The 41757-nt window shown below is 69.4% G+C and carries 28 protein-coding genes and 1 pseudogene; 11 read left to right on the top strand and 18 right to left on the bottom strand.

Annotation, left to right across the window (positions count from 1 at the left end; translation table 11 throughout):
• A pseudogene (locus TX83_RS24220) lies at positions 1-153 on the bottom strand (OmpA family protein); the annotation flags it as partial.
• A gap of 248 nt (positions 154-401) precedes the next feature.
• Positions 402-1856, bottom strand: coding sequence for a bifunctional 2-methylcitrate dehydratase/aconitate hydratase (locus TX83_RS10770; protein ID WP_064747950.1), 1455 nt, complete (start codon positions 1854-1856; stop codon positions 402-404).
• Positions 1857-2080: 224 nt separating this feature from the next.
• On the opposite strand from TX83_RS10770, the gene TX83_RS10765 reads away from it, so the two are divergent.
• Complete coding sequence (locus TX83_RS10765; RefSeq protein ID WP_064747949.1) at positions 2081-2872, top strand: DODA-type extradiol aromatic ring-opening family dioxygenase; 792 nt, start codon at positions 2081-2083, stop codon at positions 2870-2872.
• 889 nt (positions 2873-3761) lie between these two features.
• Here TX83_RS10765 and TX83_RS10760 read toward each other — a convergent pair.
• Positions 3762-4676: a LysR family transcriptional regulator gene (locus TX83_RS10760; protein WP_064747948.1), complete on the bottom strand. Its 915-nt coding sequence runs from the start codon at positions 4674-4676 to the stop codon at positions 3762-3764.
• Between the two features lie 101 nt (positions 4677-4777).
• Here TX83_RS10760 and TX83_RS10755 point away from each other — a divergent pair, with 101 nt between their 5' ends.
• On the top strand, positions 4778-6034 hold the full coding sequence (locus TX83_RS10755) for an MFS transporter (protein WP_186442578.1): 1257 nt from the start codon (positions 4778-4780) through the stop codon (positions 6032-6034).
• A 10-nt stretch (positions 6035-6044) separates the two neighbouring features.
• Here the strand turns inward: TX83_RS10755 and TX83_RS10750 are convergent, their stop codons facing one another.
• Positions 6045-6953 carry a LysR family transcriptional regulator gene (locus tag TX83_RS10750; protein WP_064747947.1) on the bottom strand — a complete coding sequence of 303 codons (909 nt, stop codon included), beginning with the start codon at positions 6951-6953 and terminating at the stop codon, positions 6045-6047.
• Positions 6954-7090: 137 nt separating this feature from the next.
• On the opposite strand from TX83_RS10750, the gene TX83_RS10745 reads away from it, so the two are divergent.
• Both TX83_RS10745 and TX83_RS10740 read left to right on the top strand, forming a co-directional pair.
• On the top strand, positions 7091-8338 hold the full coding sequence (locus TX83_RS10745) for an SGNH/GDSL hydrolase family protein (protein ID WP_064747946.1): 1248 nt from the start codon (positions 7091-7093) through the stop codon (positions 8336-8338).
• Positions 8339-8435: 97 nt separating this feature from the next.
• A complete protein-coding gene (locus TX83_RS10740) occupies positions 8436-9458 on the top strand; it encodes a zinc-binding alcohol dehydrogenase family protein (protein ID WP_064747945.1) in 1023 nt (340 codons plus the stop codon).
• Between the two features lie 55 nt (positions 9459-9513).
• Here the strand turns inward: TX83_RS10740 and fusA are convergent, their stop codons facing one another.
• The 4 genes from fusA to TX83_RS10720 all read right to left on the bottom strand — a co-directional run bounded on the left by fusA (position 9514) and on the right by TX83_RS10720 (position 17312).
• Positions 9514-11574, bottom strand: coding sequence for an elongation factor G (gene fusA / locus TX83_RS10735; RefSeq protein WP_064747944.1), 2061 nt, complete (start codon positions 11572-11574; stop codon positions 9514-9516).
• A 473-nt stretch (positions 11575-12047) separates the two neighbouring features.
• On the bottom strand, positions 12048-14855 hold the full coding sequence (locus TX83_RS10730; protein WP_075575112.1) for an AAA family ATPase: 2808 nt from the start codon (positions 14853-14855) through the stop codon (positions 12048-12050).
• Positions 14848-15867, bottom strand: coding sequence for a hypothetical protein (locus tag TX83_RS10725; RefSeq protein WP_075575111.1), 1020 nt, complete (start codon positions 15865-15867; stop codon positions 14848-14850). Before TX83_RS10725 ends, TX83_RS10730 begins: the two co-directional genes overlap by 8 nt.
• Positions 15864-17312, bottom strand: coding sequence for a hypothetical protein (locus tag TX83_RS10720; RefSeq protein ID WP_075575110.1), 1449 nt, complete (start codon positions 17310-17312; stop codon positions 15864-15866). Before TX83_RS10720 ends, TX83_RS10725 begins: the two co-directional genes overlap by 4 nt.
• Positions 17313-17492: 180 nt before the next feature.
• On the opposite strand from TX83_RS10720, the gene TX83_RS10715 reads away from it, so the two are divergent.
• The 3 genes from TX83_RS10715 (at position 17493) to TX83_RS10705 (ending at position 21589) form a co-directional block, all read left to right on the top strand.
• The gene (locus TX83_RS10715; protein WP_064747942.1) at positions 17493-19559 is read left to right on the top strand and encodes an NADPH-dependent 2,4-dienoyl-CoA reductase; all 2067 of its coding nucleotides are present in this window, start codon (positions 17493-17495) and stop codon (positions 19557-19559) included.
• Positions 19560-20337: 778 nt separating this feature from the next.
• Positions 20338-20796 (top strand): cell wall hydrolase, encoded by a 459-nt coding sequence (locus TX83_RS10710; protein WP_064747941.1) that lies wholly within the window; start codon positions 20338-20340, stop codon positions 20794-20796.
• Between the two features lie 181 nt (positions 20797-20977).
• Positions 20978-21589, top strand: a complete 612-nt coding sequence (locus TX83_RS10705; protein WP_064747940.1) for a glutathione S-transferase N-terminal domain-containing protein — start codon at positions 20978-20980, stop codon at positions 21587-21589.
• Positions 21590-21865: 276 nt separating this feature from the next.
• Here TX83_RS10705 and TX83_RS10700 read toward each other — a convergent pair whose 3' ends face one another.
• From TX83_RS10700 to TX83_RS10675, 6 genes are all read right to left on the bottom strand, one after another.
• Positions 21866-22387 (bottom strand): hypothetical protein, encoded by a 522-nt coding sequence (locus TX83_RS10700; protein ID WP_064747939.1) that lies wholly within the window; start codon positions 22385-22387, stop codon positions 21866-21868.
• A gap of 306 nt (positions 22388-22693) precedes the next feature.
• A complete protein-coding gene (prpC, locus tag TX83_RS10695; protein WP_064747938.1) occupies positions 22694-23845 on the bottom strand; it encodes a bifunctional 2-methylcitrate synthase/citrate synthase in 1152 nt (383 codons plus the stop codon).
• Between the two features lie 169 nt (positions 23846-24014).
• On the bottom strand, positions 24015-24902 hold the full coding sequence (gene prpB, locus TX83_RS10690) for a methylisocitrate lyase (RefSeq protein ID WP_064747937.1): 888 nt from the start codon (positions 24900-24902) through the stop codon (positions 24015-24017).
• 88 nt (positions 24903-24990) lie between these two features.
• Positions 24991-26049, bottom strand: a complete 1059-nt coding sequence (locus tag TX83_RS10685) for a suppressor of fused domain protein (protein ID WP_064747936.1) — start codon at positions 26047-26049, stop codon at positions 24991-24993.
• A 123-nt stretch (positions 26050-26172) separates the two neighbouring features.
• Positions 26173-28068 carry a propionate--CoA ligase gene (prpE, locus tag TX83_RS10680; protein ID WP_064747935.1) on the bottom strand — a complete coding sequence of 632 codons (1896 nt, stop codon included), beginning with the start codon at positions 28066-28068 and terminating at the stop codon, positions 26173-26175.
• A 323-nt stretch (positions 28069-28391) separates the two neighbouring features.
• The gene (locus tag TX83_RS10675) at positions 28392-30737 is read right to left on the bottom strand and encodes a TonB-dependent receptor (protein ID WP_064747934.1); all 2346 of its coding nucleotides are present in this window, start codon (positions 30735-30737) and stop codon (positions 28392-28394) included.
• Between the two features lie 317 nt (positions 30738-31054).
• Between TX83_RS10675 and TX83_RS10670 the strand changes: the two genes are divergently transcribed.
• From TX83_RS10670 to TX83_RS10655, 4 genes are all read left to right on the top strand, one after another.
• The gene (locus tag TX83_RS10670) at positions 31055-32407 is read left to right on the top strand and encodes an MFS transporter (protein WP_261370107.1); all 1353 of its coding nucleotides are present in this window, start codon (positions 31055-31057) and stop codon (positions 32405-32407) included.
• 73 nt (positions 32408-32480) lie between these two features.
• Positions 32481-33803, top strand: a complete 1323-nt coding sequence (locus TX83_RS10665) for a dicarboxylate/amino acid:cation symporter (protein WP_064747932.1) — start codon at positions 32481-32483, stop codon at positions 33801-33803.
• A gap of 124 nt (positions 33804-33927) precedes the next feature.
• Positions 33928-35139, top strand: a complete 1212-nt coding sequence (locus tag TX83_RS10660; protein ID WP_064747952.1) for an OprO/OprP family phosphate-selective porin — start codon at positions 33928-33930, stop codon at positions 35137-35139.
• A 138-nt stretch (positions 35140-35277) separates the two neighbouring features.
• Positions 35278-37920, top strand: coding sequence for a hybrid sensor histidine kinase/response regulator (locus TX83_RS10655; protein ID WP_261370106.1), 2643 nt, complete (start codon positions 35278-35280; stop codon positions 37918-37920).
• 31 nt (positions 37921-37951) lie between these two features.
• Here TX83_RS10655 and TX83_RS10650 read toward each other — a convergent pair whose 3' ends face one another.
• From TX83_RS10650 to TX83_RS10635, 4 genes are all read right to left on the bottom strand, one after another.
• Complete coding sequence (locus TX83_RS10650; protein WP_064747931.1) at positions 37952-38626, bottom strand: LuxR C-terminal-related transcriptional regulator; 675 nt, start codon at positions 38624-38626, stop codon at positions 37952-37954.
• A 190-nt stretch (positions 38627-38816) separates the two neighbouring features.
• A complete protein-coding gene (locus TX83_RS10645; protein WP_064747930.1) occupies positions 38817-39803 on the bottom strand; it encodes a malate dehydrogenase in 987 nt (328 codons plus the stop codon).
• A gap of 94 nt (positions 39804-39897) precedes the next feature.
• Positions 39898-40287 (bottom strand): glutaredoxin family protein, encoded by a 390-nt coding sequence (locus TX83_RS10640; RefSeq protein WP_064747929.1) that lies wholly within the window; start codon positions 40285-40287, stop codon positions 39898-39900.
• 50 nt (positions 40288-40337) lie between these two features.
• On the bottom strand, positions 40338-41543 hold the full coding sequence (locus TX83_RS10635; RefSeq protein WP_064747928.1) for a pyridoxal phosphate-dependent aminotransferase: 1206 nt from the start codon (positions 41541-41543) through the stop codon (positions 40338-40340).
• Positions 41544-41757 lie beyond the last annotated feature (214 nt).

The raw sequence follows: 41757 nt of genomic DNA, 5'->3' as shown, positions 1-41757 counted from the left end.
GAACGGAGCGTTGCGGGTGCCGCGGTCGTTGTCCTGGACGTTCATGCCGGCCGAACCGGTCAGGTACCAGCGGTCGTCGAAGTCCTGCGCGCTGGCGACCTGGGCGAGGCTCAGGCCACCCAGCAGGGCGGCGCAGAGGAGTTTCTTATTCATCTTGTAGCTCCTGAGTCAAAAAAATTCGGAAAACCGCGTCTGCGAGGTTTCTACCGTTCAGGACGGTCGCCTGGATGACGCCATCCCGCGCAGGTTAGGTTTGCCAACGTGAAAGCGGTGTTAACAACCGTCTAACATATCGACGCGCAGCGTCACCGAATCCGCTGCGAGTCGTGATTCGTTCAGTTTCGATGTGCGCAAAGCCGGGCCCGGCTTTGCGCATTCGAATGAGTCGCCGCGGCGAGGCTTTACTTGGCGGCGGCGAACAGGCCGAGGAACTCGGTGATCGGCAGCGCTTCCAGTTCGTCCGGCTTGGCCGCCAGGGCCAGCAGGCGCTCGGCCTGGGCGGCCGGCAGCTTGGCCCGGATCGCGGCTTCGAACTTGGCCATCAGCACCGGGATGCCTTCGGCGCGGCGCTTGCGGTGGCCGATCGGATAGTCGATCGAGACCTTGTCGGTCGAGCTGCCGTCCTTGAAGAACACCTGCACCGAGTTGCCGATGTAGCGCTTGTCCGGGTCGAAGTAGTCCTTGGTGAACTGCTCGTTCTCCTTGACCACCATCTTGTCGCGCAGGGCGTCGATGCGCGGGTCGGCGGCGACCGCGTCGACGTAGTCGTCGGCGGTCAGGCGGCCGAAGATCAGCGGCACGGCGACCATGTACTGCAGGCAGTGGTCGCGGTCGGCGTAGTTGGCCAGCGGGCCGGTCTTGTCGATGATGCGCACGCCGGCTTCCTGGGTCTCCAGTTCGACGCGCTCGATCTGGTCGAGCTTGTCCTTGACCTGATCGTGCAGCTTCATCGCGCACTCGACCGCGGTCTGGGCGTGGAACTCGGCCGGGAAGGAGATCTTGAACAGCACGTTCTCCATCACGTAGCTGCCGAACGGGCGTTCGAACTCGAACTGCTTGCCCTTGAAGGCGATGTCGTAAAAGCCCCAGGTCTTGACCGACAACGCGCTCGGGTAGCCGACCACGCCCTTGTTGGCGTTCAGCGCGTGGGTCACGGCGCGGCGGCAGGCGTCGCCGGCGGCCCAGCTCTTGCGCGGGCCGGTGTTCGGCGCGTGGCGGTAGGTGCGCAGCACGCCGTTGTCGATCCAGGAGTGCGAGACCGCGGTGACGATCTCGTCCTTGCCGCCGCCCAGCATCTGGGTGGCGACCGCGGTCGAGGCCAGGCGGACCAGGATCACGTGGTCGAGGCCGACCCGGTTGAACGAGTTCTTTAGCGCGTAGCCGCCCTGGATTTCGTGCGCCTTGATCGCGTAGCCGAGCACGTCGCGCACGGTCATCGCCTGGCCGCCTTCGGCCTCGGCCTTGCGGCCCAGGTAGTCGGCGACGCCGAGGATGGCGCCGAGGTTGTCGGAGGGATGGCCCCATTCGGCGGCCAGCCAGGTGTCGTTGAAGTCGAGCCAGCGGATTTGCACGCCGATGTTGTAGGCGGCCTGGACCGGGTCGAGCTCGTAGGAGGTGAACGGCACGCGCGCGCCGCCCTTCATCTCGCCGCCCGGCACCAGCGGGCCGAGGTGCTTGAGGCATTCCTTGTGGTCCATCGCCAGCGCCGCGCAGGCCAGCGAGTCCAGCAGCATGTAGCGCGCGGTATCAAAGGCCTCCTTCGAATCGATCTTGTAGTCGGCGACGTAGTCGGCGATGTCGACCATCGGCTTGTCGGGATCGGGGCGGACGGTCGAACGGATGTCGAAGTGGCTCATGTGCAAGAGGCCTGCGGGTGAGTGAGCCGGCTATTTTGCCAGACGGCGGGGAGCCGGCGGCACGGGCCGGCCGGAAGGCGCGGGCGCAGGCAGGAACGGCAAGCCGCGGCCGGGCACCGCCGGTCAACAATCGCTTCGCAGCGACCGCATTGCGAACAGGGGCGGAACGATCAGGCGCGCCAGCCCGACTTGGAAATCGCCCGGCGCGGGATCACCCTGGGCGCATGGACATCCCCACCCGCCTGCCGACCCTGTTCCTCTCGCACGGCTCGCCGATGCTCGCCTTGGAGGATTCGCCCGCCGGGCGTTTCCTGGACGGACTCGGCCAGCAGCTGCCCTGGCCGCGCGCGATCGTGATCGCGTCCGCTCACTTCATGACCGACCGGCCGATGGTCGGCGGCCACGATCGGCCGCATACCGTGCACGACTTCGGCGGGTTCCCCGAGCCGCTGTACCGGATCCAGTACCCGGCGCCGGGCCTGCCGCGGCTGGCCGAGGAGATCCGCGACCGCCTCGCCGACGCCGGCCTGGAACCGCGGCTGCGCGACAACCATGGTCTCGACCACGGCGTGTGGGTGCCGCTGCGGCGGATGTACCCGCAGGCCGATATCCCGGTGGTGCCGCTGTCGGTGATGCCGCACGGCGATGCGCGGCGCCACTACGCGGTCGGCCAAGCGTTGTCGTCGCTGCGCGACGGAGGCGTGTTGGTGATCGGCTCCGGCGGCTTCGTGCACAACCTCGGCGATCTGGACTGGGGCGACCGCGATGCGCCGATGCCGTCCTGGGCGGCCGAGTTCGCCGACTGGATGCGCCGGCGCCTGATCGCGCACGACGTGCCCGCCCTGCTCGACTGGCAGGCCCAGGCTCCGCACGCACATCGCGCCCACCCCACGGTCGAACACCTGATGCCGCTGTTCGTCGCCCTCGGCGCCGCCGGCGAAGCGCCGACCGCGCGCGGCCTGCACCGCTCGCACGAAATGGGCTCGCTGGCCCTGGATGCGTTCGCGTTCGATTGAGGGCCTAGCGGCAGGATAGGAGCGGCGTCCTGCGGGAATTTCCTCTGACCGCGCCGCGACCGCGACAGTCCGTCGACGACGTGGCGACTCGAAGGCCACGGAACGCGGCTTCGATCCATTCCGGCGGCGGTGGTTTTCCTGCGCGCCGTGTGGTCGCGGCTTACGCCGCTCCTACAAGGGATCGCCGTGAAATCGGCGCATGGTGGTCGCGGTTTGTGCCGCTTCTACCCTAATTGCGACGCAGCGCTTGCCGTTGCCGTTGCCGTTGCCGTGAAGAGCCTGGCGCCGCAGCGATCTCGCGAGAACGCCCTGAAGCCCCGAAGGGCGGCCCGCAGAGAGACGGGCCGTGCGCAGCCAAGCCAGGAAGAGCCTGTGCGGAGCAGTCCGGCGAAAACCTCATCCCATCGTGGCTTTTGATCCGAAACGGTCATGGCGTTTTCTTTGGTTACTTTTGACCGAAGGAAATCCAGTAGGACGTTGTCGCCTTGGACAAAGAAAGTGACCCGGCCGCGTGCGGACGGAAGCTTTGCTTTGGAGCTTTGGAGCTTTGGAGCTTCACAGGCTTTCGAACGACCGACGCCGCGAGGTCGCAAGAGCGCGGTCGCGGCTTACGCCGCTCCTACAGGGGGCCCAGGACAAAGGCGCGGCGAGAATGACCGATGGCGGTCGCGGCTTGCGCCGCTCCTACTCGGCGACGGTTGCGGGCTTCGATCGATGACGTCGGCGTTGGGCTCTCTGCACGTCCCGGGGTCGCGGCTTGCGCCGCTCCTACCCTCGCGACGGTTTCGGGCTTCGCTCGACGACATCGGCGCTGGATTCTCTACGGATACCGGGGTCGCGGCCTATGACCGCAGGACATCCCCTACCGCTTACGCAAAGGCGTGCAGCGCTAACCGCCGCGCTCCCACGGCGGCACATCGCCGAAGGACTCGGCGACGAAGTCGATGAAGGCGCGCACGCGCAACGGCACGAAGCGCCGCTGCGGCATCACCGCGCTGATCGCCGTGTCCGGCAGCCGGTAATCCGGCAGCACCTGCACCAGGCGCCCGCTGCGCAGGTCTTCGTGCACGTGCCAGACCGAGAAGTGGGCGATGCCCAGGCCGGCGATCGCGGCGTCGCGCAGCACTTCGCCGAAGTTGCTTTCGATCCGGCCGTTGACCCGCACCGTGCTCGCCGCGCCGTCGCGGTCGAGCAGGCGCCAGTCCTCCATCCGCCCCTGCCCGCCGACCAGCACCAGGCATTCGTGCGCGATCAGATCCTCCGGCGTGCGCGGCGCGCCGTGCCGGCGCAGGTACTCGGGCGAGGCCGCCAGCACGCGGCGATTGTCGGCCAGCTTGCGCGCGACCAGGCTGGAATCGTCGAGCGCGCCGATGCGGATCGCCAGGTCCATGCCGGAGGCGATCAGGTCCAGGTTCTGGTCGGTCAGGTTCGCGCTCAGCCGCACCGCCGGGTAGCGGCGCTGGAACTCGGGCAGCAGCGGCGAAAGGTACAGGCGCCCGAACGCGGCCGAGGTGGTGACCCTCAGCAATCCCGCCGGTTCGCTGCCGGCGCGGCGCAGGTCGGCGGTCAGCGCCTCCAGCTCTTCGATCAGTCCCCGGCCGCGCTCGGCCAGGGCCAGGCCTTCGGCGGTGGCATGCAATTGACGGGTGGTCCGGTGCAGCAGGCGTACGCCGAGTTCGCGTTCCAGCCGCTTCAGGCGCTGGCTGGCGACCGCGACCGACAGGTCCAGGCTGCGCGCGGCGGCGCTGATCGAACCCAGGTCGAGTACGCGCAGGAACAGGTGCAGGTCGGCGATACGGTCCATGCCACTTTCAATTATTCGTTGATAGTGATTCGCCATCCTGGCGGTTTTTCCACAATATGCAAGCGCCCAGACTGCCGCCTCGCCCTCCTGGATGCGCCGTCATGCATGCCTCCCCTGCTCCCTCCTCCGCCGCCCCGGCCGCCGCCGGCGGGCGCTTGCCGCTGGCCTTGTACGCCCTGACCGTCGGCGCGTTCGGCATCGGCACCACCGAATTCGTGATCATGGGCCTGCTGTTGCAGGTCGCCGCCGACCTGCAGGTCGGCCTGGCCGCGGCCGGGCTGCTGATCTCCGGCTATGCCCTGGGCGTGTTCGTCGGCGCGCCGGTGCTGACCGTCGCCACCGGGCGCATGCCGCGCAAGGCGGTGCTGGTCGCGTTGATGCTGATCTTCACCCTCGGCAACATCGTCTGCGCGATCGCGCCGAACTACACCGTGCTGATGATCGCCCGGGTCATCACCTCGCTCGCCCACGGCACCTTCTTCGGCGTCGGCGCGGTGGTCGCCACCGGCCTGGTGCCGGCCGACAAGAAGGCCTCCGCGATCTCGATCATGTTCACCGGCCTGACCGTGGCCACCCTGCTCGGCGTGCCCGCCGGCGCCTGGCTCGGCCTGCAGTTCGGCTGGCGCTCGACCTTCTGGGCGGTGGCCGCGATCGGCGTGATCGCCACGGTGGTGATCGCCACCCTGGTGCCGAAGGACCGCAGCAAGCCCGAGCCGGTGGCGCTGCGCCGCGAAGTGAAGGCGGTGCTGCATCCGCAGGTGCTGCTCGGGCTGCTGATGACCGTGCTCGGCTTCGCCGGCGTGTTCACCGTCTACACCTTCATCCAGCCGATCCTGACCCGCATCAGCGGCTTCGGCGAGGCCGCGGTGTCGCCGATCCTGCTGGTGTTCGGCGGCGGCATGATCCTCGGCAACCTGATCGGCGGCCGTTTCGCCGACAAGCGCCTGGCGCCGGCGTTGATCGGCACCCTGCTCGCGCTGGCCGCGGTGCTCGGCGTCATGACCTTCGCCCTGCACCATGCCGTCGCCGCGGTGGCCTTCGTCGGCCTGCTCGGCGTGGCCGCGTTCGCGACCGTGCCGCCGCTGCAGCTGTGGGTGCTGCAGAAGACCGACCCGGCCGGGCAGAACCTGGCCTCCAGCCTCAACATCGGCGCGTTCAACCTCGGCAATGCGCTCGGCGCCTGGCTCGGCGGCGCGGTGATCGAGCACGGTCCCGGCCTCGGCGCGGTGACCTGGGTCGCGGCGCTGGTGACCTTGTCCGGCCTGGCGCTGGCGGTGTGGGCGGCGCGCCTGGATGCGCGACCGCGCGAACGCGGCATCCCAGCGCCGCAAGCGGCCGTCGCCGATTGCGCCGCCTGAGCCGCCGCGCTCACGCCGCGACGGCCTCGAAACCCGGCTGCTGCGGCAGGCGCTCGCTCAGGAATTCCAGCAAGGCCCGCGTCCGCGCCGGCAGGTAGCGGCGGGCCGGATACAGCAGATACAGCTCATGCGCCGACGCCCGCCATTGCGGCAGGATCCACTGCAACGCTCCGTCGTCGACCAGGTCCTGCACCAGCCAGGCCGGCGCCAGGCCGATGCCGCTGCCGATCAGGAAGCTTTCGCGGATGCCGAGCGAGTTGTTGATACGGTAACGTCCGTCGCCGCGCAGCACCGCGGTCTCGCCGCCGGGGCCGTGCAAGGTGTAGGTGTCGCCGGCCCAGGCGAAGCGCAGGTAATCGTGCGCGGCGGTGTCCTGCGGATGAAGGATCGGCGCATGCCGGGCCAGATAGTCGCGCGAGGCGACCAGCCCGCGCGGCGAGGACGCGATGCGGCGCGCGACCGCGTTCGGCGGCAGGTTGGCGCCGATGCGCAGGGCCAGGTCCATGCCTTCTTCGACCAGATCGACGTAGCGGTCGTTGAGGATCAGTTCGATCTCGACCTGCGGATGCAGGGCCAGGAACGCCTGCACCAGGCGATTGAGCCGCAGCACGCCGATGCTGACCGGCGCGGCCACGCGCAGCAGGCCAGCCGGCGTCTGGCTGAGGCCGCGCGCGTCGGCCACCGCTTCGCCGTATTCCTCCAGCACCCGCCGCGCGCGTTCGTAGAAGCGCCGGCCCTGTTCGGTCGGCGCCAGGTGGGTGGTGCTCCGCTGCAGCAGGCGCACGCCGAGTTCCTGCTCCAGTGCGGCGACGGTCTTGCTGATCGTCGGCTGGGTGGTGCCGAGCTCGCGTGCGACCGCCGACAGGCTGCCGAGTTCGACCGCGCGCACGAAGGTGTGCAAGCCACGAAGCGTGTCCATGAGCGATCCCGATCCGGTAGCGGCGACATCATTCCGATATGGAATGAGCCCTATGCGATCTTGCCCGCTACTGGCCAAGATCGGAAGAACCTAACGTGAGTCGCGTCGACTTCCCGACGTCCTCTGCGAGTTTCCTCATGAACGCCAAGTCCCTGCTCCAACCGCTCGCCGCCGCCGCGCTCGCCCTCGGCCTGGCCGCGCCCGCCGCGGTCGCCGCCCCGCAGTGGGTCGGCACTTGGAGCGCCAGCCCGCAAGCCACCTGGGGCGCCGGCTTCGCCCTGCCCAACGGCGCGCCGGAGCGCCTGCACGACCAGACCGTGCGCCAGGTGGCGCGGGTCAGCGTCGGCGGCGGCCGGGTCCGCATCGCCCTGTCCAACGCCTACGGCGATGCGCCGGTGACCATCGGCGCGGCGCGCATCGCCCGCAGCGCCGGCGGCTCGCGCATCCAAGCCGGCAGCGACCGCGCGCTGACCTTCGGCGGCCGGCGCGCAGTGACCCTGCTGCCGGGCGCGCCGGTGCTCAGCGATCCGGTCGAACTGGAGGTCGCCGCGCTCGGCGAGGTCGCGGTCAGCCTGTACCTGCCGCAGGACACCGCGCTGCGCACCTTCCATTGGGAAGGCCGGCAGGACGCGTTCCTCGTCGCCGGCGACCGCACCGCCGATGCGCGCCTGGACGGCGGGCAAGTGCTGCAGACCCGGCCGTTCCTCAGCGGCGTCTACGTGGAAGCCGCGCAGCCGGTACGTCGCGTGGTCGCGTTCGGCGATTCGATCACCGACGGCGCCGCCTCGACCCCGAACCGCTACCGGCGCTGGCCGGACGCGCTCGCCCAGCGCCTGGCCCCGCGCGGCGTCGCCGTGCTCAACGCCGGCATCTCCGGCGCGCGCGTGCTCAGCGACGGCATGGGCGTCAGCGCCCTGGCCCGGTTCGAGCGCGACGTGCTCAGCCAACGCCCCGACAGCGTGGTGCTGTTGATGGGCATCAACGACATCGCCTGGCCCGGCAGCACCTTCGAACCGACGCGCGCGGCGGTGGACGCGCAGCGCCTGATCGACGGCTACCGCCAGCTGATCGCCCAGGCCCGGCTGCATGGGGTGCGCATCGTCGGCGCCACCCTGACGCCGTTCGAAGACGCCCTGCCCGGTTCGCCGATCCACGACTACTACAGCCCGGCCAAGGAGCGCGTGCGGCAGACGGTCAACGCCTGGATCCGCGACAGCGGCGAGTTCGACGCGGTGGTCGACTTCGATGCCGTCGTCCGCGACCCGCAGCGCCCGACCCGGTTCCTGCCGGCCTACGATTCCGGCGACCGCCTGCACCCCGGCGACGCGGGTTATCGCGCCATGGCCGCGGCGGTCGACGACACGCTGCTGTTCGGCCGGCGCTGAACCGCCGACGCGGTACGGCGGCGAGCCGGCGCTCGATCCACAATCCGGCGTCGATGCCGTCGATGCCGGTTCTCCTCCCCTGCCCACGGAGTCCGCAATGAAAGCCGTAGCCATCCTTCGCCACCTGCCGATCGACGATCCGCAATCGCTGCTCGAATTCGACCTGCCCACGCCGGTCGCCGCCGGCCACGATCTGCTGGTGCGGGTCGAGGCGGTCTCGGTCAATCCGGTCGACACCAAGGTGCGCCGCTCCAAGCCGGCGACCGAGGTGCTGGCCGAACCGCGCGTGCTCGGCTACGACGCCGCCGGCACGGTCGCGGCGGTCGGCGACGCGGTGACCCGGTTCAAAGTCGGCGACCGGGTCTATTACGCCGGCGATATCGGCCGCCCCGGCAGCAACAGCGAACTGCAACTGGTCGACGAACGCATCGTCGGCCGCGCGCCGACGTCGCTGAGCGCGGCCGAGGCGGCAGCCTTGCCGCTGACCGCGATCACCGCCTGGGAGCTGTTGTTCCAGCGCATGCCCTACGACAGCGAGCACGGCGGCCGCGGCCGCCGCCTGCTGATCCTCGGCGGCGCCGGCGGCGTCGGCACGATCGCGATCCAGCTCGCCAAGCGCGCCGGTTTCGAGGTCGTCGCCACCGCCTCGCGTGCGTCCAGCGCCGAATGGTGCCGGCGCTTCGGCGCCGATCACGTGGTCGATCATGCGCAACCGCTGGCGCCGCAGCTGCAGGCCCTGGGCTTTGCGCAGATCGACGCGGCGCTCAACCTGGCCGACACCGATCGCTACTGGACCGAACTGGGCCAACTGCTGGCGCCGCAGGGCCACGTCGGCCTGATCGTCGAGCCCACCGGTCCGTTGCACATCGGCGATCCGTACAAGGCCAAGTGCATCGGCATCCACTGGGAAATGATGTTCGCCCGGCCGCGCTTCGGCACCGCCGACCTGATCGAACAGGGGCGCCTGCTCGACCGCGTCGCCGACCTGGTCGACGCCGGCGAACTGCGCGGCACGCACGGCGAAACCCTCGGCACGATCAACGCGCAGAACCTGCGCGAAGCGCACCGGCGGCTGGAATCGGGCAGCACCATCGGCAAGCTCGTGCTGGCCGGCTGGTAAACGGCTGCGCCGCAAAAAAAAGGGGCCGGCGAACCGGCCCCTGCCTGGGCGAGATTTACGCGGCCTTGGGCAAACCGCGCGCGACTTCGTAGCCGTCGAACACCACCGACGCCGACGCGCGCCCCTGAGTCAACGAACGCAGCGCCGTCGTATAGCCCGACAGCTGCGCCAGCGGCGCGCGCGCGGCGACATCGCTGCGCCCGCCCTTGTCCTCGATGGACAGGACGCGGCCGGAACGCCGCTGCAAGTCGCCGACCACGTCGCCGACGTTGGCCGCGGGGGTGTCCACCACCAGCGCCATCATCGGTTCGAGCACGGTCGTGCCGGCTTGCGCCAGCGCGGCCTTCAGGGCCTCGGCGGCGGCGCGCTGGAACGCCAGCTCCGAGGAGTCCACCGCGTGGGTCTCGCCGTCGGTCAGCGCGACGGTCAAACCCACTACCGGGAAACCTTGCGGTCCCTCGGCCAACGCCGCGCGCAAGCCTTTCTCGGTCGCGCCGACGAAGTTGCGCGGGATCACGCCGCCCACGCTGCGGTCGACGAACTCGAACTGCCCGTCCTCGCGCGGCGTCACGTCGATGACCACGCGCGCGAACTGGCCGCTGCCGCCGGTTTGCTTGGACAACTTGCCCTCCACGCCGCGCACCGCGCGGCTCGGCGTTTCCTGATAGGCCACGCGCGGCGAACCGGTGCGCACCTCGACGTTCCACAACTCGCGCAAGCGGTCGACCATCACTTCCAGGTGCAGCTCGCCCATGCCCCAGACCAAGGTCTCGCCCGTATCCGCGTCGGTGCCGACGCGGAACGACGGGTCCTGCTGAGCCAGGCTCGCCAGGCCTTGGCCTAGGCGGATCAGGTCGCTGGACTTGGCCGCGGTCAATCGCCACGACAACACCGCAGGCTGGGCCTGGATGCTGTCGAGCGCCAGACGCGCGCCGACGCCGCTGAGCGTCTCGCCGCTGACCGCGTCTTTCCAACCCGCGATCGCGACGATCTCGCCGGCGCGGGCCACGTCCACGTCCTGGCCGCGGTCGGCTTGCACGACTTGCAACCGCCCCACCCGCAGCGCCTTTTCGCGCCGCGATGCCCATACCGTGTCGCCGACCCGCAACGTGCCCGAGTACAGGCGCACGAAACTGAGCGCACCGTGCTCCTGGTGCACGATCTTGAACACCAGGCCGGCCAGCGGCCCCTCGGCGTCGGGCGCCAGTTCGACCTCGCCGCGTTCGCTTTGCGCAAGCACGGCCGGCCGGTCCAGCGGCGACGGCAGGTAGTCGACGATCGCGTCGAGCAGCGCTTCCACGCCCTTGTTCTTGAACGCGGAACCCGCCAGCACCGGGGTCCCGGCGCCGGCCAGGGTGGCCCGGCGCAGCGCCGACTTGAGCAGTTCGGCGTCGACCGCGCGGCCTTCCAGGAAGGCCAGCGCGAGCGCGTCGTCGTGATCGGCGACGGCTTCGACCAGACGCTGGCGCGCCGGTTCGAACGCTTGCGCCTCCTGCTCGGTCCATTCCCGGCGAGACAGCGCGCCCTGTTCGTCCCACGACAGGCTCGCGCGCGCCACGTAGTCGATCCAGCCGCGCAGTTCGGATTCTTCGCCGACGGTTTCGCCCAGCGCCCACGGCACCGCGTCGAGCTTGTCGCGCATCTGCGCCAGCGTGCGCTCCAGCGACGCGCCGACGCGGTCCATCTTGTTGACGAACGCGATCAGCGGCACGCCGTGGCGGCGCGCCTGGCGCCACACGGTTTCCGATTGCGGCTGTACGCCGTCGACGCCGCTGAACACCGCGACCGCGCCGTCGAGCACGCGCAGCGAGCGTTCGACTTCGATCGCGAAGTCGATATGGCCTGGCGTGTCGATGACGGTCAGGCGATGCTCGGCGCCGTCGTGCGGCGTCCAGCGCGCCTGCACGGCGGCCGCGCCGATGGTGATGCCGCGGCGGCGTTCGATCGGATCGAAGTCGGTGGTGGCGGCGCCCTCGTGGACTTCGCCGGTGCGATGGATCGCGCCGGTCTTCCACAGCAGGCGTTCGGTGAGCGTGGTTTTGCCCGCGTCGACGTGGGCGATGATGCCCAGATTGCGCCAGCGGTCGACGGAGAGGCGGTTGAGCGGGGTGTTCATATGCGGACTCGCATTCGTGGCCAACAGGAGGGTCGCCGCACGCCCCGGTTGGCGACGGGACGCGCGGCTAGGCTTGGGTGTCTTCCGTGGTAGTCACGACACGTTCTCCTTGGCTTTACGGACGATGCAATGAGAAGAAAGCCGGCGCTCGCCGGCGGGACGAAAAACAGGCAATAAAAAAGCACCCGGTCGGGTGCTTGTTTTCGTGCGGCTTCGGACGACGCCGGTCAGTTCGACCGCGAAGCGAAGATCGCAGGAGGCAGGCGCACCCGGCCCGCGCTCGCGCGCAGGGCGTTCAGCGATATCAGGAGCGGGAAGCGCTGCATGATGGGACGGCCTGAAGAAAGGGATGGGTGATGCGTGTGCATATCGTAGGGGCGGCGCGGCGGGAGTCAAGCCGTGCGGGGGCCTGCGCGGTGGAATTTATCGTTCCAAACCCCGCGCCGCTCCTACAGGTAGATCGGGAAGCCGCGTTACGCCGCCTCGCCCTTGGCTTCGACCTGCCGCTTGAGCACCGCCACCGGCTCCGCCCACGTATTGCCGCCGCGGCGCTTGCTGGTGGTCAGCACCAGGTCGGACGGATCGAACACGTTGAGGTTGTGGGTGATCGGCGTGGTCAGGATGTACTGGGCATCGGTGGCGCGCAGGAAGCGGCCGACCTTCTCGATGTTGAACACGTCCAGGTGAGCGAAGGGCTCGTCGATGAACACGAAGCCGCCCGGCTGGTCTTCGTCGCGCAGCAGCGCGACCAGCAGCAACAGCGATTTCATCACCTGCTGGCCACCCGAGGCTTCGCCGTCGTCTAGGCCGATCCAGCCCTTGCGGTCGAAATCGAAGCGCACCGACAGGCCGGCCTGGGCCAGCGCGACGTCGTTGTTGGCCAGCTCCGGCATGTCGGCATCGACGCCGATGCCGGCCAGCTCGCCCAGCGCGACCAGGTTCTTCTTGTAGCGGCGCACGGTCGCGCGCAGCACGTTGATGTAGGCGCCGCGCGCTTCCTCGGTCAGTCGCTTGGCCCGCTCCAGATGCGCCTCGCGACGCATGATCGAGCTGGCCAGTTCGTCGTGGTCGGCGCCGATCTTGTCGCGCAGCGGTACGCAGGATTCGTCGACCACGAAACCGCCGCGGGTCAGGCGGTCGTCGATGCGTTCCATCTCCCGCCGCACCGCCGAGGCGCTTTCGTATTCCTCGCGCGCGGCCTGCAGCGCGGCCGCGCTGCGCCAGTCGTCCGGCATCAGGCCGCGCTTGCGCCGGTAGTCGAGGATGCGCTGGATCAGGCTGTGGCGCTCGCCGTTGATCTGCTGCGCGCGTTCGCGCAACTCGCGCGCCAGCGCGTCGATTTGGCCCTGGCGCTTGGCCGCGGCGATGCCTTCGGCCTTGTCCTGTTCGCCGGCCGCGTCGATCTGCGCGCGCGCCTGTGCCAGGGCGGCGGCCGCTTCGGCGGCGGCTTCGGCCAACGCCGGCAGGCGCTCCTGGGCATCGGCGAACTCGGCCGCGCGGGTCACCAGTTCCTGGGTCGCGTCCAGGCCGAGCAGGCGCGACTGGTCGGCATCGACGCGCTGGGTGAGTTCGTGCAGCTCGGCCTCGCGCGCCTGCGCGCGCTGGGCGATCGCGATCTGCTCGGCGCGCAGTTCGGCCAGTTGCGACTGGCGCGCGCCGCTGCCGAAGTGCTGCTGGTTGCCGCCGATGTGGCGGCCGCCGCGGCTCTCGCGCAGATAGCCCTTCTGGGTGATCCAGTCCTGCGAAGCCGGCAGGCGCGAACCGTGTTCGATGTCGGTCACGCGGCGGATGCGGTCGAGCTGGCGCGGCAACCACGCCGGCGGGTCGGCCGAGAAACGCACCACTTCCAGCAGCGAGCCGGCGCTGGCCTTGGACACCGGCGCCCGCTCGGCGACGATGAAGTGGCGGTACTGCAGGCTTTCGCCGAGCTTCCAGGCTTCGCGCGCGTCTTTCGGATTCTCCAGCACCAGCAAGTGCCGGTACGGCGCCAGCACCGCTTCCACCGCCACCGCCCACTGCGGGTCGGCGATTTCGACCAGTTCGGTCAGCACCCGGTGGTCGATCCCGGCGCGATCGAGCGCGGTGCGGAAGTCGCGCTCGAACGGCTCGACGATGCGGCCGCCGCCGCTGAGCGCGGCGATCTGCGCGGCGATTTCGCCGGCGCGCTTGCGGTCGCGCTCGGCCTCGAGCTTGAGCTCGGCCTGGCGGCGGCGCCCGTTCTCGACGCCGGCGCTGAGCGCGTCGACGTCGACCGCGCCGCGTTGCGCCTGCAGCTTGGCCAGCTCGTCGCGGCGCTTGACCAGCATTTCCGCGTCGCGCGCAGCATCGCGGGCCTGGGTGAAGGCCTGTTCGCTGGCGCCGACCTGTCGCCGCGCTTCGCGCATCGCCTCCTGCAGCGCGTCGCGGCCCTGCGAGGCCACGCTGTCCTGCGCGCGCATCTCGTCCAGCGCGCGCTCGCGCTCGCGCAGAGCGCGGCGCAGACCGGTCAGGCGCGGTTTGGCGCCGTCGATGACCGCGCGCTGTTCGGCCAGCTCGACCTTGGGCGCGACCTCGGTTTCCAGGCGCTGGCGCTGGTTGCGCAGGGCGTTGTATTCCTCGAACGAGCGCACGTCGGCCTTGGCCGATTCCAGGCGCAGGTGCAGGCCGGCCAAGTCCTGGCCGAGCTGCTGCAATTCTTTTTCGACGTCGAACTGCTCGGTGCGCGCGCGCTGGTAGTCGTCCAGCACCGCCTTGTCCTCGAACACGTCGAAGATCAGCTGCAGCAGTTCGCGCGGCGAGTATTGGCAGAGCTTGTCGGTGGCGCCCTGCTCCAGGGTCAGCACGCGGCAGATCGCCCGGGTCAGGCCGGCGCCGGCCAGGCGCACGCGGTAGTCGCGCACGCCGAGCCATTCGCCGCCCTGTTCCAGGGTTTCCACCGCCACGTCGCCGCCGACGATCTGGTAATCGCGGCTCCAGTCGCCGCCGCGCTTGCGCACCCGGCAGGCCAGGGTGACCAGGTCGTCCTTGATCGGGAAGAACGGCCGGCCGCCGCGGCGATCGGGGCGGTTGCTGACCACCGCGCGCAGCCAAGCGTAGGGTTTGCCGTTGTGGCGCAGGTAGGTCTTGTAGTCGCGCGCGGTGTCGCGGTCCTCGATCGCCAGCAAGGTGCGCAGGGCGTCGAGCAAGGTGGTCTTGCCGGAACCGTTGGGGCCGACCACGGTGACGATGGAGGCGTCCAGCGGCAGTTGGAAGCGCTGCCAATAGTCCCAGTGCACGACTTCGAGCGAGCGGAATTCAAACATCGGCCGCGGCCTCCTGGTCGAGCTGGGTCTGGGTGCCGGCGGACGCCCGATGAGCGTCGCCGTGGTCTGGGTCGTCGCCGCCCGCGTCCGTCGTCGCCGTCGGCGCGGATTCGGCTGCGGCCTCGTCGCCGGACGACGCCGCGTCGGTCGCGTCGTCGAGGTCGTCGCCGGCTTCGGTTTCGTCTTCGGCGACTGCAGCCGCCGCCCGGTCCAGCGCGGCATCGGTCTCGGCCGCCGCGGCGGCCGCGGCCAGCGCGGCGAACGCGGCTTCCTCGTCGCCGACGTAGGCGCCGACGCGGATCGCCGCGGCGGCCGCCTCGTCCTCGGCATCGCCGTCGAGGCCCGCGGCCGCGTCCAGCAGCGCCTGTTCGTTCGCATGCTGGCGCGCCTCGGTCACCACGAACGACAGCGCGCCGTCCATGACCCGGCCGGCGATGCGTTCGTAATCGAAGGCCAGGTCCAGCAGCGGCCCTTCGTGGATGCGCTCTTTGCGCCGCGTGATGAAGCCCTGCCGCGCCAGCGAACCCAGGTTGAACTGGATCCGGGTCTTGCCGCCGAGCTTCTCGCCGAAGTCGGCGAGCAGGGTGCGCTCGTTGATCGGTTCGACCACTTCCGCGCCGACCGGAATCGGTTTGAGCTCGGCGAACATCTGTTCCTGGTCCTGGTCGCGGTCGGCCTGCTGGCGGGCGATCTGGCGCTGACGCTTGGGCAGCACCAGCAGCGCCCACAGCACCACCAACAGTGCGATCGCATCGCGGTCCAGTTGCAGGTTGGTGGCCGACCAGGCCTTGGCGCTGCCGAACGCGGCCGATTCCTGCGGCCGGGCGATGCCGACGGCGACGTTGGCGGCGTAGGGATGCTCGAGCAAACGCAGGCCCGCGGCGGCCAGGCGCCGGTCCAGATCGTTGCGCAATTCGGCGTCGGTCAGCAGTTCGCGGACCGCGGCGTCGTCGCGCGGCAGCCAGCGTTCGGCCAGCAGACGCGCGATCAGAGAGGCGATGGGGTCGTTCATCGGTAGGCGGTGTCCTTGGCCGGCTTGGCGCGGCGCGGCTTGGCCGGCGCGTCCGCGGAGGCGGTCTTGTTCTTGTGTCCGGTCTTGGCGCGCTTGGGCGCGGCGGTTTCGCCCTCGCCCTCGTCGGGCTTGGGTGCGCGGCGGCGTGCCGTGCGCTGCTGGCGCAGTTGTTCTTCGCTCAGCGCTTCCAGGCGGCCGCGGCTCATGTAGGCGACGCCGGCGCGGCCGACGGTTTCGAATTCGGTCTCGATCTTCCACGCCAACGGCAGCCGCGCCATCTGCGCGCTGACGCCCTCGCGGTTCTCGGCGCCGGGGTCGCCGATCAGGCCCAGCAACGACAGGCGATAGGCACTGACCGAGAAACTGTCCTGCGGCACCAGCTCGGACAGCCCGGCCGCATCGACCGCCAGCGCGGCCAGCTCGTCCAGCCAGCGTTCGGCGAACTGGAAATCGGTGGCCGCGGCGGGCGAACCCTCGGCGTCGGGAGCGGCCTGCGCCGGCGGCAGCGACTGGTCCTCGCGCGCTTCGCGTTCGCGCTCGACCAGTTCGTACTCGGCCACGTCCAGCGCGATCGGCGCCAGCACGAAGGCCGGGATCGCGGTGCGCGCGAGCACGTCCTCGGACAATGCGGCGAGCGCATCGATGTCGAGCTCGCGCAGGAAGCGGTTGACGTCCGAGGACGACAGGCCGCTGGCGCCGAGGTGCACACGATGCCGGTCGAGCTGGCTCAACGCGCGCTGGAACACCGAAGCCTGGCGCAGCATCGCGCTCTGGGCGCGGCCGATCTGCTGGGCGACGCGGTGGGTGACGCTGTCCAAGTCCTGGTCGGCGGCGATGTCCTCGACGATCTCGGTGCCCTTCTCGATCCAGCGCCAGGCCTGCTGCAAGGTGCCGGCGGCGCGCAGGATGCGGTGCTCCGAGCCGCTGAGCACGGCCTGGTCGAAGTCTTCGCGCAGCTCGTTCAGGCGCGACAACAGGTGCTGCAGGTCGTCGGCGCTGACCCGTCCCACCGCCTGGCCGGCCGCGATCTGGGCGGTGACGTAGGCCAGTTCGTCGCCTTCGCGGTTGAACTGCAGCAACAAACCGATCGCGGCCAGGGCCTGGCGGCCGACCGGGCTGATCCGGTAGCGCTGGGTCTCGCCGTCCCACAACAGCAACTCGTTCTCGCGCAGGCGGCCGAGCACGGTGTCGAACTTGATCGGCTCCAGGTAGGCGAAATGCTCGCGCAGCTCCTGCGGGCTCCAGTCCGGGGCCTGGCCGCGCTCGCCGATCGCGCGCAGCACCAGCAGGCGCACCATCACCGACTCTTCGCCGCCGTGGAACAGGGTCGAGAACGCGCGCAGCAGGTCGCGCGCGCCCAGCAGGGGCTGCAGGTCCGGCAGATCGGCGGCCGACATGTCGGCGCGCAGATAGTCCTGAAGGCTGGGATCGAAGGCGGGGTCCATGGAATCCGGACGACTAGGGGTCGGGCATGTTCGGCGATGGGTCCGGCCGTGACAACCGTTGCAATCGGCGGCGTTCGGTGCCTGTCCTCGCGCGGCCTCGACGCGGAGCGTGCCGGCGCTTGAATTACGGCGCTTTTCCCGGCATCGTGCACACTCCATACGCCAGCGTATCCAGCCAGCATGTCCTCGGCCGCCCTCTCCGCCCCCCTCGTCTCCGACGCCGCCCCGCACCCGCTGTATCCGCATCTGTTCGCGCCGCTGGACCTGGGCTTCTGCACCCTGCCCAACCGGGTGCTGATGGGCTCGATGCACACCGGCCTGGAAGACAAGGCGGCCGACTTTCCCAAGCTCGCCGCCTACTTCGCCGAGCGCGCCGCCGGCGGGGTCGGCCTGATCGTCACCGGCGGCTTCGCGCCCAACCTGGTCGGCTGGCTCAAGCCCTTCGGCGGCAAGCTCAGCTGGCCCTGGGAAGTCGGCAAGCACCGCCAGGTGACCCGCGCGGTGCACGAGCACGGCGGGCGCATCTGCATGCAGATCCTGCACGCCGGCCGCTACGGCTATCACCCGCTGCAGGTCGCGCCGAGCAAGCTCAAGGCACCGATCAACCCGTTCACTCCGCGCGCGCTGTCGGCCGGCGCGGTCGAGCGCCAGATCAAGGCCTTCGTCAACGCCGCCCGGCTGGCGCGCGAGGCCGGCTACGACGGCGTCGAAGTGATGGGTTCGGAAGGCTATCTGCTCAACCAGTTCACCGTGCCGCGCACCAACAAGCGCAACGACGCCTGGGGCGGCGACGCCGCCGGGCGCATGCGTTTCTGCGTGGAAATCGTCCGCCGCATCCGCGAGGCCTGCGGTCCGGACTTCATCATCGTCTACCGCCTGTCGATGATCGACCTGGTCGGCGAAGGCTCGACCTGGAGCGACGTGGTCGCACAGGCGCGGGCGATCGAAGCCGCCGGCGCGACCCTGATCAACACCGGCATCGGCTGGCACGAGGCGCGGGTGCCGACCATCGCCACCTCGGTGCCGCGCGGCGCCTTCACCGGCATTACCGCCCGGCTCAAGCCCGAGGTGCGGATCCCGCTGATCACCACCAACCGCATCAACATGCCCGATGTCGCCGAGCGCATCCTCGCCGACGGCGACGCCGACATGGTGTCGATGGCGCGGCCGCTGCTGGCCGACCCGGCCTGGGTGGCCAAGGCGCGCGACCGGCGCAGCGCCGACATCAACACCTGCATCGGCTGCAACCAGGCCTGCCTGGACCACGTGTTCGAGAACAAGCACGCCAGTTGCCTGGTCAATCCGCGCGCCTGCGCCGAAACCGAACTGAACTACCCGCCGACCGCCGCGCCCAAACGCGTCGCCGTGGTCGGCGCCGGCCCGGCCGGCCTGGCCTGCGCCACCGTCGCCGCCGAGCGCGGCCATCGGGTGACCCTGTTCGACGCCGCCGCAGAGATCGGCGGCCAGTTCAACCTCGCCAAGAAGGTGCCGGGCAAGGAGGAATTCCACGAAACCCTGCGCTATTTCGGCCGCCGCATCGAACAGACCGGGGTCGAGCTGCGCCTGGGCACGGTGGCCGATGCACAGAGCCTGCAGGGCTACGACGAGATCGTCCTGGCCACCGGCATCGTGCCGCGCGAGGTCAGCTTCCCCGGTTCGGACCACGCCAAGGTGATCAGCTACCTGGATGTGCTCAAGGGCCGGGTCGCACCGGGCCGGCGCGTGGCCATCGTCGGTGCCGGCGGGATCGGCTTCGACGTCGCCGAATACCTGGTCCACGAAGGCCCTTCGGTCAGCCTCGACCCGGCGCGCTGGCGCGCCGAATGGGGCGTGGACCTGGACTACGCCGACAACCGCGGCGGCCTGGTCGAGCCGCGGCCGGAACCGCCGGCGCGCGAGGTCTGGCTGCTGCAGCGCAGCCCCGGCAAACCGGGCGCGAAGCTGGGCAAGACCACCGGCTGGATCCATCGCGCCACGCTCAAGGCCAAGCAGGTGAAGATGATCGGCGGGGTCGACTATCTCGGCGTCGACGACGAAGGCTTCCACGTCAGCGTCGACGGCAGTCAGCAGGTGCTGCCGGTCGACCATGTCGTGATCTGCGCCGGCCAGGAACCGTTCAAGCCGCTCGCCGCGGAACTGGCCGACAGCGGCCGGCCGGTGCACGTGATCGGCGGCGCCGACGTCGCGGCCGAACTCGACGCCAAGCGCGCGATCGCACAGGGCAGCCGGCTCGCGGCGCGCTTGTAGCGCACCCGATAAAACGCCGGTTTTTTCCGCCTTTCGCGCGGCGCCGGCGGCGGTATCGCGCCGGCGCCGCCGTGCGCGCGGATGCCTGCGCGCACACATATATATGTATGCGTGAGTGTCGCTGCGTTTGCGTGCGCGAACGGGCAGGCGCGCGGCGGGCGTTGGAGTGTCCGGCATCGGCCGGATTCCGCGCGCGGGGCGGACGTCGCGGGGTCGTCGATAGAGCGCCGACCGACTGCGCCGCCGATCAGCGCAGTGGCGCGTGGTCGCGGCTTGCGCCATCCCCGCGCCACCCCGCCGGCCGCTCGATGGGGCGAATTTGTCCCGGACGGGCGCCAATCCCAGTCGCATCGGAGTCCACGACGGGCTGGAGACGCCGAAACGCGCATTCAGGCACGCCCTAGGGGGTGAGATCATGAAGCGGTGAGACAGGCTGGGCACGCTTCGTGCCGGGACAAAGCCCTGTAAAACCAAGGACCTGCCGCCTGTTCAGAATAAAAACTCCAACCAAAATAGGAACTTGCCTTTTCGGCATTCAGGTTTTGTTTGGTTAGGCGCCGCTACCGTTCGCCGACTTTTCCGCCGCCCCTGCAGAAGCGGCACCCACCACCGCCCCGAGGCCGCCTTTCGGCCAGGGTTCCGGTGACGGGGCAAAAGCGCGCCGCTAGAGCCGCTGCCCTCCCCAGTACGCCATGTTGGCCCTACCGCGGTTCCCCTCGCCCCCCGCGGGCGATGGACACCCCAGTGCGGCCAGCGCAACGGAGCAAGGAGTCATCTGATGAAACTGGCCTGGATCCTGTGGTTGGCCTCGGTACTGCCGCCACAAACCGCCGATTCGCTGTGTTTGAGCACCACCGTGTACCTGGAAGCCCGCGACCAGTCCCTGCGCGGCCAACAGGCCGTCGCCGAGGTCGCCCTGCGCCGCCGCGACAGCGGCCTGTGGGGCGATACCGTCTGCGACGTGGTCACCGCCAACAAGCAGTTCGCCCCCACCCTGGTGTCGCCGGGCACCCGCCTGAGCAACAGCGAGGCCTGGGCCGAGTCGGTCAACGTCGCCCTGGCGGCCGAGCGCAACTGGGCTCTGCCGAACGGCCAGCGCAAGGAAATCGTGCCCGGCGCGAGCCACTTCGCCGCCCACGCCATCGCCAGCCCGTCCTGGCGCAACGCTTACCAAGTCGCCGTCATCGGCGACCACACCTTCTACAAGGTGCAGAAGCTCAAGTCCCGGCGCGGCTGAGCGGCCGGGATTGGGGATTGGGGATCGGTAGAAGCTTCAGCGCTCCGCTTTAACCAATCCCGAATCCCCAATCCCCGCTCCAGGAAACAATCCGTTGCAGCACCCTCCTTGAGGATGCGAAACAGGTCGGTGATAGTCGCCGGCCTGTTTTTTTGTTTTTCGCCACAACGGAGAGGTCCGCATGAAGCTCTACACCAAGCCCGGCGCATGTTCGACCGCCGACCATATCGCCCTGCAGTGGGCCGGCGGCGCGTTCGAGGTCGACGTGCTCGACAAGGACTCGATGAAGGCGCCCGCCTTCCTCGCGATCAATCCGGCCGGCGCCGTGCCCGCGGTGGTCGACGGCGATTTCGTGCTGACCCAGAACGCGGCGATCATGGGCTACATCGCCGACACCTTCCCGCAAGCGGGACTGACCGGCGACGGCAGCGCGCAGCAGCACGCCGAAGCCGCGCGCTGGCTGGCGTTCGTGAACTCCGATCTGCACCCGGCCTTCCTGCCGATCTTCGCGCCGGGCAAGTTCCACCCCGACCCCGCCCAGGCCGATGCGCTGCGCCAGCACGCGCGCGAGCGCCTGCGCGCGATGTACGCCGCGGCCGACCGGCGCCTGGCCGATCGCGAGTGGCTGGCCGGTTTCCGCAGCTATGCCGATCCCTACCTGTACATCACCCTGCGCTGGGCCGACGGCGCCAAAGTCGATCTGTCCGGCTACGAACACCTGGCCGCATTCAAGCGCCGCATGGAAGCCGACGCCGGCGTGCAGGCCGCGCTGAAGGCCGAAGGGCTGCTGTAAGCACCCGCGGTGCGGCTCCAGGGCCGCACCGCTGCGCTTCAGGGGTAGGAGCGGCGTAAGCCGCGACAACCGCAGCGGCGTACGCAAGCGCCGCCGAAGCCCGAATCACCGTGCAGCCCTCCATCGGCGCCGCCGGGCTTCGGACAGCGTCATGGCATGGCCTCGCGTACGCAAGCGCGATCGCCCGAGGCTCGTGCAGTCGAGTGGCGACATATCCGGTGCGATCCGACTTCGGATGGCGACGCGATATCGCGGTGCGATTGCGGAATCCCGCGCTCAGACCCCGGTCGCGAAACGCGCTTCGATTTCCGCGGCGATGTCGTCCTTGCGCACCTTGGCCAACGCCGCGCTGAGGTCGGGCAGCAGCTCGGCCAGCTCGTCGCTGTTGCCGCAACGCTCGATCTTGAGCTGCAGGAAGTAGCCGCGCAGCCCCAGGTGCTCGCGCACGGCTTCGGTCATCAGGCCATACAGCGTCTGGTAGCGCTGCGCCGCATCGGCCACCGACAGCGGCGCCGGCGCGGGCACCGCCGCGGCGAAGGCCACGCCCGGCGTCGGCGAATGCGCGAACTGGGTCGCCGCGACCGCCGCCGAAGACGCGATCAGGCCCATGGCCTCGAGCTGCTCCAGCGCATCGTCCGGCCCATGCAGGCTGGCGATCAGGCCGCGCAAATGGCGCGCGCTGCGATCGCCGTCGACGATCAGCAGGATCGAGCGCAACACCGGCGCGAGCTTGCGCGTGCGGTTCTGGATTTCGTCGCGCCCGGCCTGGGTTTTGACCGGCACATCGCTCTCGCGCATGGTGTTTCCTCTGAGTCTTCCCCGACCGCAGCCCCCGATGCGGCGCCTGCGGACGCCGGCACCCAGTCGCTGCATGCGCGGTGCGCACGCGGACGGGCCGTGCGGGCGTGCCGGCTTGGCGAGGGACTATGCCATGTCGCCAGATGCGGATTCTGTGTCGCATTCGACGTTAGTCGTATGCCGCAGCCGCTACGCTGCGCGGCTGCGCCGAAGTCGCGATAAAAAACAAAAGGCCAGGCGGATCGCCTGGCCTTTTGCGTTGCCGTCCTGCGTTTTGCGCCGCCGGCGGACCGGCGCCGCAGCAACTCAGCGCTGCTCGATCGCCACGTAGGCGCGGTCTTCCGGACCGGTGTAGTTCGCGCTCGGGCGGATGATCTTGCCGTCCTCGCGCTGCTCGATCACGTGCGCGCTCCAGCCGGTGGTGCGCGCGATCACGAACAGCGGGGTGAACATGGGCGTCGGAATACCCATCATGTGATAGGCGGACGCCGAGTACCAGTCGAGGTTGGGGAACATCTTCTTGCTGTCCCACATCAGCGTCTCGATGCGCTCGCTGACGTCGAACAGGGTCTGGTTGCCGCCGTCCTTGCACAGCTTGCGCGAGATCTCCTTGATGATCGGATTGCGCGGGTCGCCGACCGTATAGACCGGGTGACCGAAACCGATCACGATTTCCTTGCGCTCGACGCGGGCGCGGATGTCGGCCTCGGCCTCGTCGGCGCTGCCGTAGCGGGAGATGATGTCCATCGCCACTTCGTTGGCGCCACCGTGCTTGGGGCCGCGCAGCGCGCCGATCGCGCCGGTGATGCAGGAGTGGATGTCCGAACCGGTGCCGGCGATCACGCGCGCGGTGAAGGTCGAGGCGTTGAACTCGTGCTCGGCGTACAGGATCAGCGACTTGTCCAGCGAGTCGGCGTGCAGCGCGCTCGGCGGCTCGCCGTGCAGCAGGTGCAGGAAGTGCGCAGCGACCGAGTCGTCGTCGGTCTCGCAGTCGATGCGGCGGCCGTTGCGGGTGAAGTGCCACCAGTACAGCAGCATCGAGCCGAAGCTGGCGATCAGGCGGTCGGCGATGTCGCGCGCTTCCGAGGCGACGTGGCCTTCGCGCTCGGGCAGCACGGTGCCCAGCACCGAGCAGCCGGTGCGCAGCACGTCCATCGGGTGGGCGTTGGCCGGCACCAGCTCCAGCGCGTCGGTGACGATCGCCGGCAGGCCGCGCAGGCGCTTGAGCTTGGTCTTGTAGGCCTTCAGCTGAGAGACGGTCGGCAGCGCTCCGTGCACCAGCAGATGCGAGACTTCCTCGAAGGTCGACTTAGTCGCCAGGTCGTGGATGTCGTAACCGCGGTAATGCAGGTCGTTGCCGCTGCGGCCGACGGTGCACAGCGCGGTGTTGCCGGCGGCGGTGCCGCTGAGGGCGACCGACTTCTTGGGTTTGGGCAGGGTCGATTGCGGTTCGCTCATGGTCCTTCCTCGAATAGAGTTGGTCTTTTCCTTATTCCCTCTCCCATGCATGGGAAAGGGCAAGGGTGAGGGCAGGCGAACTTCCGGCTGCGTCGCTGGCTTGAAGTTTCGCTCGCCCTCGTCCGGCCCTACGGGCCGCCTTCTCCCGCGTCGCGGGAGAAGGAAAATCTCAGCCGCCCTTCTTGGCGAACAGCGCGTCGAGCTTGTTCTCGAAGGCGTGGTAGCCGATCCGGTCGTACAGCTCGGCGCGGGTCTGCATGCTGTCGACCACGTTCTTCTGGTGGCCGTCGCGGCGGATCGATTGGTACACGTTCTCGGCGGCCTTGTTCATGGCCCGGAACGCCGACAACGGGAACAGTTGGATCGCCACCCCGGCCGAGGCCAGCTCGTCGCGCGAGAACAGCGGGGTCTGGCCGAACTCGGTGATGTTGGCCAGCACCGGCACCTTGACCGCATCGACGAAGCGGCGGTAGGTGGCCAGGTCGTAGGCGGCCTCGGCGAAGATGCCGTCGGCGCCGGCTTCGACGCACGCGATGGCGCGTTCGATCGCCGCATCGACGCCGTCGACGGCGATCGCGTCGGTCCGCGCGATCAGGAAGAAGTCGGGATCGGTCTTGGCGTCGGCCGCGGCCTTGACCCGGTCGGCCATCTCGCCCGCACTCACGATCTCCTTGCCCGGACGATGGCCGCAGCGCTTGGCGCCGACCTGGTCTTCGATGTGGCAAGCGGCCGCGCCGGCCTTGATCAGCGACTTGACCGTGCGTTCGATATTGAACGCGCTGGGGCCGAAACCGGTGTCGATGTCGACCAGCAGCGGCAGATCGCAGACGTCGGTGATGCGGCGCACGTCGATCAGCACGTCTTCGAGCGTGTTGATGCCCAGGTCCGGCAGGCCCAGCGAACCGGCGGCGACGCCGCCGCCGGACAGGTAGATCGCGCGGTAGCCGGCGCGCTGGGCCAGCAGGGCATGGTTGGCGTTGATCGCGCCGATCACCTGCAGCGGCGATTCGGCGGCGAGCGCGGCGCGGAACTTCGCGCCTGCGGAGGTGAACGACATCGGCAAACTCCGGCGGACCCGTTCGGGCGATCCGGCATTTTACCCCGTCGCGCCGGCCCGGTCCTTGCCGCCCGGGCGCCGGCCGCGGCTAGCCGATGGTCTGCACCACGTTGCCGTCGCGGTCGCGGATCTCGCTGCGCAGCACCTGGACCTCGAGGAATTCCACGCCCTCGACCCGGTAGCAGCCCTCCTGGGCGCGCAGGCAGGCGACCAGATTGCGCAAAGCGGCCTCGTTCAGGCGCAGATGCAACGCTCCCTCCACGGCCTGGGCGCCGTTGCGCGGCGCCGCCTCGAACACGATCCGCGCCTGCGGGCCGACCAGGCTGAACGGCTTACCGAAGGGCAGCCGCAGCGGCAGCAGCGCGAGCAGCTCGCCGACCTGACGCGCGCCCAGCGCGATCCGCGTCGCCGGTTGGCGCAGCAGGCGCTTGCGCTGGCTCCAGTCGAGCTGGTCGGTATAGATCAGCGCCGAACTCGACCCCTCGTGGGCCGAACCGGCGGCCAGGCGCGCGGCGATGTCGGAATCGGCCAGCAACGACTCGCGCTCCAGATCGGTCACCCACAGCGGCAGATAGTCCTGGAACACGTCCAGCACCTTCAGCGTCGACCAGCGCTTGAGCGCGAACTCTTCTTCGTTGGTCAGGCCGATCACCTGCAGGAACTCGAGCAGGCCGTTGGGCGTATCGATCGGCGCCAGCTCGGGGTCGTGCGCGAACGCCACCGCCTGCAGATGAGTCTGGGTGTCGGCGGCGATGGGGCCGTTGGCGTGCAGGTAATGGCCCGCGTGGAAGCCGTGCCCGCTTTGAAACACGTAGCGGGCCAGGTTCTGCAGGAAATTCAGGGCCCAGGCCGGCGGCTGCTCGCTGTCCTCGGGATCGGCGACGCGGAAAGTCAGTTCGAAGCCGAAACCGCTGATCGCCGGGTCTTCGGAGGTCTTCTCGTAGAGTTCGCTGAAACCGTAGGTGACCAGGTGCCAGTGCGGCACCGGGGTGATGCGCTTGTAGGCGCTGATGCCGCGCAAAGGCTCGCCGCCGAGCTCGGGACCGATCGGGCTGCCGTAGTGCAGCGGCTGCTGACGCGTGTAGAGCCGGCTCAGGGCCTGGTCGATCGCGTCCCACCCCGGCGCGCTGTCCTGTTCTGCCGTCATTGCGCGTTCCGCCTCGCTCGCATCGGCCGCGGAGGATCCCGCGTATTCACGATGCTAACGCGGCGCCGGCAAAAAATCCGTCAAGGGACTGAACCGGCACGAACCGCGCCGGCCCGCGGACGTTCAGCCGCCGACGTCGGCGCCGCGTTCCAGCGCGCGCCGCACTTCCTCCAAGGCGCCCGGGTCGTCCAGGGTCGACAGGTCTCCCGGGTCGCGCTGCTCGGCCAGGGCCTGGATCGAGCGCCGCAACAGCTTGCCGGAACGCGTCTTGGGCAGGGCTGCGACCACGTACACCCGCGCCGGCCGCGCCACCGCGCCGAGTTGCTCGACCACACAGCGCTGCATGCCCGCCGCGGCCTCGCCCGCATCCTCGCCGCTGCCGCTCTTGAGGGTGGCGAACACCACCGGCACCTGGCCCTTGAGCTCGTCGTGCACGCCGATCACCGCCGCCTCGGCGACGCTGCCGTGGCTGGCCACCGATTCCTCGATCTCGCGCGTGCCCAGACGGTGCCCGGCGACGTTGATGACGTCGTCGGTGCGGCCGAGGATGAAGGTGTAGCCGTCCTCGTCGCGCACCGCCCAATCCAGCGAGCTGTACAGCAATTCCTTGAAGTGGCCGAAGTAGCTGGATAGGAAGCGCGCGTCGTCGTTCCAGACCGTGGTCATGCAGCCCGGCGGCAGCGGCGGCACGATCACCAGCACGCCCTTCTCGTGCGGGCCGACGTCGCGGCCGGTGGCTTCGTCGATCACCCGCAGGCGATAGCCCGGCGTGGGCAGGCCGGGCGAACCGAACTTGACCGGCTGCAGATCCAGCCCCGGCATCAGGGCCAGCACCGGCCAGCCGGTCTCGGTCTGCCAGTAGTTGTCGACGACGGTCTTGCCGATGCCTTCGGTGATCCAGTGCGCGGTCGGCTCGTCCAGCGGCTCGCCGGCCAGGAACAGCCATTGCAGCGCGGACAGATCGTGCCGCTTCAGCCAGGCCGGGTCTTGCTTCTTGAGCACGCGGATGCCGGTCGGCGAGGAAAACATGGTGCGCACGCGGTAGCGCTCGCAGATCCGCCACCAGATGCCCGGGTCGGGATTCGTCGGCAGGCCCTCGTACAGCACCGAGGTGGCGCCGGCGATGAGCGGGCCGTAGACGTTGTAGGAATGGCCCACCGCCCAGCCGACGTCCGAGGTCGAGAACATGGTCTGGCCGGCGCGGATGTCGTAGATCGACCACATCGACAGCGCCAGCGCGACCGCGTAGCCGCCGACGTCGCGCTGCACGCCCTTTGGCTTGCCGGTGGTGCCGGAGGTGTAGAGCAGATAGCTGGGCTCGTTGGATTCCAGCCACTGCACCTCGACCTGCGCGCCCTCGTGGCGCGCGCGCAGGGTCGCGTAATCCAGATCGCGTCCGGCGACGACGCGGTGTTCCGGGTCGAGGCCGCGGCCGACCACCAGCACGTGCGGCGGCGGCTGCCGCGCTTGCTCGCAGGCGGCATCGACCAGCGGCTTGTAGGGAATGACTTTGCCGCCGCGCATGCCGGCGTCGGCGCAGATCAGCAGCTTGGGCGCGGCATCGTCGATGCGCAGGGCCAGGTTGTGCGCGGCGAAGCCGCCGAACACCACCGAATGCACCGCGCCGATGCGCGCGCAGGCGAGCATGGCGAACACCGCCTCGGCCATGTTCGGCATGTAGATCACCACCCGGTCGCCGCGGCCGACGCCGAGCGACTTGAGCACCGCGGCGAACGCATTGACCTCGGCATGCAGCTCACGGTAGCTGAGCTCGCGGGTCTGGCCGGTCTCGCTGGAAATCGCGACCAGGGCGAGCTGGTCGCCGCGTTCGTCGAGATGACGGTCCAGGGCGTTGTAGCAGAGGTTGGTTTCGCCGCCGGCGAACCAGCGCCGGAACGGCGGCCGGTCGTATTCGAGGATCGCCTGCGGCGGCTTGTGCCAGTGGATCGCCTGCGCCTGCTCGGCCCAGAACGCCTCGGGTTGCTCGATCGAGCGGCGGTGGAAGTCCTGGTAACGCATGCGGCGGCCTCGCGCAGGGCGTAGCGGCGGATGCTGCCGAGGCTAGTGCAAGCCGAGGCGGCTTGCGTTACGACGATGGTCTAGGCGCGGGGAACGGCGGGGAGAGGAAGGCAACGACAACGGCGCCCCCTGCCCCCTTCTCTCAGAGGAGCAACGGCCCAGATGGCGGGGCGACGCGGATAGCCAAGGGGCCGCAGAGAACGGCCGAAGGCCGCGCGAAAAACAGCGCCCTTCGAAAAGGGAGCCGGCGCCCGGCGCAAGCGCGACGCGGGACAGCGACCGGAGCGCGAGGGATTGGCTCTCCTCCCGCGCTCCGGCCCGGCTCAGAACCGCGCGTCCAAGGTCAGGAACAGCTGCCGCGGCGCGTTGGCGTGGAAGGCATAGGTCTTGCCCGGCGCATCGGACGCGCTGAACGCGGTCAGATTGCTGGCGGTGCGCTTGTCGGTCAGGTTGCTGCCGTGCAGGGCGATCGACCACTGCCGCAGCGGCCCCATCGCATCGAAGCTGTAGCGCAGGCTGGCGTCGAAGGTGGTCGCGCCGCCGAAACCGTTGTCGTTGGTATAGGTGTAGTAGCGCTTGCCGGTGTACTTGCCGCTCAGGCTGGCCAGCCACGGCCCCTGGCGCCAGCTGATCTCGCTCGACAGCATCGTGTCCGGCACGTCGACCACGCGCTTGTCGCGGGTCTGCACCGCCTTGCCGCCGTCGACGTAGTTGTCCTGATAGGTCGACTTGTTCCACGACAGCGCGTTGTACCACTCGAAGTGTTCGCTCGGTTTCCAGATGAAGACCAGCTCGCTGCCGACGCTGTCCACCGAGCCGACGTTGAAGAACTTGGTGATGCACTCCGGCCGGGTGCCGGCTTCGATGCTGGAGCAAGGGTTCAGCGACAGCAGGCGGTCGTCGAAACGCACCTTGTACACGCTCAACGAGGCCTGATAGGCCTGGCCGACGCGGCGGTAGCCGGCTTCGAAGGTCTTGGACGATTCCGGCTTCAACCCGGCCTTCTGCGCGTCGAACGCGGCCTGGTTGATCGCCAGCGGGCCACCGGCGCCGCCGCCGACGAAGGCGGCGACATTCTCGGTGTAGGCGGCGAACAGCTCGCCCTGGTTGTCGGCGAGGCGGTAGCCGACGCCGAACTGGGGCAGGAAGCGGTCGCGGGTTTGCAACTGGCCGGTCGCGTTCGGCACTTCCATCGCGCGCGGATCGACCTGGCGCGCGCGCATCACCACCTGGGTGCTCTTGGCGCCCAGGTCCAGGGTCAGGCGGTCGTCGAGCAGGCGGATGGTGTCCTGCAGATAAGCCTGACGGGTGTGGATGCGGTACTTCTGGAAGAACAGGCGACGGTCGGGGTCGTTGAGGAAGCGGTCGTCGTTGACCGGGCCGTCGATGAAGTAGAAGTTTCGCTGCACGTCGTGGTGGTTGCGTTCGTACCACACGCCGCCCTCGATGCGGTGCTGGCCGACTTCCCAGACCAGCGAGCTGATCGCGCCGTGGCGGTTGATGCCGTAATTGGTGCTGCGGATCGAGATCGGAATCGCCCTGGCGGTGTTCGGGTAGGAGTAATTGCCCGGCGACCACCAATGGCCCTGGCCGCGGTCGTCGTGGTAGTAGGCCTGGGCCTTCAGCGACAGGCCTTCGCCGAGGTTGAACTCGCCGGCCAGCGCGCCGAGGTGATCGGTGCGCAGCGCGCGGCTGGCGTAGTAGGCGTCGTCGATGGTCGCCGCCGGCGCGACGAAGGCGCAGCGCGGGTCGCCGGCACGGTGCTGATTGGCCGGCCACGGCCGCGGCGCGCAATAGGCGGCGGCCAGCGCGCGCTTCCAGTCCGGCTTGTACAGGTTCCAGTCCCAATCGGCGCCACGCGCCAGCAGCGCCTTGGACAGATAAGCGTAGTTGGCCTGGCTGGTGTCCGCGCTGGCGTAGTAAGCGCTGATCCGGTTGCCTTCGCCGAACTGATAGACGGCCTTGAGGTTGACCTGGTTCTGGTCCTGATTGTCGTGCGGGCGCGACCACATGTCGGCGCTGAGCAGCGAACCGGACAAGTACATCGAGAAGCCGCCGTGGTCGCCGGTGTCCACGCGCGCATAGGTGCGGCGGGTGCGGTCGCTGCCGAAGGTCTGCGCCAGGCGCAGGCCGAACTCGCTTTCCGGATCGGCCGAGTAGTACTGCAGGGTGCCGCCGAGATTGCTGGTCGAGGCGGTGCCGAGCGAGCCGATGCCGGCGGCGAGTTCGGCCCCGGCCAGGTTCTCGCCGATCAGGGCGCGGCTGATGCCCAGGCCGTTGTAGTTGCCGTAGCTGTTGTCGCCGAGCGGGATCCCGTCGAGGGTGTAGCCGAGCAGGCGCTGGCTGAAACCGCGCAGGCTGATGGTCTGCGATTCCTCGTTGGCGCCGTAGGCGTCGTTGGACTGCACCGAGATGCCCGGCAGCTTGTTGAGCACTTTCTGCGCGCTGCTGCCCGGCACCTTGCGCTCGATGTCGGCGAGCTTGACCCGCTGCACCTGGCGGGTTTCGCCCAGGCCGATCACCGATACCGCGTCCAGGGTGGTGGCGTCGGCAACGCCCGCATCGGCGTCGGCCGCGTCGGCATCCGCCGTCGCGGCGTAGGCCGGCAGCGTGGCCAGGGCAAGGCAGATGGCGGCCGACAAGGTCGGGGCGGCGAACACTCGGGTCATTGCGTGCGTCTCCGGGCGGCGTAGAGGGAATGCCGCGATGCAAAGCGCGCAGGGTGCCGGGCTTTGATGACGCGTTGATGGCGAAGCGTGCGCGCCGGCACGGTCCGCGACTGCGCCGCAGCGCTCATCGCTGAGCGGATGAACGGGCGGCCGGCCGAACCTGAGCCGGGGCTCTAACCCGATGGTGCTATTGGCCGCCCCGCGCGCCCGGCCCACCATCCGTCTCGGCGCCAGGAGGTGCCGCCGTTGCGTCGCGGCTGCGCGCCCCTCCCCCCGCGCCGCCCGGCCCCGTCCGCACCGACCTGGAGCCGTTTGCCTTGAGCGCGATTACCGCTGACACCGCCGCCGGCCCCGCCGGCGCCGAGACCACGACGCCCGCTACGGCGATGACCGCCGGACAGCGCCTGAAGTCGATCTTCTCCGGTTCGATCGGCAACCTGGTCGAGTACTACGACTGGTACGTGTACAGCGCGTTCTCGCTGTACTTCGCCCACGTGTTCTTCCCCAAGGGCGACAAGATCTCGCAGGCGCTCAATGCGGGCGCGATCTTCGCCGTCGGCTTTCTGATGCGACCGCTCGGCGGCTGGGTGTTCGGCCGCTACGCCGACCGCAACGGCCGCCGCGCCGCGCTGATGCTGTCGGTGCTGATGATGTGCGCCGGCTCGCTCATCATCACCTTCACCCCCGGCTACGAAACCATCGGCGTGCTGGCGCCGGTGCTGCTGGTGCTGGCGCGGCTGATGCAGGGCCTGAGCGTCGGCGGCGAATACGGCAGCTCGGCCACCTACCTCAGCGAAATGTCCTCGCGCGAGAACCGCGGCTTCTGGTCCAGCTTCCTCTACGTGACCCTGATCCTGGGCCAGTTGCTGGCGCTGTTGGTGCTGATCGTGCTGCAGCAGTTCGTGCTCGACGAGGAGCAGCTCAAGTCCTGGGGCTGGCGCATTCCGTTCGCGATCGGCGCGCTGGCCGCGGTCGTCGCCCTGTACCTGCGCCGCAACATGCAGGAGACCGAGTCCTTCGCCAAGCTCAAGGCCGGCGACACGCCAGCGCGCAAGGAAGGCTCGTTGCGCACGCTGATGCAGCATCCGCGCGCGGTGCTGACCGTGGTCGGCCTGACCATGGGCGGCACGCTGGCGTTCTACACCTACACCAACTACATGCTGAAGTTCCTCACCATCAGCACCGGCTTCGACAAGGAGACCGCGTCGCTGATCAACGCGGCCACCTTGTTCGTGTACATGCTGATGCAGCCGCTGGTGGGCGCGCTGTCGGACCGGATCGGCCGCCGCCCGCTGCTGATCGCCTTCGGCGTGCTCGGCGCGACCCTGACCGTGCCGGTGATGCACCTGATCCAGGGCGCGCAGACGCCGATGCAGGCGTTCTGGCTGATCATGATCCTGCTCAGCGCGGTCAGCGGCTACACCGCGATCAACGCGGTGGTGAAGGCCGAATTGTTCCCGGTCGAGATCCGCGCCCTCGGCGTCGGCCTGCCCTACGCGCTGACCGTGGCCCTGTTCGGCGGCACCGCCGAACCGGTCGCGCTGTGGTTCAAGAAGATCGGCATGGAGACCGGCTTCTTCTGGTACGTCAGCGCCTGCATCGCCTGCTCGCTGCTGGTCTACGTGCTGATGCCGGACACCCGCAAGCACTCGCACATTGACCGCGACTGATCGCTCATCGCCCCACCCGCTCCCGCTCCTTTCCGCCCCACCCTCTCCATCCGTCCCCGCCTGAGTACCCGCCATGAAAAAGTCCGGCTCGCGCTTCTATCTCTGGGTGCTCGGCGCCATCGTCCTCGGCGGCGTGGTCGGCCATTACTTCCCCGACTTCGCGGTCAAGCTCAAGCCGCTCGGCGACGGCTTCATCTCGCTGATCAAGATGCTGATCGCGCCGATCATCTTCCTGACCGTGGTGCTCGGCATCGCCGGCGTATCCGACGTGAAGAAGGTCGGACGGGTCGGGGTCAAGGCGATCGTCTACTTTGAAGTCGTCTCGACGATCGCCCTGGTGATCGGCCTGATCGTGGTCAATACGCTCAAGCCCGGCTCGGGCTTCAACGCCGACCCGGCCACGCTCGACGCCAGCGCGGTGGAGAAATACGCCAGTGCGGCCAAGGACCAGAGCACGGTCGACTTCCTGCTGCACATCATCCCCAAGACCTTCACCGACGCCTTCACCGGCAACGGCGACCTGCTGCAGGTGCTGCTGCTGGCGGTGCTGTTCGGCTTCGCCCTGCTGCACATGGGCAAGTCCGGCGAGAAGGTGATCGACCTGTTCGAGACCGTGTCCAAGGCCTTCTTCGGCATGATGGGCATGATCATGAAGCTGGCTCCGATCGGCGCCGGCGCGGCGATGGCCTTCACCATCGGCAAGTACGGGGTGGATTCGCTCGGTCCGCTGGCCCGGCTGATGGGAAGCTTCTACCTGACCTGCGCGGTGTTCATCCTGCTCGTGCTCGGCGCCATCGCCTACCTCACCGGCTTCAGCATCCTGCGCTTCATCCGCTACATCCGCGACGAACTGCTGCTGGTGCTGGGCACCTCGTCCTCGGAATCGGCGCTGGTGCCGCTGATGCGCAAGCTCGAGCGCCTGGGCTGCTCCAAGCCGGTGGTCGGCCTGGTGGTGCCCAGCGGCTACTCCTTCAACCTCGACGGCACCAACATCTACCTGACCATGGCGACGATCTTCATCGCCCAGGCGCTGAACGTCGAGCTGACCCTGACTCAGGAGCTGACCCTGCTCGCAGTGGCGATGCTGACCTCCAAGGGCGCCTCGGGCGTCACCGGCGCCGGCTTCATCACCCTCGCCGCGACCCTGACCGTAGTGCCCGCGGTGCCGGTGGCCGGGCTGGCGCTGATCCTCGGCATCGACCGATTCATGAGCGAGGCGCGCGCGCTGACCAACTTCATCGGCAACGGCGTGGCCACGATCGTGGTCGCGCGCTGGGAGAACGAGCTGGACCGCGACCGCTTGCAGCGCGAGCTGCTCAACCCGCCCAGCGCGACCGACCTCGACGTCGACCTGCCTTCCGATCACCACGGTCCGCTGGCCGACAAGACCGCCTGATCGCCCCCGGTCCGGTCGCCCCGGCCGGATCGCCCCGTTTGACTGCCCGCCGCCGGACGCCATGCGTCCGGCACGGCGCCCTGCGGCCAGGACGGCCCCTCGCCTATCGATGGAGCCCCATCCGATGCCGCGTTCCGCCCGCTACGCCCTCGCCTTGTCCGCCGCCGCGCTGGCCGCGGCCGCCCCGCTCGTCCAGGCCGCCGAACCCTGGTCGTTGGAAAACTGGCCGACCAAGCACGCTTTCGCCGACGGCACCGAGCTTTCCGCGACCGCCAACTGGGCCTACGACACGGTCGATTTCTCCGGCGACCGCGGCTACGGCAGCGCCGCGACCGCGTTGCGCGACAGCGGTCACTACCGCCGGCGCGAGTTCGGCATGAGCCTGAAGAAGAAGGACGTCTACGACTTCACCGCGGTCTACGACTTCGAATCCAAGCTCTGGCTCGACGTCGCCCTGCGCATGGAGACCAAGGCGCTGTTCGGCACCGACCTGGGCAGACTGCGCGTGGGTTACTTCAAGACCCCGGTCAGCATGGAGAGCGTGGCCGCCTCGCGCGCCGGCAGCCTGATGGAGTTGTCCGCGGCCTCGCAGGCGATCTATCAGGGCCGCCGCACCGGCGTGGAGTGGTCGCTGGAACGGCCGCGCTATGCGCTCAGCGCGGCCTACTTCTTCGGCCACGACCTGCAGGGCGACAACCCCGGCATCACCGCCGCCGGGCGCGCGGTGTGGACCCCGATCAAAGAGAAAGCGCGCGTGCTGCACCTGGGCATGACCGGCTCGGTCGAGAACCCGCACGGCTATCGCGACGGCCGCGGCGCGTATTTCGGCCCCGCGGCGCGCTTCCGCGCCCGCCCCGAAGCCGGTCTCACCGGCGTGCGCCTGGTCGACTCCGGCACCCTGCGCAACACCGACAAGATCGTGCGCAACGGCCTGGAAGCGCTGTGGATCGACGGCCCCTGGTCGGCCCAGGCCGAGTACCTGCACGCCACCGCGCAACGCGAGAACGGCGCGCGCGACTTCAGCGCCGACGGCTACTACCTCACCGGCAGTTGGGTGCTCACCGGCGAATCGCGTCCCTACAACGGCAACAACGTCGGCAACGTCAAGCCGGCCCATCGCTACGGCGCGGTCGAACTGCTGGCCCGCTACGGCGAACTCGACCTCGACGACGGCGGCATCGCCGGCGGCCGCCAGCGCGACCTGACCCTGGGCGTGAACTGGTACCTGACCAGCCACTTCAAGTGCCAAGCCAACTACGTGCGAGTGAAGGCCGACAAGGGCCCGCTGTCTGCGGACCCGAGCATGCTGGAGATGCGGGCGCAGGTGCAGTTTTGAGATTCGGGATGGGGGATTCGGGATTGGCAAGAGCGGTGCGGGAGAGTTGGGTGATCTCGGGCGCGGGCGAGTAAGCTGACAGAATCGGCAAAACGCTTTGCGAATCCCGAATCCCGAATCTCCAATCCCGGCTCTACCGTGCTGAACCACCCCCGCCAACTCCGCAACGCCTTGTGGCTGATCCTGATCGTGGCCGGCGGGCTGCTGTCGGCGTGGGTCGCCGGGCGGGTGGCGTACTCGCAAGCGCTGCTGCGCCAGGCGGGAGAAGCGCGGGCGTTGCTGGGGCAGCGGGCGCAGGTGATCGAGCAGCACATCGATCGCTATCGGATCATGCCGGCGGTGCTGTCGCTGGACCCGCAACTGCGCGCGACGCTCGCGAATCCGAACGACCGCACCCAGCGCCAGCGCGCCAACGAGCGCCTGGTCCAGCTCAATTTCGCCAACCGCACCAGCACGCTGACCCTGATCGACGCGGCGGGCATCGGCATCGCCGCCAGCAACTGGAACCTGGCCAACAGCAATGTCGGCCATTCCTATGCCTTCCGCCCGTATTTCCAGCGCGCGATGACCCAAGGCGCGGGCGAGTTCTACGCCATCGGCGTCACCACCCACGTGCCCGGACACTTCATCGCCCGCGCCGTCCACGACGAGCGCGGCGGCGCGGTCGGCGCAGTCGCGGTCAAGGTCGAACTGGAGGACATCCGTTCGGACTGGAGCGAGCGCGGCGACCTGGTCCTGCTCAGCGACGCCAACGGCGTGGTGTTCCTCAGTGCGCATCCGCAATGGCGCTATCGCGTGCTCGCGCCGCAAACGCCGGCGCAGCAGCGCGAGCTGCGCCTCACCCGGCAGTACCAGGGCCAGCGCCTGCAAGCGGCCGCGTTCCGGGTCCAGCGCGAGGTCGGCGAAGGCGCGCGGGTGGTGCGGCTGCGCGATCCGGCGATGCGCGAACCGATGCTGTGGCAGTCGCTGCACCTGCCGCGCGAGAACTGGACCCTGCACCTGTTGCGCGATACCACGCCGAGCCTGCGCACGGCCTGGATCGCGCGCCTGGTCGCCGCCGGCGCCTGGCTGCTGATGGTCTCGGTGGTGCTGCTGATCCTGCAGCGCAACCGCATCGCCGCGCTGCGGCTGCGCAGCCGGCAGGAACTGGAGAAGATGGTCGAGCTGCACGCCGAGGCGCTGCGCAACGCCGGCGACGGCGTGGTCCAGGCAGCGCAGGCCAGCCTCGGCGAAAGCCAGAGCCTGGAGCATCTGCCGCAGGGCATCAGCGTGGTCGACGCGCAACTGCGCCTGGTGGCCTGGAACCGGCGCTATGCCGAGCTGTTCCGCTATCCGCCGGAGCTGTTGCAGGTCGGTCGCCCGATCGAAGACCTGATCCGCTACAACGCCCGGCGCGGCCTGCTCGGCAACGAGCCCGAGGAGGCGATCCGGCGCCGGCTCGAACACCTGCAGCGCGGCCAGCCGTATCTGCACGAGCGCGAGCGCCCCGACGGCACGGTGATCGAGATCCGCGGCAATCCGATGCCCGACGGCGGCTTCGTCACCAGCTACGCCGACATCACCGCCTACAAGCAGGCCGCGCGCGATCTGCGCAGCCTCGCCGACAGCCTGGAGCGCGGCATCGAGCAGCGCACCAGCGACCTGCAGGCGGCCAAAGGCGACGCCGAACGCGCCAACCGCTACAAGACCCGCTTCGTCGCCGCGGCGGTGCACGACCTGCTGCAACCCTTGAACGCGGCGCGCATGTATCTGTCCTCGCTGCGCCGGCGGGTCGACCCGGACAGCCGCGAGCTGGCCGACCGCATCGAGGCCGCGCTGACCGCGCAGGACGACATCCTGTCCAGCCTGCTGGACATATCGCGGCTGGAGTCGGGCGCGCTGGAAGTGCGCCGCGGCGCCTTGCCGCTGGCGCGGGTGTTCGACGCGATCGAAGGCCAGTTCCGCATCCTCGCCGAATCGCACGGGCTGCGCCTGCATTGCATCGCCAGCAGCGCGATCGTCGACAGCGACGAGGTGCTGTTGCGCCGGATCGTGCAGAACTTCCTTTCCAACGCGCTGCAATTCACGCCGCGCGCGGGCTGCATCGTGCTCGGCGCGCGGCGCCTGCGCGACGGCGTGCGGATCGAGATCTGGGACACCGGCCCGGGCATCCCCGAGGCCAAGCGCGAACTGATCTTCGAAGAGTTCCAGCGCCTGGACGTCGGCGTGGAAGCGCCGGCGCGCGGCGCCGGCCTGGGGCTGGCGATCGTGCGCCGGGTCGCGCAGTTGCTCGATCACCGCATCGCCGTGCGCTCCTGGCCGGGACGCGGCAGCGTGTTTTCGGTCGAAGTGCCTTACGCGCGGCAAGCGCCGGTCGAGGCCGCGGCCGTGCCGGCATCCGCGGCCGCGCCCGAGCCGGACTCGGCGTTGCACGGCCGCCGGGTCTGGGTGGTCGACGACGACCCGCATTCGCGCCAGGCCGCGCAGGGGTTGCTCGCCGACTGGGGCTGCGCGGTCGAGGCCGCGGGCAGTGCGGCCGAGGCCCGGGCCCGCGCGGTCGAGGCGCCCATGCCCGAGTTGCTGTTGCTCGATTACCGGCTCGGCGAAAGCACCGGCTTCGAACTGGCCGCGCAACTGGAGGCGCTGTGGCAGCGGCTGCCGCCGGTGGTGCTGATGTCGGCCGACGCCGGACCCGGCTTGCGCCCGCGCGCGAGCGAGCGCGGCTGGCATTTCCTGCCCAAGCCGCTCAAGCCGGCGGCGCTGCGCGCGTTGGCGATGCGCTTATTGGCGCGCGGCGAATGAAGCCGGTCGAGCGCGGCGCCAGAGGCCGGCCTTAGCGCAGCGCGTTGCCCTGATCGTGCAGGCCGCCGCTTTCCTCTTCCAGCGACAGCCCCTTGACCAGCACCGCCGCCTGGGTGCGCGAGTGGCAGCCGAGCTTGCGCAGGATCGCGGTGACGTGGATCTTGACCGTGTTTTCGGCCAGCGACAGGTCGTAGGCGATCTGCTTGTTGAGCAGGCCGTCGGCCAGCCGCATCAGCACCCGCAGCTGCTGCGGGGTCAGCTGGGCCAGGCGGTCGGCGAGCTGGGCGTCGCCTTCGTCGCGCTCGGCCTGCAGCGGCGGAAACCAGACCTTGCCCGCCAACACGGCGGTCACCGCCTCGCCGAGCACGCTGGCCGGCGCCGACTTGGGCACGAAGCCGGAGGCGCCGAACTGCTGCGCGCGTCGGATCGTGCGCGGGTGCTCGTTGGAGGAGATGATCACCACCGGCAGTTCCGGCCGCTGGCCGCGCGCGAACACCAGCGAGGAAAAGCCCATCGCGCCCGGCATCATCAGGTCGAGCATGGCCAGGTCGAAGGCTTCGCCGCCGGCGACGGCCGCCTCCAGCGCGCTCTGGCTGGCCACTTCGACGATGCCCGCGCCGGGCAGCACTTCGCCCAGCGCATGCCGCAGCGCCGCCCGGAACATCGGGTGGTCGTCGGCGATCAACAGGCGCAGCGCGTCGCTCATGGGCGGTCCTGAAACACGGCGGAACCGATCCTACACGCTTCCTGCGCACTGCGGCGGCCGCTGCGGCGCGCCGAACGACGCCGCAATGCAGCGCCGGGCCGACGGCGGGGCGATCCGTCGAAACACGCCGCCGCCAAACGAAACGGGGCGGCCGAAGCCGCCCCGTTCCGGGTCTTGCGCGCGGCGCGGATCAGCCCAGCAGGTGGGCGACGCCGGCGCGCTCTTCTTCCAGCTCGGCCAGGGTCTTGTCCATCGCGGCGCGGCTGAACGCGTCGACGTCCAGGCCTTCGACGCGGGTGTATTCGCCGTTGGCGGTGATCACCGGCACGCCGTACATCACGCCTTCCGGAATGCCGTAGCTGCCGTCGGACGGCACGCCCATGGTCACCCACTCGCCGTTGCTGCCCAGCGCCCAGTCGCGCATGTGGTCGATGGCGGCGTTGGCGGCCGAGGCGGCCGAGGACAGGCCGCGCGCTTCGATGATCGCCGCGCCGCGCTTGCCGACCACCGGGATGAAGGTGTTCGCGTTCCAGTCGGCGTCGTTGATCTTGTCCTTCAGCGACTGGCCGCCGACGGTGGCGAAGCGGTAGTCCGGGTACATGGTCGGGCTGTGGTTGCCCCACACCACCATGTTCTTGATGTCGGCGACGGCGACGCCGGCCTTGGCGGCCAGCTGCGACAGCGCGCGGTTGTGGTCCAGGCGCAGCATCGCGGTGAAGTTCTTGGCCGGCAGGTCCGGCGCCGACTTCATGGCGATGTAGGCGTTGGTGTTGGCCGGGTTGCCCACCACCAGCACCTTGACGTTGCGCGAGGCGACGTCGTTCAGGGCCTTGCCCTGCACGGTGAAGATCTCGGCGTTCTTCAGCAGCAGGTCCTTGCGCTCCATGCCCGGGCCGCGCGGCATCGCGCCGACCAGCAGGGCGTAGTCGGCGTCCTTGAACGCGACCTTGGGATCGTCGGTGCCGACCATGCCGGCCAGCAGCGGGAAGGCGCAGTCTTCCAGCTCCATCATCACGCCCTTGAGCGCGGCCTGGGCCTTCTCCAGCGGCAGTTCCAGCATCTGCAGGATGACCGGCTGGTCCTTGCCGAGCATTTCGCCGGAAGCGATGCGGAACAGCAGGGCATAGCCGATCTGGCCGGCAGCACCGGTGACGGCAACGCGGACGGGAGTCTTCATGGGGTGTTTCCTTCGCTATTGGATCGCAGATGGGATCGCAGGTTGAACGGATGCGGGCGCGCGGCCCGCGAACGGGAGGACGAAGCGGCCGCGCTTACAGGCGGTAGCCCAGCGGCTCCAGCCGCTGCTTGATCTCGTCCATGTTGTAGCCGTAGACGATGTCCTGGCCGACGATGGTCACCGGCACGCCGCGCGCGCCGACCGCGCTCATCGCGCGCTGGCCCTCGGGCGTGTCGATGTCGATGATGCGGTAGCGCACCTCGGCCAGCTCGAAGTCCTTGCGCAGCTTCTCGCAATAACCGCACCACTCCGCGGCGAGCATCACGATGCGCTTGTCGCCGGTGCTGCGGCGCGGGTCGTCCGGCTGCAGTTCGGCCGGACGCGAAGAGAACAAGCCGGCGAGGCTGCCGGACTTGAGCGCCTTGGCGCCGCCGATGCCGACGGCGGCCGCCAGAACGATCCAGAGCACGGTGGTGACACGCATGGGCTTCCTTTCTCCGGATCGTCTGGGTGGCCTGGAAGTTCTTGCCGGGCTCAGGCGAGCTCGGCGAAGAATTCCTGGAAGCGCTGCAGGCCGGGGGCCAGCTGCGGGGTCGGACAGGTGTAGCTGATGCGCAGCGCGCGCGGCTCGCCGAACGCCGAACCGGGCACGCAGGCCACGCCCTTGGTTTCCAGCAGAGCGTTGCACAGGTCCATGTCGTTGCCGATCTTCAGGCCGCTGGGCTGGTGGGTCTTGCCGAAGGCGACGCTGATGTCCGGGAACACGTAGAACGCGCCCTGCGGACGCGGGCAGACCACGCCCGGGATCGCGTTCATCACCGCCATGACCTGGTCGCGCTTGGCCTGGAACTCGGCGCACTTCTGCGTCGGCACGTCCTGCGGACCGGACAGCGCGGCCACCGCGGCGGCGGTGACGATCTCCGGCACGTTGGTGATGTGGTTGGAATTCATCGTGGTCACGGCCTGGGCGACCGATTCCGGCCCGGCCATGAAGCCCACGCGCCAACCCGGCATGCCGTAGGTCTTGGACAGCGAGTCGATGAAGATCACCCGGTCGCGCAGTTCCGGACGCGAGTGGACGAAGTTGTGATAGCCCAGGCCGTCGAACACCATCCGGTTGTAGATGTCGTCGGTGATGATCCAGGTGTCCGGATGCTTGGCGACGACCGCGGCCAGCGCGTCGATTTCGTCCTTCGAATAGACCATGCCGGTCGGGTTCGAGGGATTGTTGAACAAGAACACCTTCGGCTTCTTCGCCAGCGCGGCGTCGAGCTGTTCCGGGGTGAGCTTGTAGTCCTGCGAGGCGGGGCAAGGCAGCAGGTCGATCTTGGCGTTGACGATCTCGGCGATGTCGAGATAGCTGGTCCAGTACGGCGTCGGGAACGCGATCGTGTCGCCTTCGTCGAGCAGCGCCTCGGCGATGTTGTAGATCACGTGCTTGGCGCCGATGCCGGTGGCGCAGTTGACCCGGCCGTAGCCGGTCAGGCCGATTTTGCCCATGTGCTCGATGAAGGCATCCAGCAGCGCGTCGGCGCCGCGGTTGCTGCCGTATTGGCCGCTGTCTTTGGCGAGCGCTTCGCGCACCGCGGCGTAGACGTGCTCGCCGGGCAGGAAGTTGGGAACGCCGATCGAGAAGCTGATGATGTCGCGGCCTTCGGCCTTGAGCCGCTTGGCCTTTTCGGCAACCTGCATGATCGCGCTGGGCTTGGCGCGACCGATGCGCCGGGCGAGCTGGGGCATCGTAGAAACCTCGTGGGGTCGGGTACGTCGGGAGCGTGCGGGAGAGGTGCGCGACGGGGTTCCCGAAGGCTGCGAAACCGCCGGATCGAGCCGCAAAATGGTAGCACAGCGCTCGCCGGCGGCCGTGCGGCGCGATGCGCGCGGCGGCGTGCGCAACCGCGCCGATACGCGGCCGGGCCGGTGCCTGTGCCCGGCGTGGCGGACGGACCGGCGG

The organism is Lysobacter antibioticus HS124 (assembly GCF_000336385.2).
Classification (GTDB): Bacteria; Pseudomonadota; Gammaproteobacteria; order Xanthomonadales; family Xanthomonadaceae; genus Lysobacter; species Lysobacter firmicutimachus.
The sequence above is the reverse complement of the archived record's forward strand: the minus strand, read 5'-3'. Positions and strand labels throughout refer to the sequence as shown.

Coding starts and splice junctions, on each gene's coding strand:
- TX83_RS10770 (WP_064747950.1), bottom strand. CDS start 1,856: ATGAGCCACTTCGACATCCGTTCGACCGTCCGCCCCGATCCCGACAAG.
- TX83_RS10765 (WP_064747949.1), top strand. CDS start 2,081: ATGGACATCCCCACCCGCCTGCCGACCCTGTTCCTCTCGCACGGCTCG.
- TX83_RS10760 (WP_064747948.1), bottom strand. CDS start 4,676: ATGGACCGTATCGCCGACCTGCACCTGTTCCTGCGCGTACTCGACCTG.
- TX83_RS10755 (WP_186442578.1), top strand. CDS start 4,778: ATGCATGCCTCCCCTGCTCCCTCCTCCGCCGCCCCGGCCGCCGCCGGC.
- TX83_RS10750 (WP_064747947.1), bottom strand. CDS start 6,953: ATGGACACGCTTCGTGGCTTGCACACCTTCGTGCGCGCGGTCGAACTC.
- TX83_RS10745 (WP_064747946.1), top strand. CDS start 7,091: ATGAACGCCAAGTCCCTGCTCCAACCGCTCGCCGCCGCCGCGCTCGCC.
- TX83_RS10740 (WP_064747945.1), top strand. CDS start 8,436: ATGAAAGCCGTAGCCATCCTTCGCCACCTGCCGATCGACGATCCGCAA.
- fusA (WP_064747944.1), bottom strand. CDS start 11,574: ATGAACACCCCGCTCAACCGCCTCTCCGTCGACCGCTGGCGCAATCTG.
- TX83_RS10730 (WP_075575112.1), bottom strand. CDS start 14,855: ATGTTTGAATTCCGCTCGCTCGAAGTCGTGCACTGGGACTATTGGCAG.
- TX83_RS10725 (WP_075575111.1), bottom strand. CDS start 15,867: ATGAACGACCCCATCGCCTCTCTGATCGCGCGTCTGCTGGCCGAACGC.
- TX83_RS10720 (WP_075575110.1), bottom strand. CDS start 17,312: ATGGACCCCGCCTTCGATCCCAGCCTTCAGGACTATCTGCGCGCCGAC.
- TX83_RS10715 (WP_064747942.1), top strand. CDS start 17,493: ATGTCCTCGGCCGCCCTCTCCGCCCCCCTCGTCTCCGACGCCGCCCCG.
- TX83_RS10710 (WP_064747941.1), top strand. CDS start 20,338: ATGAAACTGGCCTGGATCCTGTGGTTGGCCTCGGTACTGCCGCCACAA.
- TX83_RS10705 (WP_064747940.1), top strand. CDS start 20,978: ATGAAGCTCTACACCAAGCCCGGCGCATGTTCGACCGCCGACCATATC.
- TX83_RS10700 (WP_064747939.1), bottom strand. CDS start 22,387: ATGCGCGAGAGCGATGTGCCGGTCAAAACCCAGGCCGGGCGCGACGAA.
- prpC (WP_064747938.1), bottom strand. CDS start 23,845: ATGAGCGAACCGCAATCGACCCTGCCCAAACCCAAGAAGTCGGTCGCC.
- prpB (WP_064747937.1), bottom strand. CDS start 24,902: ATGTCGTTCACCTCCGCAGGCGCGAAGTTCCGCGCCGCGCTCGCCGCC.
- TX83_RS10685 (WP_064747936.1), bottom strand. CDS start 26,049: ATGACGGCAGAACAGGACAGCGCGCCGGGGTGGGACGCGATCGACCAG.
- prpE (WP_064747935.1), bottom strand. CDS start 28,068: ATGCGTTACCAGGACTTCCACCGCCGCTCGATCGAGCAACCCGAGGCG.
- TX83_RS10675 (WP_064747934.1), bottom strand. CDS start 30,737: ATGACCCGAGTGTTCGCCGCCCCGACCTTGTCGGCCGCCATCTGCCTT.
- TX83_RS10665 (WP_064747932.1), top strand. CDS start 32,481: ATGAAAAAGTCCGGCTCGCGCTTCTATCTCTGGGTGCTCGGCGCCATC.
- TX83_RS10660 (WP_064747952.1), top strand. CDS start 33,928: ATGCCGCGTTCCGCCCGCTACGCCCTCGCCTTGTCCGCCGCCGCGCTG.
- TX83_RS10650 (WP_064747931.1), bottom strand. CDS start 38,626: ATGAGCGACGCGCTGCGCCTGTTGATCGCCGACGACCACCCGATGTTC.
- TX83_RS10645 (WP_064747930.1), bottom strand. CDS start 39,803: ATGAAGACTCCCGTCCGCGTTGCCGTCACCGGTGCTGCCGGCCAGATC.
- TX83_RS10640 (WP_064747929.1), bottom strand. CDS start 40,287: ATGCGTGTCACCACCGTGCTCTGGATCGTTCTGGCGGCCGCCGTCGGC.
- TX83_RS10635 (WP_064747928.1), bottom strand. CDS start 41,543: ATGCCCCAGCTCGCCCGGCGCATCGGTCGCGCCAAGCCCAGCGCGATC.